The organism is Bacillus sp. RC251 (genome assembly GCF_044908765.1).
In the GTDB taxonomy this organism is placed as follows: Bacteria; Bacillota; Bacilli; order Bacillales; family Bacillaceae_G; genus Bacillus_A; species Bacillus_A wiedmannii.
In genome coordinates, this window is the sequence record NZ_JBIYDP010000005.1 from 115,344 (window position 1) to 173,014 (window position 57,671).

Here is a 57,671-nt window from a genome sequence, read left to right on the forward strand (position 1 = left end):
TATTTCCCTTACGTGGAGTTCAAATTCCTTCTATATAAAAAAGAGCTGATACATAATCAGCTCCTTTTCCTTCTATTATTAATGACGCTTCATACGTCCTTCTTTTTGTAACTCTTTAAACAATGCTGCCATCATGAAGAAAATAACGAAGACGAATGGGAATGCTGCTATGATAGCTGCCGTTTGTAAGGCTTCTAATCCCCCTACATATAATAAGATAGAAGCTAACGCTGCTAGAACGATACCCCAGATCATTTTAATGCGGTTTGGTGGATTTAAACTACCATGTGTCGTTAACATTCCTAAAACGAATGTCGCAGAATCTGCAGATGTAATAAAGAATGTAGAAATAAGAAGAATTGCTAGCACAGATAAAGCCGATCCAAAGCTTCCCATCTGATCAAACATAGCGAATAACCCTACTTCTGTTCCCATCTCTTTAATTTTTTCAAAGATATGTGCATCACCAAACAGTTCCATATGAATACCAGTCCCGCCGAAAACAGAGAACCAAAGCGCACCGATTACAGTCGGTACGAGTAACACACCGATAACAAACTCGCGAATCGTACGTCCTCGTGAAACACGGGCAATAAACGTACCTACAAATGGTGACCATGCAATCCACCATGCCCAATAGAAAATTGTCCATGACTGAACCCATTGATTTCCGCCTTCATCTAATGGACTTAAACGGAAGCTCATGCTTGGCAATTCCTGAATATAAGAACCGATTGTTGAAGTGAAGTAATTCATAATAAAGTTTGTTGGACCTGCAAATAATACAATAATCATAAGTGCAAACGCCAAAATAATATTCGCATTACTTAAATATTTAATTCCTTTATCAAGACCTGTTTGCGCAGATAACATAAATAACACGGTTACGATTGCAATAATAACTAACTGTGTCGGCAATGAATTCGGGATAGATGTTAAATAACTAACACCACCAGCAATTTGTTTCGCACCAAGACCTAATGATGTTGCAACACCAAACACAGTTGCGAAAACAGCTAACACATCAAATGAATGAGCAATACGTCCATGTTCCCCGCCTTTAAATAACGGACCTACTGTCGCACTAATCGTACTTGCTTTTCCTTTTCTAAAAGTAAAGTAAGCAATACACAGCGCTACAAATGCATATAGTCCCCACGGATGTAATCCCCAATGGAAAAATGAAAAACGTAGTGCAAGACGCGCACTTTCCTCAGTTGCACCTTCTCCAAACGGAGGTGCGTACAAATGGTTTAATGGTTCGGCAACGCCCCAGAAAACTAAACCGATACCCATACCAGCGCTAAATAGCATAGCAAACCATGTCATATAACTATAATCAGGTTCATCATCATCTTTACCTAAACGAATAGAACCGTATTTCGAAACAATTAAAAAGATAGACACACCTAAAATAATAGAAACAGAAATAATATAGAACCATCCAAACTTACTAACCAATACCGTTTGAATCGCAGTCGTCACATTTCCTAGGCTACCTTTTCCAATAATAGATTCGGGAATAATCCCCCAAATTGTAAATGCAATACATAATGTTAATGAAACGATGAATGTTTTTGTCAGTTTCCTCATCAAATCCCCCTTCGTAGGTTTCACTTTTGTAAATAACATAAATTCCGATATGTAAAATCGGATAGAAAACTATAATTTTACGGTGATTTTCTTACTTTCACCTTCACCAACTAGAATTCTTATGGACAGCCTTACCTTCCGTATAATCTTTTTACTCTGCAAGAGCTATAAGATCGAAATACTGCTGTCAAATTGTGCGAGAGAAATGTGGATGGGAATGTGTTTTCCCAAAAAAAGATGTGTTACAGATGTAAAAAAGGGCATTTTTCTTCCTTGCAACCCTTTCTTTTTGTAACAATTATGCGGTTTTTTTGCTAGTATATAGCACGTGTTTATAGTTTCACAAACGAAATGTTTATGTTTATATAACTATATTACCCATAAAACGGCAAAATACTCAAGGAATGTAACCGTTTAGTAAACATTATGTAACACTCCTGTAATATTTTTATTTACGCCGAAAAATATATGTTGTATTAAATATTTTGAATATAAGTAGAAACCTACTAATCACATAGAATGAAAAACGCTTTCCTATATTTTTTGTTATATTACAGGATGTTAACGACTGATTACGAATGGTTTGTAATTGTGTGTTTTCCCGAAATCCGAAAAAATCTGTTGCTATAATGAGGACACGAAAACAAACGCAATGGAGGCTATCATGAAAAAATTAATTGGAATAGCAACAGCAGCAGTTTTTGGTCTTGGGATTTTCACATCATCTGCTAATGCAGAAACTGTTGTAACAACAGACGTACTAAATGTACGCGAAAACCCTACTACTGAATCAAAAGTTGTCGGTAAATTACTAAACGGTAATAAAATAGATGTTCAAAATACAGAGAACGGATGGTCAAAAATCACTTTAGATGGTAAAGACGCATTCGTAAGTGCAGAGTTCACAAAAAGCATCTACTACGTAACAGCTAACGTATTAAACGTACGTGCTGAAGCGAACACAAACTCAGAAATTCTTGGAACGTTGAAGAAAGACGATATGATCGAAACAACGAACCAAGTACAAAATGAGTGGTTACAATTTGAATATAACGGGAAAACAGCTTATGTTCACGTTCCTTTCTTAACAGGTACAGCACCTGTTATCGAGAAACAAGAACAACCTGCTCCTGCTAAAACTGTAGCACCAGCTAAAACGCAAGCACCTGCAGCACAAGCAAAACCAGCTGCTAAGCCTGCTGTGAAAGCTGCTGAGACTAGCGAACCTTCTAATGGTCGTGAGTTAACAGTTGTCGCTACAGCATATACAGCTCACCCAAGCGAAAACGGTGGCACATACGGTGGCCGTGTATTAACTGCAATGGGTCATGACTTAACAGCGAACCCAAACATGAAAATGATCGCTGTTGACCCGAAAGTAATTCCATTAGGATCTAAAGTATGGGTTGAAGGTTACGGAGAAGCTATCGCTGGAGATACTGGCGGTGCAATTAAAGGTAACCGTATCGACATTCTACTTGGATCAGATAGCGCTGCTCAAAAATGGGGACGCAAAACTGTTAAAGTGAAAATTTTAAAATAACCAATGACTGCTAAAGCCGGTTCTCTTTGTTGAGAGCTGGCTTTTATTTTTTTATAATAACTATAAGGAGGTTATGTTCATGAATGTACAAGCAAAAGTAGACTGGATCGGTACACCAAAACCGTATATATATAAAGATGAAGTAACATACGACGCTACTTCCATTGACTTTTCACTCGCTGGCGATGACAATCGATATAAATTAATTGTGCTCAGATTTGAAGAAAATACACACTACAAAATTGTCCAATATGGAATCAAACCCGGCTCACAAAAGCCATTTCCTATCGATATTCCATTCGAACAAAACATGTTACCAATTATAGAACAAATATTACATGATCCATATGTGCAAGCGATATTAAAGGAAACGCGCTCATAATTGAAAAAAGGATATCACCTCGTCGGATTTTTTCGGCTAAGTGATATCCTTTTTATTTTCCCTTCGTAAACACGAGTAGAGAAAAATATATTAACGGTTCGACACGAAATATCGATTTACCGACAAAGATTGACAAGAGAAGTAAACTACAAAAAAGATGCCGTTCAAAAATATTGAAAAACACCTTTCCATCTCCATTCACAGTTACAATATAATAATCCAAATTTCATTTTTTCTGTTTTGAGCATTTTTTGTTTATAATGGTAAAGGAAAGAAATATGTGTACGGAGGAATATTATGCTGCAACACTCAATTACGAAAGATGAAATTATGATGATTGCGAATGAGTTCGTTCAAGGACTAGATCCACAGCAAACAGCTGATCAGGAACATGTCGCTACAGCTCGGCACCTATATCGTAGTGGTGTTGTCTACAACGTTGACTTTGATGGTTATACGCTATCAGGAACTGTAGATGCTGCAGGCAGCGTATATAGCGTCCATATCCCGATTCGTAACGTCGCTGAAAGCTATTGCGATTGCTTTGCACCAACGCAATGTGAGCATATGCTCGCTGTTTTACTATCTGCAGCATCTAGTTTCGGGCAAGTAGGGGATGTATTAACTTTATTTAAAAATAATACGAAACCTTCCCTTCCTCCTATTCGAACTGCAAGACAAGTATTGCAATCATCAGCGTTTGAAGAAACGGATTATAAAAGTTGGCAATCGTATTTTGACAACGAATATGAATCATTTAAAAAAGAACAAGCTCGGCTTACTTATAAACAAATGTATTTTCTTATGAGTATTTTTACAGACTTCTATACGAAACTCGAGCGGAAAGCTCCGCGTATCGTTGCGATACATGAGTTGTTCAGGCTACACGCAGCGCTTTATTGCTTTCAAAAATTATTAAAAGAAATTCAGGACTTCGAAGCAAATAAAACGTATTCTTATCACCAGCCTGTTAACGTCGTTCGCTTATTTGTAGATAAAGTGGAATCCATCGTTCGGGACTTACAATCAGAAGCGATTCCTTCAGAGTCTGAAGCAATTTTGCAAGAAACAGCTCGTCTCGTTCACGAAGTATTCTTCTCCACTGACGCCTATACGCAAGAAAGATTTTTTATTTATCGTCACATATGGAGTGAACTCTTACACAATAAAGAGAAACTACAAGAAGAAGAAAAGCGAATCGATACGAAAATCAATCCACTTTCCAAAGCATTAGCATCTTCTCACCTACTCTTTTTAAATGACGAAGACCTATTAGCGATGGACTTACTAAAAAAACAGCCTGCTTCTGTTGTAAGTCTGTACTTCTATTGGTTAGAAGAGCTATTAAATACAATGCAGTGGGATCGTGCGAAAAACTGGCTTTCCTTTACGTATAAACAAGTGAAGAAAACGATACATGAGCACGAAAATACGATTTTCATAAAAGATATCGTTCGCTTATTTGTCATCATGTATGAAACGTATGCAACCCATACAAATGAACAAGCCGGACTCGAAATGATTTTGCAAGAGCTACTACCATATAGTTTCGCAAACTATGAGCAATACGTACTCGCGAAAAAGCAATATCGTACATGGGCAGAACTTCAGCTCTTACATGGGTTTGAAGCAATTGAACTTTTGAAAGAGCCGCTGAAAGATATTGAAAAGGAAGCACCAGAAGCAGCCCTTCCTCTTTATCACCTTGCTGCTACCGAGGCCATTGAAGAGCGAAACCGCAAATCATATAGACGTGCAGTTCGTTACTTAAAGAAATTACGTACATTATATAAACGATTAAAGCGCACTGATGAATGGGATTCTTTCATTATTCACATCGCAAACTTACATTCACGTCTGCGTGCACTACAAGAGGAATTACGGAAAGGAAAATTAATCGATGATCAATCAAACTGAAGTAACAATTAGGCTCCAGCACGTTAGTCAAGGTTGGTTCCTTTGGGGAGAAGATGACAGCGGTACTCCATTATCCGTAACAAGTTGGAAACGAAATGCATTTACGTGGCACTCCACTTCCTTCTACGGCACGTTTCTAAAGGAAGCAACCTTTGAAGGAAAACAAGGTGTTATGCTAACAAACGCACAAGCATTTGAATACATCGCTAATAAACCGATGAACTCCTTTGCCCATATTCAAATGAATGGCCCTATTACAGCACTTACGAAAGATGCGAACGAATTATGGGATGCCTTTACAAGCGGTAGCTTCGTACCTGATATGGAGCGTTGGCCCAAACAACCATCTTGGAAAGTGCAAAATACCCCGATCGAAGATGACACATTGGCATCTCTTTTCTCGGCCGCGGTAAATGAAAGCATATTACAAGATAACCGTTCAAACGATGGATGGGAAGATGCAAAGAGACTTTATGAACATTACGACTTTACGAAAAGACAATTGGATGCAGCACTACATGAAGAAGATTGGCTTCGAAAAATCGGTTACATTGAAGATGACCTTCCCTTTACAATTGGACTACGGCTACAAGAGCCGCAAGAAGAATTTGAAATGTGGAAGCTTGAGACAATTGTTACACCAAAGCGCGGGGCACATCGCATATATGTATATGAAAGTATCGATTCTTTGCCAAAACGATGGCACGATTATGAAGAACGTATTCTTGAAACACAAGAAGGATTCAGTAAGCTCGTACCGTGGTTAAAAGAAGGCGATGCATTCCGAAGTGAGCTCTTTGAAACAGAAGCGTGGAACTTCTTAACAGAAGCAAGTAACGAATTACTCGCTGCAGGTATTACGATTTTACTGCCATCCTGGTGGCAAAATTTAAAAGCGACAAAACCAAAATTACGTGTGCAACTGAAGCAAAATGCCACGCAAACGCAATCTTTCTTTGGCATGAATACACTCGTTAATTTTGACTGGCGAATTTCAACGAACGGCATTGATTTATCAGAAAACGAATTTTTCGAACTCGTTGAACAAAACAAACGATTATTCAATATAAATGGTCAATGGATGAGACTGGACCCAGCCTTTATCGAAGAAGTACGAAAGCTTATGAACCGTGCCGATAAATATGGACTCGAAATGAAAGATGTCCTTCAGCAACATTTATCAAACACTGCTGAAACAGAAATTGTAGAAGAAGATAATCCATTTACCGATATTGAAATCGAGCTAGATGGATATTATGAAGAGCTATTCCAAAAACTATTGCACATTGGAGATATTCCAAAAGTAGATGTCCCTTCTGCACTAAACGCAACACTCCGTCCGTATCAACAACATGGCATTGAGTGGTTATTATATTTAAGAACGCTTGGATTCGGAGCATTATTAGCTGACGACATGGGACTTGGAAAAAGCATTCAAACGATCACTTACTTACTATATATAAAAGAGAACAATCTCCAAACAGGCCCTGCTTTAATCGTGGCACCGACATCTGTTCTTGGAAATTGGCAAAAAGAATTTGAGCGTTTCGCACCAAATTTACGTGTTCAGTTACATTATGGAAGCAACCGAGCGAAAGGCGAATCATTTAAAGACTTCCTTCAATCAGCAGATGTTGTATTAACATCTTATGCATTAGCTCAGCTTGATGAAGAAGAACTTAGTACGTTATGCTGGGATGCTGTTATTTTGGATGAAGCACAAAATATTAAAAACCCACATACGAAACAGTCGAAAGCAGTACGAAACTTGCCAGCAAATCACAAAATCGCTTTAACCGGTACACCGATGGAAAACCGACTTGCCGAGCTTTGGTCTATTTTCGACTTCATTAATCACGGATATCTCGGCAGCTTAGGACAATTCCAGCGCCGCTTCGTCTCACCAATTGAAAAGGACCGTGATGAAGGAAAAATCCAACAAGTTCAACGTTTTATCTCGCCGTTTTTACTGCGTCGTACGAAAAAAGATCAAACAGTCGCATTAAACTTGCCTGATAAACAAGAACAGAAAGCGTACTGTCCACTTACTGGTGAACAAGCTTCCTTATATGAACAACTTGTTCAAGATACATTGCAAAATGTAGAAGGATTAAGCGGGATTGAAAGACGCGGATTTATATTACTCATGCTGAACAAACTTAAACAAATTTGTAACCATCCTGCTCTTTATTTAAAAGAAACAGAACCAAAAGACATCATCGAACGTTCCATGAAAACGAGCACACTAATGGAACTAATTGAAAATATAAAAGATCAACATGAAAGTTGTTTAATCTTCACACAATACATCGGTATGGGGAACATGCTAAAAAATGTGTTAGAAGAACATTTCGGTCAGCGCGTCCTCTTCTTAAACGGTAGTGTACCGAAGAAGGAACGTGACAAAATGATCGAGCAGTTCCAAAACGGAACGTATGACATTTTCATCTTATCGTTAAAAGCAGGTGGAACTGGCTTAAACTTAACCGCTGCCAACCATGTCATTCACTACGACCGTTGGTGGAATCCAGCTGTAGAAAACCAAGCAACAGACCGCGCATATCGTATTGGTCAAAAACGCTTCGTTCACGTTCATAAACTTATTACAACGGGGACACTCGAAGAGAAAATTGATGAAATGTTAGAAAGAAAACAATCATTAAACAACGCTGTCATTACAACCGATAGTTGGATGACCGAACTATCTACAGATGAACTAAAAGAATTGCTTGGTGTATAAAGTGAAACTTTAATCAGTGGGGGTTTTCTTCATCCCACACTGATTATTAGTTGAACCAATCGGACTTTTATGGGCAGTTGATCCCCCACCTAACTTCTTTGCTCTCGCTGAATTTTGAGGTGGGGGTCTTACTGCCCATTAAAGCGGGATAAACAAAAGGAGCTAATCTCAAAAGATTAGCTCCTTTTTCTACTCCAAAACCAATTGCTTATTATAATTCCTGTTAATCCGCCGCACGTATCCAGTAATGAATCTTGCCACATCGGTGTACGATCTCCCGTAGTCCATTGATGAATTTCATCAAATGTTGCATATCCCGCAACGAATAGAAGAGCGTATAGGAAGCACCTTTTTCTCGAATAACCCGATCGATGAAAAGCATAATACGTCAATGAACCGAGCATAAAGAACACCATAAAATGAGCACCTTTACGAAGGAAAAACTCAATAAATCCGCCTACACCTTTATTTGCAATGCTAACAGGTGTACCACCACCATAATCGATAGATACCCACGAGAAATGCTCTTTCACAAACTCAACATTTACATATTGTTCAATATCCGAACGCATATCCTGCTTTTTATATGGTTGTGCCGAGGAATAGAAAATCAACCCCATCCATAGTAAAACAGGAATCCAAAATAACCATTTACGATTCATTCTTCCGAAACCCCTCTCTTAGTCTTTTAAGCGTACCAAAAAAAAGAATAAATTTCACGCCAAAACATGACATTTGCACCCTATTTATAAAGTGAAAGGGGGTGATAAACATGGCAGTCGAAACAATCGTAACGGACTTAACTTTACGTCTTGTCTTAAACAATGGATTAGATCAGAACGGAAAAACAGCTTTTAAGCAAAAACAATTTAAGCGTGTTAAAACAAACGCAAACTTAGAGCAAGTACAAAACGTAGCACGTGCTCTTGCTTCTTTACAAGCATCACCGCTTCACGCTATACAGCTTGTTAGCACATCAGATCTTTCTACCCTATAAGGTGGAACTTTAATCAGTGGCGGGCATCCTCCGCTGATTACACCGATCGCCCCGCATATAACACGATAAATAAAAAGGAGGAAATAAAGTATGCAAGTACTAGAATTAATTTTTGCGAAAGAAGATGGAAAAACAGTTGTTTTTTCTATCGAGAAACCTATCACACCCGTCGATGCACAAGTCGTAAATCAAGTAATGGATACCATCCTTGCCTCATCTGTATTTTCATCAATTAATGAAAATACCCGAAAAAAAGGAGCCCGTCTCGTAGAAAAGAAAGTATCTGAAGTTCCAATTAACTTATAAACAAAAAGACGAATCTGCATCATTTTGCAGATTCGTCTTTTTTCTTCGGCATTTCAATCGGAATAAAGATTTTTGAAAAACCGACGCATACATATTTATAATGTTCTCCGCCTATATCAAACTCGGTCGTATATGTTGAGAAGAAAATATAATCATTTCGCTTTGTATAATTCTCGATTAATAATCCAACTTGTGGCTCAACATATTTTTTCGCCAACTTCTTACCAGCCGATGCTAAATCGCCAAGGAGACCTTCTTCATTTTCCTTTTGAACTTCGTCTAGCTTCTTACTTACATCATTACGTTTCATAAACTGCTTCGCTGCCCAATCCGTATATTCACCTTTACTCGGATTACTATTTGCTAAATATACTAGAAGAACAACAACTAGAGCCATAATAATATACTTTTTCTTCATACTATCTCACCGCCTACTCTTTTCTATTTTCATATATATGTACAAGCGATGCAAATTAGAAAGACTAACATCTATTGATTGTAAACGAATAGTCAAAATTTACAATATGAAACAGAATATTAATAATTAATTTACTTAATTCGTATATAATTATATTTGGTATTACTATCATTTATAAGGGAGGAATCAAATTTATGAATGAAGAAAATGATATTATTATTTCTAATTCTACAATGATGCTGGAACCTTACAAGCACCCTTATTATCGCACCAAAATTATCGACAGTAGCGGGAACCATCTTTACTCCTGTCAAACTGCTCTCCAACTCATCAAGCAATCTTGTCTAACCAATGTTCACTCTACTTATCAAGGTAGACGTAATGCAGTCCAAACAAACTTTAAATTCAAACAAAATGTCCCAATTCCAATTAATCATCGAGAATATATTTGTGCTTTCCCGACAGAATCTCCTTCTTCTCCAAACTGTATATGGCTATTTTATAACCATATAGATGACATAGAATTTTTCAAAAAGAGCAAAAAAGCTAACATTCATTTTTCAAATGGCACTACTACAACAATACATATCAGTCCCCATAAGTTAAAACAACAATTATTAAAAGCTGGATACGTATTATCACGTATGAACATGCAAGATTCACTACAATTTAAAAACCTCTTATTACATTTACTACCTTAACAGAATAAGTAGAATGGAAGGCAATATCCCTTGCCTTCCATTCTTATAATCCTATTTATCCTCTTAAGCTATTTCGCATTTTCTCAAGTGCTTGCCGATACACCCACCTCACTTGATAATAAGTCATTTCCATCTCGCTAGCGATTTCCCCCATCGTCTTCCCTACAAAAAAACGTTCGAAAATAATATACTTCTCCTTCTCATCTAATACACTCATAAAATCCTTTGCTCTTATTTCAGCATCTTCAAACGTAAAAATCTCCTCATACTCACCTACGTAAACATTCCTTTCTTGCAAGGCAGACTCTTTCTTCAACCTTTCCAATATATAACCACGCACAGTTATAACTGCATATGCAGGAAAACTTCCTTTCTCCGCATCAAATCTTTCATAAGCATGCCAAAGACCAATTAAACCACATTGATAATACTCTTCATGATCTTGATAAATACCTAGCTTCTTTATTTGATTTACAATCATACCTTCATACAAAACAACTGCCTCTTTAAAAGTTGCTGGTTTCACACAGTACCCACTTCTAAAAGGTATACCTCTTTGTTATTCCGCCGGTACCTCCACAATATAAAAATAAAGAAGTGATTTCACTGTGAGTAATTTCAAATACTATCGCCGAAATTTTAAATTACACGAAGTAGAATTTGAAATTCTGCTGGTCGTATTTGAAATAAGGGTAAAAATAAAAAAGGTGACTCCCGAGAGAGCCACCTTTTCATAAAAATATATTATGCGCCAAAACTGTTTCCTAAACCCTTTAAAAAACCTAACCCTATTGTTAGAATAAAGAAAATTACAATTAAAATTGTCGCTTGTTTCTTGCTTAAACCAGCCACAATATGTAACCCTAATCCTGTTAAAATTAAACTCCAAATATTAAAAATCTCAATTGAAGATGCAATGCCATTTAAAACTGTCCCTTTTTCAAATAAAGGAGCTAAACTTGTATAAGCATCCGTTCCATTTCCTTCAAAAATCAAACCTAATCCTACATTTAACAAGCTCCCAATGTAGAAAACAAGATTAGCGTATAAGTAAATAGATAATATCTTCATGTAAGGAGTATCATTGCCCATTAACATCATAATCACTTTATAGAAACCTGCTGCAATAAAGAGGCCGATAGGTGTTCCAAATAATCCGAAAAGTGCTCCACCACCAAGTGCAAACCATTTTATCATTTCCCCATCTTGGCCATTCATTTCTTTTGCCACTTCTGGGGTATTAACCACTGATAAATAAAATACCGCAGCTGTCGTAACCGTCCCAATTAGAACAAATAAAAGGAAAGCTATCCAAACCGGACTTTTCGTCTTCATTCGCTCAAACTGTTCACCTGGAGATGTAATCATCCCTAATAATGACGGCTTTTTCGAATCTACATCTTGCGTATTAATATTCGTTTCCATTATAACGCCCCCTTATTTATACTGGCATATTTGGTAAAAATGCTGTAATTAACATAACAATCGCTGCTAAGAATAACGCTTTAATGATGAATAAAACGATAATTGGAATTGCTGCTTTCACTTTACTTACTCCCGCTGTAATTTGCAGTCCTAACCAAATTAAAACGATATTCCATAAATAGAATACTTCAATCGAACTCCCTATTCCATAAGCAACTGAACCTTGCTCAAATAGTGGTCCTAAGCTTGTATATGCAGTTGGTGCGACACCTAAAATTAAAGCTATACTACCATTAATAAATCCACCAATAATAACAACAATGTTCGCATATACAATAATCGTTACTAATTTGTTATAAGAGGTATCATTCCCATAGAACATCATAAATACTTTATAAATAGCTGCAACAACGAACGTTACCAACATACCCCCTATAGTACCAGACACAATGCTGGAAATAACATCGGACGTCAGTGAACTCTGTCCTGCAAATTCACCTAGTTCTTTTTTCACTTTCAACATCTCAGGTGACGTATTCGTAACGTATGTAGTAAAAGCACTTAACAGCCCTTGTAATAGCGCCATTAAGAAGAACATACCCCAAACTTTCTCGCTCGTCTTCATTCTCTCAAACTGTAAACTAGGAGAGGTAATCATTCCAAACAATGATGGCTTCTCTCCGCCAGCTTTTTGTGTATTCAAATTCGCTTCCATTATAACGCCTCCTTCTATTTATATAACCCGTTCTAGTGGGTGGTTCACTTCCTCACATGAGGCTACGAACCGCCCACTAGAACGGTAATGTGTAGTAGAGAGCCCCCCTCTCTACTACACTACTAACTTATTCATAACGTAATGCTTCAATTGGATCTAATTTCGCAGCTTTATTTGCTGGAATTAATCCGAAAATAATACCGAGTGTCATAGAGAATAGTACGCCACCAACGACAACTTCCCATGAAACGAGTGGTGGCCATTTCGCAAATGTGGAAACGATATAGGCCCCGCCATATCCAAGACCAATTCCAATTAAACCACCTAGAAGTGTTAACATAACTGCTTCAATTAAAAACTGTAATAAAATTTTACTACGCGTTGCTCCAAGTGCTTTACGTATCCCAATTTCGCGTGTACGCTCCGTTACAGATACGAGCATAATATTCATAACACCGATACCACCAACGACTAATGAAATACCTGCAATACCGCCGATGATCATCGTCATAATACCAGTTACTTTAGAAACATTTTCTTGGAATTCTTTTAAATTCACCAGTTCATATTTACCTGGAATTTCACTTGGCTTACGGCTATTTAATACATCAACAGCTTTTTTCCCTGCTGCTTCTAAGTCATCTACATTTTTAGCTTGAATTGCGATATTTTGAATATCATCTGTTCCGAATAAAACAGGCCATAATGTAAGGGGGATTAACGCTTCTTCCATTTCAAATCCCATAAACTCATTATCAGATGTATACACACCGACAATCTGCATCGGTTGTCCTTTCATCTCAATAATTTGCCCAACTGGGTTTACGTCCTTAAATAACGTCTTTTCTGTTTTTGTACTAATCATCACAACGTTATTTGCATGAGAAATATCTGATTCATTTAAAGTACGTCCCTTTACGACCTTTACTTTATTAACCGCAAAATATTCATTATCAAGACCAATAACATTCAGATTTGCTTTTTTATCATTTACATCTAGTATCTCTGTCGTCGAATTTGTCGTAATAACATGTGAAACATCTTTCACTTGTTTTACTTCTAAAATATCCTCTTCCGTTAACTTCGGTATTTCAAATCCGCCTATAGCAAACTCATCATTCATATCTGGTTTAAATTGAATTGGCATAAGGTTATTACCACCAGAACCTGCGAATTTCGATTTCAGCATGGCTTCCCCGCCTTGCCCGATTGCAACGACAGTAATAATTGAACCGACCCCAATAATAATACCGAGCATCGTAAGCGCTGAACGCAGTTTATGAGCTAAAATAGAAGATAGGGCAATTTTTATACTATCTAGTAAACTCATACCGCACACCTTCTATCTTCTGTAATTTTCCCATCTCGCAGTACAATGCGGCGGGAAGAATACGCTGCTACTTCCTCTTCATGCGTAACCATAACAATCGTTGTACCTTCTGCATTAAGCTTCGTGAAAATATCCATAACTTGCTCACCGGACTTCGTATCAAGCGCGCCTGTAGGCTCATCGGCCATAATGAACGTTGGATTATTCGCAATCGATCTTGCAATCGCTACACGCTGCTTCTGTCCACCTGATAACTCATTCGGTAAATGGTGAACCCTGTCTGATAAACCGACTTTACTAAGCGCTTCCAGAGCCCTTTGACGACGCTCTGCTTTCTTCACCCCACCATATACGAGCGGAAGTTCAACATTTTCTACTGCCGAAAGACGTGGAAGCAAATTAAAGTGCTGAAACACAAAACCGATATATTCATTACGAATTAAAGCAAGCTTTGACTCGTCTGCTGTTAAGATATTCACATCATTCAGCATATATTCGCCTTCTGTTGGACGATCTAAACAACCGATAATATTCATAAGCGTTGATTTACCAGAACCAGACGGTCCCATAATCGAAACGAACTCACCGCTTTGAATCGTTAAACTAATATCATGTAAGATCGGCACTGCCAACTTTCCTTGATAATACGTTTTAGCAATATTATTTAACGTAATCATTTCTCTTTCACTTCCATTCCGTCATACACGTCGTCGGAAGGATTTTTAACTACCTTTTGCCCCACTTTTGCGCCTTCAACAATCTCTGTCCAATCTCCATCAGTAGAACCTTTTTTCACATTTTGTTTACGAAGCTTCCCTTTCTCTTCAATATAAACAAATGCATCATCGCCTTTTTCTACAATGCTCTTAGTTGGAACAGCAATCATCGTCTTATTCTCTAAATTTACTTGCAGAGAAACGTGATAACCTGGAGATAAACCATCTTGACTATCAAGACTTGCTTTATATGTATATTGGGACATATTTTGAGTCGCTTCACCCATACCACCAGCTTGAGCCATCTCTGCACTCGTTGGGAATTCACTTACCTCTGTAATTTTACCTGTCCACTTCTTCTTACTATTTGCTTTCGCAGTGACAGTAAATGTTTGATCTGGTTGAATTTGTGACTTTTGAAGCTCAGTTAACGTCCCTTGCACTTGGAATGGATCTTTAGACGCCACTTGTAAAAATGCTTTCCCTTGACCGCCTAACGCTTGAGATGAACTTTGCGCCGCATCTTTATCTAACTTTTGAACGACACCAGTAAAATTACTATAAATCGTAAGCTCTTTCTGCTTTTTACTTAACTCTTCTTTCTGCAACTTCCCTTTTTCTTTCTCAAGATCAGTTGTCTTTTGCGCCATCTCTAACTCACTTACTTGCTCTTCCATCGGATCTGTTACTTCTTTCCCAGCTCCGCTATCTTTCACCTTCTTAATTTCTTTCTTGAGCGAATCAATCTTTTTCTTCCCTTGATCATAACGCATATCCGCCATCTTCTGATCAAGCTCAGCTTGCTTCATTTGCAAATTAATCTCTTCATTATCATAAGAGAATAACTTCGCACCTTTCTCAACCTCTTGTCCTTCTTTTACCTCAATATCTTTCACTTTTCCTTTAGTTGGATCTGCATAAAAACTTTCAATATTCCCAGGCTTCACCTGACCAGAAATTAACTTCGTATTATTAAGCTTTCGCTCCGTTACTTTCTCAAAGCTTACAGCATCAGCAGATGTTGATGCTCCCTTCTTCTTACCTTGCATAATAAAAATATTAACTGCTGCTACAATAACAATTAGTGCAATAACCCCGATAATAATCCATTTCTTCTTCTTGTTTGGAGTACGAACCGTATTTGGTATCATTTTCTCGCTCCCTTTATAACTTAATAGTTTAATATAAAAATTGTATAAAACTTTCTGAAAATAAATTACATATTATTACATTCTTTTTACAAAGTTTTACACATCCATTTATATTGTAACAAAAATTCCAATGATTAGAAATATGACATATTGTCTTTTAAGATAGATTTAAGGAAAGATTATATTAATATAAGAAAAGCCATCCAATATAACAATTGGATAGCTTTTCAGACAAAATATTACACAACTTTAGAAGCTTTTCTCTCATGTCCCATTTGAACAATCAGTAAGAATATCGTTGCTAATACGCCACCTGCTAACAGTAACATGAAGCAACCATCCCAGCCAGAACGATCAACAATGATACCAATTGCTGCGTTTGCTATGAAACTTCCTCCAACATAACCGAACAGACCACACATACCAACTGTCGTACCTACTGCAAATTTCGGTACTAATTCCATCGCACTTAAACCAATTAAGAACTGTGGTACATAAATTAAACAACCGATAATAGAAACTGCAACACTCACAACAATAATATTAGTTGCCTGCCAATAGACGATTGTTCCAACAACAACCCCAGCCATACTCATAACACATAATGGCATACGTTTTCCTTTGAATAATTTATCGCTTAAGAGGCCGACAATTAAAGAACTTGGAATCGCTGCTGTTTCAAATATTGAATACGCAAAATGCGCTTCTGTTTTTGTAAAACCTTTCACTGTTGTTAAGTAAATTGGTACCCAGTTAATAACACCGAAACGAATTAAGTAAACAAATGCATTCGCAATACATAAAAACCAAACAAATTTATTTTTCACTACATATTTCATTAAAATTTCTTTTGGTGACATCTTATTAGCATTATCTGCTTTTTCAAGATCTTCATAGTCATTACGATATTCATCAATTGGCGGAAGACCTTCAGATTCTGGCGTATCCTTCGCATTAATCCATACTAGAACTGCAATTACCATAGCGATTATCGCTGGGAAAATAAATACGCCGCCTTGCCAATGGCTTTCACCGAAAATACCTACACCAATTCCAATGAATGGTGGAACAAGTAGTGCACCAACGTTATGTGAAATATTCCAAAGACCTGTTTTCGTGCCACGTTCTTTCTTTGAAAACCATTTCGTCATAACAATACTACAAGGTGGTGCTCCCATACCTTGTACAATACCGTTTAGAACAAGTAATGTTAAAATCATCCCAAAGGAAGATGCATAACCGAAACAAATATTAACAAGCCCAGATAAAAATAAACCTACTGCAATAAATCGTTGAGCAAATGCTTTATCCGATAAATTACCCATAAAGAATTTACTAAGTCCGTAAACAACAGCCATTACTGCGCCTAATAATCCAATTTGTGTCGTGCTAAATCCGAACTCATCTACTAAATATGTAGTAGATAAATTAAAGTTACTACGAACTAAATAATAAGCAGCGTACCCAACTGAAATCCCGATTAACACACGAATACGTAATAATTTATATACTCGATCAATCATATCCGCTGGCAATCTCTCAATTGCAGGTGCTGGCTTAAGCCATTTAAACATATTCTTTCGTCTCCTTTTCTCACTTCTGAGAGAGACGCTGTCTATTCCATATCTCGATTATTCCGCTATTTGATATATTTTTGTTTGTTCTTCTAACCGGCTGCCCTTCTATTTCTTTCTCATTCTTCGCAAACATCGTTGGTACGCCAAACGAAACCTTTTCTAAAATGTGACCCGCTTCTTCTGATAAACAATAATCAATAAATAAATCCGCAATAATACCATTCGGTGCACGTTTTAGTTTCGAAATCGCATTAACAGATAACCCTGTTTGCTCAGGTACAATACTTACAATTGGAAAGCCTTGTTTTTGAAGCATTCTCTGATCTCCCATGAAATTGATGCCTATCATATACTCACCGCTTGCAACAAGTTCCACTGGTATGTAACCATTCACTGTTACTTCACCAACTTGCCCTGCAAGGTTCCTCACATATTCCTTCGCTTCTACTTCACCTACAGTATCAATAAGTGATTGAAAAAACGTATATGCTGTTCCTGAGACATTTGGATCTGGCATTACAATCTTTCCCTTATATACTGGATTTAATAAATCTTGCCACCTTGATGGATAAGGAAGTCCGAGCGGCGCTATTTCTTCATTCCACCGCTCTTTATTGATCGCCATTGCCAGCTTCTCCACTTCATAACCGTACCAATAACCGTCTTTATCTTTAACAGTTTTTGAAATACGGTTCGCATGCTGACTCATAACAGGAATAGATAGATTTTTTTGCTTCATCATTTGATGCGCGTCTACCGTACCGCCAATAATAATATCTGCTTTCGGATTTCCAGCTTCCTCTTCTACCCTCCGAAGAAGCTCTTCTGTCGAAAGACGAATAAATTCATACGTACAGCCGCGTGGTTTACAAAATGATGAAAGCAAAGCTTCACCAACTTCCTCACGAGCTGCTACATACGCAACAAGATGACGATCATCCAAAACAGGGAGACCACTTTTATTATATTTAATAGAGGTTGTATCTCGAGAGCAACTAGACATCGCTCCTCCAATTACTAGCAAAAAGAAGAAAAAGGCTATCTTTCTCATGACACATTCTCCTTTACAAATAAATTTGCGAGGGAGCTTTTCATATACATAACATTCCCGTTATTATCGCCGAGATATTGCACAACAAAGTACGATGGATATACAGAAATAGTAAGAATGTCTTCCCGCTCATTCTTTATACGCTTCCTTGTTTTATAAGCGGTAATATAAGCAATCGGTTCATTCTGTGATTGTAATAATTTCTGTATTTCTCCGTAATCTGTAATTTGCTTTGCGTACCGAATCGAATCAAGTATGTGCGTAAGATTCATCGCACGTTCTACATCACCTTGGCGCACTATGACATCCTGCGCTGACGCAAAAAAATCACTAATACGTTCTGGTGTATAATACAGGCTTAACAAATACGTTTGAAATGCTGAAATCATTGGATCCGTACCATTCTTTCCGTACATATCAGCCCCGTACTGGAACAAGTCACCTACTGCAAAAGTACGTTTATTTCCATTCAAGTACGTTACTTCTCCAGTAAATACTTGTTCTTGATTCTTAGCTTCTCTCGGTTCTATTTGAATTCGGTCAAAGAATGAAACAATCGTATGCAAACGAACTTCATCCGTTATAACAATTTCTCCCCACTTTTCATGCCTAACCTTCATTTCAGTAGGCAGGGATTCATTCACTCTTTGTAAAACAGTTTGTTTGTCATTCACTATTGTGATCCGATTATATATTTGCTTCTCCATCACATAAAACAAAATAAGAGAAACAATTATACAAAGAACAAACATAAGAATTTGAAATGATAGCCTTTTCATTTCTGCCTACCTCCAAGATAAAAAAACGTTGTTTCGAAAATACCGCATAATTGTTTCATAAATGTATCATTTAACCGCTTTCAAGTTTTTTATGTCTTCCATCCGTCTCGGAAGCAAAAATGTAATAAATATTGTAGTACCAATCTCTTCACTACTCTCAATTCGCATACTTCCGCCCTGCTTATTCATAATCTCCTGACAAATATACAAACCGTAACCATTCCCGTAACTAGAAGGCAGTACCTTCCCTTCTGGTACTTCATTCCACTCTGCAAGCACACCTTCATCTATACCAATGCCATCATCATGAACAAAAACCTTTGCCTCGCATTCATTTACAATTACATTCATACGAATTTGTGTAGCATCGCTATATTTTATCGCATTATCAAGCACGTTTAAGAAAATCTGTTTCGTCTTATCGAAATCGGCAACAACATGTACATCTGTTAACTCATTTATCACTTCAATCTCAAATTTCTGCAGACGAGGTTTCACAATTGAAACTGCTTCTTCTGCTAATTCCTTTATGTTCACAACTGTAGGTGATACTTCAAACGTACTCGTCCCGTACTTTGAAGACTTAAGTAATTCCTCTACAAGTGATAATAAACGCTCACTCTCTACAGCCACATATCGCAGGCTCTCTTTTACATCTTCCTTCGCCTTTAACTTCGGAATTAAATCCACATAGCCAATAATCGCCGTTAACGGTGTTTTTAGCTCATGCGTAATACGGTCTAAGAAATCTTTCTGCTTCTCTTTCTCCTCTTTCAATTGCTTAATATGCATTTCAATTCCATCAGCCATCGCATTAAAAGATGCTGAAAGCTGAGCAATTTCCACATATTCATTTAGCTCAATCTTGCTTTTATAATCCCCATTCGCAAGCCGCTTTGCCATTTGTCTTAACTGATCAATCGGCTTATGAAGAGACTTTGCCAAACGAATTGCAAAGAAAATACCCGCAGCTACTAGACAAAGAGACGTCATTAAGAACGTCCAGCCAACATTTGTTAAAACTTCCTTCTCACCCGTTAACTCATTTATAAAACGAACACTTCCGATGACATCGTTTCCATAATAAACTGGGCTTGAAAACAAAAGAATTGGAGCTGGGTCTCCCTCTTCAAAAACATAAGACTTCTTCCCCTTCAAAGAGCTCTCAATATCAATGTTCCGATGAAGAAGTGCTCCTTTTTGCGTATCCGCAACAACATCTCCATTCTTCCCAATCATCTGTACACGTACATCCATGCGCTTCGCTAAATACGAAGCAATTAAAAGTGAATTCGGACCGAGCGTCTCTACCTCTGCTTCCTTCTCTAAATAATTCATCGTATAAATTTGTGCTTCTACACTTAATTTCTCTAAAGAATTTGCCGCGTTATGATACATATTCTTTTCTAACGTAATATAAACAACTGCGTACAAAAGAACAAAAATCGGGATTAACAGTCCCACTATTCCAAACACCATATTCCTTTTTAAAGACATACCATCACCACTTAACAATCTAGTTTATAGCCAACGCCATAAATTGTCTTAATATATTCCCCGCTATTCCCTAGCTTCTTCCGCAGTCTTTGCACCATAATATCAACCGCTCTCGTATTTCCGATATACTCAAACCCCCATACTTTCTCAAGTAACTCATCTCTCATAAATACACGCTGCGGATTGGAAACAAACAACTGACATAAATTAAACTCTCGGTACGTTAACTGAATTTCTTGTCCACTAACATGCACCTTTCTTTCCTTAGGACAAATCGTTATCTCTCCTGCCCCAATTACTTCATGACTTACCGTTACCTCTGCCTTCTTCACACGCCGCGTCATATTCTTGACCCGAAGAATAAGCTCCGCATAATTAAATGGCTTCGTCACATAATCATCCGCACCAAGCTGCAGACCAAGCAATTTATCATTCATCTGACTCTTTGCAGTTAACATGAGCACTGGAATATCCCTATTCTTCTCACGGAACAAGCGAAGCAACTCATACCCATCTGTATCTGGAAGCATAACATCCAAAATCAGTACATCCGGCCCTTCATTCCATTTCTCTAAAGCTTCTCTTCCATCAGCCGCCGTGAGCACTTCATATCCTTCCATCTCAAGCTGCATCCGAATCAAATTACGAATACTCGATTCATCATCAACTACAAGTATTTTCATTATTCTCCTCCTTCCATCTCGTATTATAGTACAGTTTAGTATAGCAAAAATCATACAAAAAAAGAGAGGGTATTGTCGAACATATGTTGAACGACAATACCCTCTCTTTCACTTATTATATTTTATTTAGCATACCCATTAGGTTGCTTCTGATGCCAATTCCAAGCGTGCTCAATGATTGTCTTCACATTTACATACTTAGGATCCCAACCTAACTTCGCTTTCGCTTTCTGAGAAGAAGCAACTAGACGTGCTGGATCTCCTGCACGGCGCGGTGCTACTTCAGCAGGAATTTCATGATTTGTAACTTCACGAACTGCATCAACGATTTCTTTTACACTGAAACCATTACCATTTCCTAAGTTATAAAAATCACTCTCTCCGCCGTTCTGTAGGTCTTTAAGCCCTAAGAAGTGAGCTGCCACTAAATCTTCAACATGAATATAATCACGGATACAAGTACCATCTGGTGTATTATAATCCTCACCAAACATCATAATCTTCTCACGTTGACCTAACGCCACTTGCAGTACAAGAGGAATTAAATGAGTCTCTGGGCGGTGATCTTCCCCTATAATACCATTTGGAGTTGCACCAGCCACGTTAAAGTATCTGAAAATCTTATAACGTAAATTAGAAGCTTTGCTATACCAATGAAGCATCTTCTCGATTGATAACTTCGTCTCTCCATACGTATTCGTTGGATTTGTCATCGTTTCCTCAGTAATAAGTTCTACATCTACCTCGCCATACGTTGCCGCAGTAGAAGAGAAAATAAACTTATCTACCTTAAACTCATCCATTACCTCTAATAAGCAAAGCGCGCCATACACATTATTATTATAATATTGAAGAGGCTTCTCCATACTAACTCCAACTAAAGAATCAGCTGCGAAATGCATAACCGCCTCAATACTCTCTTGTTTAAAAACATATCTTAAAAATGCTTTATCACGAAGATCTCCATTATAAAACTTCGCACCTTCCGTAATTGCATCCTCATGACCCGTTTGTAAGTTATCTACTACTACTACAGATAAACCTTCTTCTACTAATTTTTTCACAGCGTGAGAACCGATATAACCAGCTCCGCCGCAGATTAGAATTGAGTTCATTGTCTTCCTCCTACATATATTAGGATTTCTTACTTACTCACTTACTTATTATAAAAGGTATACGATTGCTCGTATACCTTTTGTGTACCTTTATTACTTAGCAACGAAATAATCCGTTACATATTGTGCCCAAACTTCGTGGCCTTTAGCACTTGGGAAACCGAATTCTTCTGTTAAATATGGTAGGATAGCCTTCGTTGATGCATCAGGCCATGCTCCCCAATGATCCACATATGTATAACCATTTTGCGTCGCAAATTGTTTTAACGCCTCAATTGCCTTCGGATAATTCTTCGCACCATATACTGGGTTTGATGGTTGAATCATAATTGTAGCGCCTTTTGCACTAGTAGAAAGCCCTTGAACAAATTTCTGCGTACTCGCAACAGAGTTTCCATTACCAGTCTTACCATTGTCAGTAATAAACGGCGGCTCGAATAAAATCACATCTGGATTTTCTTTCGCAATCTCTTTATCACGTTTATTCGCAATTAACTCGTCTGTACTTTCACCCTTATATTCCTTTACCGTCACATTCCATAAACCTTTGCCATAAGCCGTTTCTAAATTAGCCGTTAACTTAGCTGCCCAAGCATCTTTTTCAGATGAAGAAGCTTCATCACCAACAATAACAAGATTTACTGCCTTGTTATCCTCAGCAGCTTTCTTTAACTTCTCTTTCACTGCATCTGGTAAATTCTTCGCATATGCTTCATTAAAAGATGACTTCGCATCTTGTTTTTTCTCTGTTTTCTTCGCTCCACTATCTTTCACTTCAGACTTCGTTTTCGTTACTTCACTCGTCTGTCCCGTCGCATTCGCAATCTTCTTATTCCAGTACAATTTACCGCTCACAACCGAAGCGACAAACAATACAAAAATAACTAGGACAAGTACTGCTTTCTTATTCATCGATTCACCTCATCTATTAATCTCACAATATATAATACTAATATAAATCCATGCAAAAATAAACCCAACTCCTACCAAAGGAGTTGGGTTATTACATATTACTTAGTCACTTCAAGATGCGCTCTTAACTTATTCGTTAAATCTTGTTTCGCAGCATCTGGAACATAATAGTACCAAATACCATCAGCGGCTTTGTGGCCGTCACCTGAGATTTGGATATCTTCACTATTTTTCAAGCAATCTTTATAGTTCTTTTGCATATCAAACATTTGATCTTGCGTTAAATTTGTCTTCACGTTCTTTTGAATTGCCGTTAACACATCACCATAGCTTGATAAAGAAGAGAAGCTTGCGCCTTTCTTAATAACAGCCTGCATTACTTGACGTTGGCGCATTTGACGTCCGAAGTCACCGCGTGGGTCTTCATAGCGCATACGTGTGAATGATAGTGCCTCATCACCTGTTAAATGAATATTTCCTTTAGTAAAATGATGCTTATCTTGCGTAAATTCTAAATCATTATTTACATCTACACCGCCAACTGCATCGACAATATCTTTAAAACCTTCCATATTCACTTCAATATAGTAATTAATAGGAACATTTAAAAACTTTTCTACAGTCGCTACAGACATATCTACGCCACCAAATGCGTAGGCATGGTTAATTTTATCGCTTTTACCTTTTCCAACGATTTCTGTATACGTATCACGAGGAATACTCACTGTTTTCATTGAATTATTTTTAGGATTTAATGTGATGACCATTAAAGAGTCCGAACGTCCTTTATCATCACCGCGTTCATCAGCTCCTAATAATAGGATAGATACTGGTTCAGATTTATTAATTTTTTCTTCTTGTTTATTCTCTTGATCACGTTTTAATGGTTTATGAACTTCATCTAATGTTTTTGAAACAGAAGAGTATATATTATAAGCATAGACCCCTCCACCTATAATTAGTACTCCTATGATTCCTAATATCCAAAATAGGATTTTCTTTTTCATTATTTACCCTTCTTTCTACTTAGCAAAACCTATTCCTTCTACATACCCTATTTAAAACAAAACATTACCAAATGCATTTAACATTCCTTAGATACAGTTTTTATGTGCACATAATTTCTCATTTGGACTTAATTAATATTTTAACATTACGCCATAAATCAACTATATCATTTTTCTTAATCACCAAATAAATTACATATACCGTCAGATAAATGAATAGTGCTGATATAACGCTTAAATACCAAGATATGACAATGAATATTGTTGTTATACCTAACTCTAATATAATATCCTTCTTGACTTCAATATTTAAGAATTTTGCCAGATAAACTTCTGCCACAATACATCTAAATGCTAATAACAATATTATGCATAATATTGTTAAGTTTAAACTATTTAATACAAAGACACTTAGACACGTTAATGCTAAACTCATACCAACAGTAATTAAATTTATTATTAACATCCATTTTTCTTTACGAAGAGTCTTTAAATATGTATTAACTAACAATAACATTTTCCCTTCGTACAAACACATCGGAAATAACAATGCCATATAAGTTAGACTATCAGCATATTGTGGTAACCATGCTGATAAAATCACTTTTACTGGATAGTAAAAAATTAAAATCCCTACTAGTGGTAATGTAATAAGAGTTCTTACCATTTTATAAATAGCAGGTAATCTTTCTTGTTGAATACGTTTTAAAGTAGGAAACAAGACCGCTGCTATTGCATTAATAAACAACATCAACATGTTGGAGATACTTAATGTTAAAGCAACTTTTCCAAAAGTCTCAATACTCCAGTTAGCTTCAATAAAAAAGCGTACTATTCCAATAATAAGCATACTGGCTAAATTCGCAAATAATAACTTACAGCCCACAGAAATATTTATTACTATTTCCCTTGCACTCATTTTCACTGACTCAAACTTCCCAAAGACTAATTCTTTACATACATAAAAAGAATAGAATACTGAAAAGATTTTTCCGATTATATCTGCTAGAATAAGATACTCAAATTGCTTAATTCCACTAATTAAAAAAATAATAACTAATATAAAGTATATTACACGTTCAATCATTAACATAATAGATGCTTCTTTAATGCGATTAGTAGCTTGAAGCATAAACGTTAACAAAGAACGTGGAACTACCAATATACCAACTAAACAAGTAAACAGGACCACTATTGTTTTACTTGTGCTTGTTGAAACTAACACATAAAATAACGCAATAGAAGAACTAATAAGAATTTCTAATACAACTAAAAACCAATATTGTGATACAAAAACTTTCTTATTTAAATCTCTATATTCATATCCACCGTAACGTAAATAGGCACCATCAGTTAAACCCAAAGACATATACGATATATATGATATATAAAAAATATATAACTGCCAGTATCCATAATCATTAATACTAATAAATCTCGGGACTATTAATATTAAAACTATAGATATTACAGTAGCCAAAATATGAGTAATAAATGTATAAGAAAAATTCTTAGCAAATTTTTTAACTGAACTGTTCATGTATTTACCTCTTTATTTTTTACTACCTAATTAAAATAATATTAATCAATATTGTCAACAGCAAACTAAAAACCATTACACTTATCATTAATAAACAGAAACATTAAGTTTTTTTGAAGTTTTTCCAAATGAAATAATAGAGACGAACATTCATCCTGGCAATTACGGTGGAAACTTTCAAAAAACTTCCATTTAAATCACTTACTTTAAAATGATATAAATTCTTTTTTAATTTTTCATAATGTTTTTCTTCAATTTTTCCTTCCTGTATACCATGCATTAACAAACTTATGTTCATATGCGTATAATAGCTTTTATATTTTTTTATATCAATATCAACATCATCAATATTAAATAAACGAATTATATTCTCCAATGCATCTAGAGCAGTTAATTTTTTTAAACTGTATTTTGCTTTAGATGCATTTTCGTCATGAATTATATAATGATAGTAAGGTGTAGAATCATACACAACATTTTCAGCGTTTAAAATAGCTTTACAACAAAATAATAAATCTTCACAAAAGTGAATATTTTCGTCGAAATTTATTTCAAAATTTTCAGGGAATAATTCCGATGAAAATAGTTTATTGCATAAAAACCCTCTAAAACCATTAATATCCAAGATATTATTTAAGGCCTCTGTTCTATTTAGTACCTTAATTCCTGGTGCAACTATTTCTTGTAGAATATCCCCATCAATATTTTCCTTAGTATATCCACAGATTGCTATATCCACTTGATTCTTTTGAATTAATTCATGCAGCTTTTCAAACATAATAGGTTCAATCCAATCATCTGGATCAACAAAACCAATATATACCCCACTAGCTATACTTAGTGCAGCATTTCTCGCTGAAGAAACCCCTCCATTCTCTTTATGGATAACCTTAAAACGTTTATCTTTTTGAGCATATTCATCACAAATTAAGCCACTTCGATCAGTGGATCCATCATTCACTAAAATAATCTCCAAATCTCGGTAACTTTGATTCCTAATACTCTCCAAACATCTTGGCAAGAATTTCTCTGCATTGTATACTGGAATGATTAATGAAATCAACATTTTTAGCACCTTTCTAATTAAGTTTAACCGGTTTTAACATTCGATTTTGTTAATAAACCTTCTTCATAGCTTTTTCTACTTTTCGACTCTGGCATAATCATCGCTCCTAAGAAAATTATGCATAGTGTTAAAAGGTTTATTAAATTAAATGTAGAAACAATAAAAGATGTAAAAGTATTACGTGGTGCATATAACAATAATCTTGTCACTGATAGACGCATCCCAGCTCCTAAAATGCCCTTTTTAAATAATTTAGGTATTAAAGCTAAAATCATTACCATTATAAAGTTTCCTACTATAACTCAAAAATAACTGAATTTCTTAAACAGTTCAGCAATACCACTAAAACCATAACCCCATCTTGTTATATATCTGGTAGGGCTAAGAATATAAGAAACGCTATCTACAAAACCATGCCCATACAGTGCTAATTCTATACTTTGTGCAGTGTACTTTGGCACATCAAATAACGTCTGAGTTATACTATTATTAATAAAATCAGTTAATCTACCAATGGTATAAAACTTTCCTTCTGGTAATTGGGTAGCTAATGTTTGAGCGTAACCAATTAAATTTGCACTTCCGCCCTGTGCATAGAAAAATTCGCTTATTCCATCTAAAAAAGAATGTTGAACTGTACTATCCATTCGAAGATACGATACTGTATTTAATAATACAAGCATTACTGGAAATGCACCGAGACATATTATTTCCTATTCTTTATGAAATCCACCCATAAATTATCTATTCTCTGCTGTCTATTATATTTTCGGTGAGTAATACTCTCCTGAGCCCTTTTAAGATACACATTATTAAATTCTCCAATGATTGTAGCTGGTACACCAGCCACAATTACTCCACTTGGAACATCCTTTGTCACAATACTTCCAGCAGCAATAATAACATTTGAGCCAATGCGAACATCAGGCATAATTATAGAATTTGAGCCAATAAAAACATTATCCATAACCTCTATACATCCCATATGAAAATCAAATTCCTCTGAATCAGTTGACATATAATTAAAGACCTGATGTAACACATCATGGCATACAAACACTACTCCTGATGCAATTGATATGTTATTATGCAATCGAATTAATTTAGGATCTCCAGGTAATTTCCTTGGTTGAAAGAATACGTTCTCACCGATTCCATGAAGAATATTTTTTTCTCTTAAATAGTCAGCTCTTTTAAATCCATTTGATAAAACGGCAAATCGCAGTTTATTAATTTTATACCGCAAACTCATAACAGCTTCCCCTTTATATGGATAAATTTAAATATCTACTATTTTCTAAAACAAGCTGATCTACAAATTCAGAATAAAGAACCTCAGCATTACTTCTTTCTTTCCAAATATCTAAAGCATTGTCACACATTTTCTTATACAATTCATTATCCATTATGTAAAACTTATTGAATGATTCTACAATTTCTGTAACCGCACAATCTTTATCTAATAAATATCCATTTTTTCCATTTTCAACGATTTCTCTTGTGCCACCAACATCTGTAGCAATAACCGGTAGCCCCATAGATATCGCCTCCATAATCGCTACTGGTACCCCTTCGGATGCAGATAAATTAACAAAAACAGTTGCAAGATTTTCTTTATACCAATTTAAAACCTCTTGATTTTTAACAAATCCAGTAAACTTAACTTGTTTCATATTAAGTTTACTTTTTGCTAATTTTTTTATACGTTCAAACTCTGGTCCGCCACCAATATGAGTCCAGAAATATGGGATATTCTTTTCTTCTAGCTTTACTAATGCTTCTATTAGTAAAGCAATTCGTTTTACCTTACGTACTACAGAACAGCTCACAATATGTAACTTATCATTCATAGTATTACTAAGTACACTGGTTGAGATTGTTCCCAATCTTTCTACACTTACCTTATCCTTATATGCGGGATATGTTTGATTTAAGGCATCTACACCATCTTGCGAACAAGGGTATACTGCATCAAGAGACTTTAATAAATAATCCCTCTCCGGTAGATATTTCAAAGGTGCTGCATCTTCATACAAATCATATCTATGCGCGCGCGAAATTGTATATGGATTTCTTTCTTTAAAATATTTATGCTTTAATTCTACAGCAACTCTTGCAGTTATATATAACCAATAACTATATACTGTAATTGAATCATACTGTTCAAAATCATACTCATTCAATTGACGCTCTACTCGATCGTATACATCCATTGCACGACTTTCAAAATAATAACAATATAATTTATGCGACAGTTTCCCTTTAGAATCCGCTTTAATCATTTTTGTTTTTAATTTATCTTTATTAATAGTACTAAATTGCCTTAATACCATTGTTGATTTTCCTGCAATAGAATGTTTTATTCCTATTGGTAAAATTACAACATTTTCAGGGACAGCCCTAGTCTGCTGCATCTCATTAGACACCATAGTAGAAATAATGTAAATCTTTTTATAATTTTTAGATAGGTACTCTATTTCCGATTCCAAATATTCTTCACCTTTATGAAAAGGATAATAATTGGTCAAGAGTATCAAACAATTATTCACTAATTTCCCACCTTCTGTTTTTCGTCACTATTTCGATTTATATTTTTCGATTTTATTACAGATGCTCCCGTTAAAAGTATAATTTTTGCATCCAGCATAAACGATATATTTTCTACGTAGTACACATCATTTTTCACACGTTGATCCATTGTAGAATTATTTCTCAATACCGCTTGATTATAACCGGTAATGCCAGGACAGACATCGAATTTTTTAAAGAATTCTTTTGGGTAAATATCTTTATTTCCTAAAGGGCTTGGTCTTGGCCCTACAAAACTCATATCCCCCTTCAATACATTAAGTAATTGTGGGAGTTCATCTATACTCGTTCTTCTTAAAATATGTCCTATTTTAGTTACCCTCAGGTCATTATCAGCATTAAATGTACTACCATCTTCATTACGAATATCTGGTGCATTTACTTTCATGGAACGAAATTTATACATCGGAAATTCCCTCATGCCTTTACCTAATCTAGGAGCATTGTAAAACACAGGTCCTTTATCTTCTAATTTAATTATGATAGCTACTGGAATCATAATTAATAGTAAAAAAGGAAGTAATAATAGCGAAACTATTATGTCAAAAATACGTTTAATACCATAACGGTACATCATCTAACCCCCGCATTAATAAATATATTTCTTCTATAGCTTCAGTAAAAGTATAATCTGTCGAAAAATGTAACAGATTATTTGCTTTATTACTATTCATATAAGAAGGATGTATTCCTTCGTTGGCATTAGGATCTTTCACCAATAAATTACCTTTATTTCCGAATACATTATTAATTGTACTTGCAACTTCATAATTTGTTAAAGCATCCCCACTACCTATATTAAAAGCACCTGAAAGCTTCTCTTGCTTTAATGCACAAATTATAGCTTTTGCCGCATCTTTGGCATATAGAAATTCTCTTTTTGCTACACCATTTGCATGTAAAGTTAATTGTTCACGGTGAAATGCTTGTCTAAAAAATCTATTAATCATATAGTTATTTTTTTCATTAAAACCATATAAATGGGCAAATCTCAAATTTTTAATATGCAATCCTTTTTTTCTAGAATAAATATTTCCAATATGTTCACAAGCCAATTTACTAACACCATACATTAAATCAGGTAACGGTAACTCCATCTCACTCCATGGTAGAGATCTTTCATCAGAGTAAGTTGATATTGTAGATGCATACACAATATTACTAATATTATTTTCATAGCAAGCATCATATAAATTTTGCGTTAAAATTTCATTATCATGAAACTCAGCTATCTTTCCTTGGCTACCTCTCGTAGCCGCAAGATGCACTACTGCATCTATATCACCTAATTGATTTATCAAATCTTCCAAAGTATATTCCGAAACTCGGTATTCGCAATTGCTCATCGCTTTACTACTAATACTTCTTGTTAAAACGATAGGAGTATTCCCTTCATTTTTTATGCTTTTAACAACATATTGGCCTAGAAAACCCGTTCCACCTGTAACAGCTACTTTCATTTCAGTCTCCATTTCTCCATCATGTGTTTTTCTGATGATCAATGCTATTTCCAAATTATTTAGAAGCTTTTTTTAGTCTTTATAAATAAAATATCCAATCTTGTCATTTTTACCATTTACAGGTCGAATATTATCCCCTTGTTTATAATAATTAAAACTATGTAAGGAACTTTGTATTTGACCTTCAAACGCCGAATACTCTGCTGCGGTATTTGGTTTTTGACAGATAAATTCTAAAACATATTTATCATTTGGATTTCCTTTGACTTTTTCCAATTCAGAAGTATCTCCATTTAATAGATGCTCAAATGTTAGCTTCATTAAATTAACCTCATTATAATAAGATAATAAATTCCACATATGGCAACCATCTAAACGAGGAGTTATTTCAATAATATACGGCACTTCCTCTTCTAATTTCATTTGTGCATAAACTGGCCCATTTTTTATCTCCAATTTGGCACACGCCGCTTCTATTATGCTATTTAATAAACTTGTAGTATTAGAAGTGAGATTTATTGTTGGGACAATATGTTTATGTATTAATCCCGTATATTCAGGCCAAGTTTCTCGATCGGAAGCAACTAAATACCTTACTCTTCCATTTACAAGATAACCATTTACAGACAGTTCTGGACCAGAAATATATTGTTCTAATATTACTAATCCTGAACGAGAGTATTCTTTAGCAACTTTATAACTTTCTAAATATTCCTCCGGATTTTGAACTAATTTTACACCCCTTTGTCCCTGTGAATCAGCTGGTTTTAAAATAAAAGGAAATTCTAATTCTAATTCATCCTCTTCACTTTTTACAACTTGGAATTTTACATTTCCTTCAAAATCATTCCCCAAAGTTTTTCTCATTAAATCTTTATTGTTACATATGCGTGCTGTTTTTTCTGATACAAAGTGTGGCATTTGTAATTTCTCACTAATTAAAGATGCTATTGGCATAGCTAAATCTGAACCTGTAGAGTAAACAACAGAAATTTGATTTTCCTCAATATAATCAATAATTGCTTCTGAATCTAAAATATTTATTTCACAAAAATAATCTACTACCTCTGCTCCAGGTCCATCTTTAGCCATCGCACAAGCATAAGTTTCATATCCCATTTTTTTTAGTTCCAAGATTGCATCCATCTGAACAGCTGCAACACCTAGAATTAGAACTCTCTTTTTCATATATTTACAATTCCCCTTATCTATTGTTTAAAATTCTCTTGAAAATATCCGTAATATATTCTACCTCTTCATTTGTTAATCGTGTATGTAGAGGTAACGTAATCTCATTTTTATACATATTAAATGCATTAGGATAATCTCTTATATCAAATCCTAAATTTTTATATGCCGTAAACATAGGCAATGGCTTATAATGTACATTGCTTGCAATTCCCATTTCCGCTAGCTGAATAATAATTTCATTTCTCTCAGCCTCTTCAATTCCAGGTATTCTTACTAAATAAAGATGTCCTGATGAAGCAAAATCATTTCCATAATGCTGCAGACTTTGCACTCCATACGGTAATAATTTTTCATCATACATCTCAATAATTTCCCTACGTCTATTCATAAGGGATTCATATCTATCTAATTGCACTAATCCGATTGCCGCCATTATATCCGTCATATTACATTTATAAGCTGGATAAACAATATCATACTCCCATGCGCCCTTTTGAGTTTTTGCTAGTGCGTCCTTAGATTGTCCATGGAGACTGTATAGCATAAATTGCTGATATACCCACTCATCATCCAGACCTAAATCATTGCGCCATACAACACCTCCACCCTCTGCAGTTGTTAAGTTCTTCACGGCATGGAAGGAATAACAAGTAAAATCAGCAACTTGTCCACATTTCCTTTCTTTTCGTTCCGCACCAAATGCATGCGCTCCATCAGTCATTACAATTATTCTTTCAAATAGCTCTTGAATTTTATTATTAGGTTTAAATAGCCCTTTCTTACTTTCTACTACACTATATATTTTATCGTAATCACACATTTTACCCGCAATATCAACCGGAATAATTACTTTTGTTTTTTCAGTAATTGCATCTGCAAGCTTTTCATAATCCATTTCAAAAGAATCTGGAGCTGTATCAACTAAAACAATTTTTGCCCCAACATGCTCTATAATTGAAGCAGAAGCTGTATAAGTATAAGCCGAAGTAATAACTTCATCTCCAGGTCCTACTCCCAAAATTCGAAGTGTTAACTCCATAGCAGCTGTAGCTGAGTTTAAGCACACCGCTTTATTTGTCCCGACATATCCAGCTATTTTCTTTTCAAGTTCCTTTGTTCTAGGGCCAGTTGTAATCCAACCAGATTTCATTGCCTTTATTACTTCTTCTATTTCTACCTCTGTAATGTCTGGCGGAGAAAATGGAATATTTCTTATCATAGTATCAATCATTTAAGTTCCCTCACTTTACTTACTAATAGTCGCTTCAACTTTATTATTCGCAAAATCTAATAAATTTGTTCTAATATCCTCTTTACTCATCTGCTCAAACTCATTTATAAATTTTTGAATAGATTTAAAATCTTTCAAATTAGCTTTTCCTATATGGATTTTAGGGAATACTTGTTCCTTATGGATCTCATTATCATTTAATAACTCTTCATACATCTTTTCTCCCGGTCTTAGTCCACTATACTCAATTCCAATTTCTTCAATGGAATAACCCGATAGCTGAATTAAATTCTTTGCCAAATCTGCAATTTTAACAGGTTCCCCCATATCTAATACAAATAGCTCCCCACCTCTTGCCAAAGATCCTGCTTGAATAACAAGTCGTGATGCCTCCGGAATCGTCATAAAGTAACGGGTGATATCTGGGTGGGTAACTGTAACTGGTCCCCCACTTTGAATTTGTTTTTTAAACAATGGAATTACACTTCCACGACTACCTAATACATTTCCGAACCTAACAGCTACAAATCGTGTTTTACTTATCATAGCCATGTGCTGAACAACCATTTCTGCAACGCGTTTTGTTGCCCCCATTACATTTGTTGGGTTTACTGCTTTATCTGTTGAAACCATAACAAATGTGTTTATCCCAAATGTATCTGCAGCTTCTACAACATTTTTGGTGCCAATTATATTATTCTTTACAGCTTCTTCAGGATTCCGCTCCATCAATGGGACATGTTTATGTGCAGCTGCATGGTATACAACAAACGGTTTATGTTTTTTCATTATTTCAAACATTTTATTTCGATCTTGTATATCAGCAATTTCTGTTACAAATTCTGCTTGCTCTCTATACTTTGTTCTCAGTTCCATCTCGATGTGATAAATACTATTCTCTCCATGTCCTAAAAGAACCATTTTTGCTGGTTTATATTTTAGGACCTGACGGCAAATCTCTGATCCAATAGAGCCTCCAGCGCCAGTTATTAAAACAGTTTTATCCTTAATTTTCTCGCCTATTCCCTTATCATCTAATTGAACAGGCTCCCTCCCTAGTAAATCTTCCACCTGAACATCTCGAAATTCGTTTACAGACACTTTTCCATCTAATAAATCCTCAAGCATTGGTACAATCTGCGTCTTCGCCTTTGTTTTTGTACATCTCTCAAAAATTTCATTTATTTGATTTCTATTTAAAGAAGGAATTGCGATAATAATATGTTCTATATCATTATCTTCTACAATATCTTTAATATGATTTGTCGTACCAATAACTTGAACATTATAAATCTCTAACCTTTGCTTATTTCTATCATCATCAACAAATGCAATGGGATATAATTCAGCATCCTTATTATGCTGCAACTGACGTACCACCATTGTTCCTGCTGAACCTGCACCAACAATCAATGTTCTTTTTTTATCATTAGTTTTAGTAACATATGTATCATGAAACATACGCCATACAAAGCGAGATCCACCAATTAATAATAAATGTAACATCCAAGCGATTGCTAAAATTCGAACATAAATATCATGATTAATGATTTGTTGTACAATTGCTGTTACAATAATCGAAAGTGTAATTGCTTTAAATATTTGCTTTAATTCCCCAATACTTGCATATTCCCATGCCTTGTTATAGAGCTTATAAATAGCAGCAAAAATATGATGACTACACAATAATGTAATAGAACTAATAATTACTGTCGCAGGAATTTTACTTAACACATTTGGATGTATAAACCAATAGCTTAAGTACACGGCAGTTAATACGATAAATGAATCTAATAAAATTAATAATGAGAGCCGTTTTGGATAACTCAATATACATGTTCCCTTCTTTATATAATTGACATCTTATTGATAGTAAAAGGACTTGCTTCCCTATACATGTACCTTTTCTTTTTGTACAAGTTCATTCATATATTTCATCAATTCTTCTTTCAATTCTTCATGCTGAAGCGCCATATCAATCGTAGTCTTAATAAAACCAAACTTCTCCCCAACATCATAACGAGTACCTTCAAAATCATAAGCAAATACACGTTGAATTTCATTTAAACGTTGAATTGCATCTGTTAATTGAATTTCCCCACCAGCACCTGTCTGTTGATCTTCGAGGAACATAAAGATTTCTGGCGTTAATACGTAACGACCCATAATTGCTAAATTTGATGGCGCTGTACCTTCTGCTGGTTTTTCAACAAATTGACGCACTTGATAACGACGTTCATTTTGTTCAACTGGATCGATAATACCGTAACGATGTGTTTCGTTTTCTGGTACTGTTTGTACACCAATAACTGACGACTGTGTACCTTCATATTGATCCATTAATTGACGTAAACATGGCGTTTCTGCTTGTACAATATCATCACCAAGTAATACCGCAAATGGCTCATTTCCAATAAACTTACGTGCACACCATACTGCATGCCCAAGCCCTTTCGGTTCTTTTTGTCTTATGTAATGAATATTAATTCTTGAAGAAGCTTGCACCTTTTCAAGCATTTCATACTTTCCTTTTTCTAAAAGGTTTTGTTCTAGTTCGAATGAATGATCAAAATGATCTTCAATCGCGCGCTTTCCTTTTCCAGTAACAATAATAATATCTTCAATTCCTGATTCTATTGCTTCTTCTACTATGTATTGAATTGTTGGTTTATCGACGATAGGTAACATTTCTTTCGGCATCGCTTTCGTTGCTGGTAAAAATCTTGTTCCAAGACCAGCTGCTGGAATAATCGCTTTTCTTACTTTTTTCAATTGTATCCCCCCTACATCCTTTTATTCGCATGTAACAATAACAAAAACCCTACCTATAGAGTCATGTTTATAACTCCATAGGTAGAGTTTCTATTACAAATAAATTATGGGCATCCAACCCATCCTCACGTCATACTCCCGACAACAAGCGTCTAAGGTAGGTTCGAAATGAAAATTTCTACCCACAGCACGACCGAGTGCCTCCATTGATAACGGTTAGGAGACATCACCTGTTCATTATTTAAAAGATGCCAAACAACTTTTTACGACGAATTTGTTCTGGATCTTCTTTATAAATTGCTTTCCCACTAATTATTAAATACGGATTCTCTCTTAAATCATTCATAACACTTGCACCGAATTCTTTCTCTATTAGTTCGTAGCTCTCTGCTAGATGAAATCCCCTTGACGTTGTGTTATGTGCATCCGATGCAATCATATGGGTTAAATTGTGTTCAACAAGTTGTAATGAGAATTTTTTAATCTTTTTCCCAAATTTACCTAAGAGACTTCCTGCCGTCACTTGTGTTAAAGCTCCCTTATTGACAAGGTTATATAACTTATCTGGCCGCTCGATTAACTCGGCATTACGTTCGGGATGAACAATAATTGGGATCATTCCTTTTACACGTAGTTCATACAATAGTTGTTCTGCATAACGAGGTACATGATTAGATGGAAATTCAATGAATATGTATTTATTTGTTTCATTTAAAGTAACGATTTTACCAGCTTCATAGTCTTCTAATAAATCACCGTATAACCTGACCTCTTGCCCTGGTAAAACTTTCAGCGGGATGTCATGTTGCTCTAATTCATCATTTAATTGCTTCACTTGATGAATAATAGAAGTGCGCTCATTTACATATTTTCCATTTTGGTGGTGTGGCGTTGCGACAATTGTATGTATTCCTTCTGCCACTGCTTGTTGTGCCATCGCTAAACTATCTGTTACTGTTTGTGCACCATCATCGATACCAGCTAAAATGTGACAATGTAAATCAATCATATATTTCATCCTCCCTCTCTTGTAGTAATCTTTTTTCCCTTGAATATGAGATGTCTCATATTCAAGGGAAAAAAGGAGATATGTTTCCCATATCTCACTCTTTTAATTAATTTGCACCGTAGTAATAATATAAGCCCTGCTCACGTTCACGATCATTCAGAACAACGCCTAACAGTTTACCTTTTGCCGATTCTAATAAACCTTTTGCTTTTACTGCCGTTTCTTTTTCTGTCGATTCACTACGAACGACAAGAATAGAAGCATCACATACATTCGCCATAATCTGTGCGTCAGTTACAGCTAAAATTGGTGGTAGGTCAAAAATAACTAAATCATACATACTGTATGCTTGTGCAAGAAGTTCTTGCATCGATTTTGACCCTAACAATTCTGCTGGATTTGGTGGGATTGGACCACAAGCTAAAAAGTGTAAATTATCAACTGAAGTCGTTTGTACACATTTTTCTAAACGTTCACTATGTGTTAATACGTTCGTTAATCCGAAAATATTATCGACTTGAAACATTTGATGCATCGCTGGTTTACGCATATCTGCATCGATTAATAATACTTTCTTTCCTTGTTGGGCGAACACAACCGCCATATTCGCTGTCGTTGTCGTCTTCCCTTCACTAGGGTTCGCAGACGTCACCATTAACGAATGTAAATTCGTATCAACAGAAGCAAATTCAACATTCGTTCGAATATTACGATATTGTTCTGAAATTGGTGATTTCGGTTGTTGATGAGCAATTAATTGACGACGTTGACGATGATTTTTTTTCTTTTTAAATAAATTAAGAGCCAATTGTTTGTCCCCTCACTTTTCTTGATGATGGAGCGTGTGATTTCACGTTCGTTGTTTCTTCATCCATACGAGCTACAATACCTAACACTGGTAAACCAAGTAAGTTTTCTACATCTTCTTCTTTTTTCACTGTGTTATCTAAGTATTCTAGTAAGAATGCAAGACCAACTGAAGCCATTAAACCAACAACAAAGGCAATTACTACATTTAACATTGGACGTGGCTTAATTGGAGATTGATTTTCTGCAACTTCCGCTTTAGATAGTACTGTTACATTATCCACATTCATAATTTTTGCAACTTCACCTTTAAATACATCTGCAGTTGCATTTGCAATATCACGCGCTACTTTTGGATCTTTATCCTCAGCTGTTACGGAAATGACTTGTGAATCTTTTTCATTCGCAACATTAATCTTCTTTGTTAAAGCTTGCGCTGTCATATTTAAATTTAATTTTTCATTCACTTGATCTAAGATTACTGGGCTTTTAATAATAACCTTATATGTATTCGTTAATTGAATATTCGTTTGAACTTCACCAGCTTGGATCATTGCCCCTTCTTGTTTCTTTTGGTTAACAAGAATTTGCGTCGAAGATTGATAGATTGGTGTCATAAAGAAGAAGCTAATGATAGCACTTACAATAGCTGCACCAAAGGCAATTACGAGGATCATTGCTAAACGTTTTTTTAAAATATGAAATAACTCTTTCAAACTAATTGTTTCTTCCATAAGTTCCTCCAACTTTCTAAAATTTGCACATAACAAAAATTATAACATATAAATCTTACATTTTTTTATTTTAGTAATATCTATGTACGATTGTTATTTAAAAACATATATAATCTTACAAAATAATCTTAAATATGACAACACATTCCAACGATTTTCCAAAATTTCCTTTGTATCATACTTTTCATATAATAAAATGATAAATTTAACAAAAATTCAAAAAGCTGATAAAAATTTTTATCAGCTAGGAATTTACCATTATATATATTATATTCTAATAATATCCATATTGTTTCTTTTCTTCTCTTTTATCATTTAAAACGACACCAAGTATTTTACCGGACGCTTTGTCTAATATTTGCTTCGCTTTTACGATTTTGTCTTTTTCTGTTTTTTCACTGCGTACGACAAGTACGATTCCATCGCATTTGTTTGCAAGTATTTGTGCGTCGGTAACTGCAAGTACCGGTGGTGTATCGATCAAAATAATATCAAACATGTTATATGCTTCTAGTAATAGCTCATCCATTACCCGGCTGCCTAATAGTTCAGCTGGGTTGGGCGGGATTGGTCCTGACGCCATTAAGTATACATTCTCTATATCTGTTTTTTGAATGCATTGCATCAATTTTGCTTGTCCTGATAATAGGTTCGTTAATCCATTTGAACTGTGAATGGCAAATAAGTTTTGAAGCGTCGGCTTACGCAAGTCAGCTCCGATTACTAAAACCTTCTTTCCTTGCTGGCCAAAAACAACTGCTAAGTTTGCGATTGTTGTTGTTTTCCCATCCCCTGGATCTGCTGAAGTAAAAATAATAGAACGAATATGATTATCTACAGATGTAAATTCAATATTTGTACGAATGTTACGGTATTGTTCTGTGATGCGTGATTTAGGCTCTTTATGCGTAATTAATTGTCGTAATGGTCTTCTTTTTTTTCTCCCGAACATGGTATGATCTCCTCTTTTCAAAATGCGACACTTTCCCCTTTATCTCTCTATGTCCGATATGCTACGCCCATTTTTCATTTACTAATACTGTTAAAATTCCCCATCACTTTCCTCTACAATTCATCATAACCAATCATCATAAGCTTTGTCCTATCTCATAACCTTCATAATGTGACAACCACGTCTCTATTTTTATCGCGCTATCATTTATCTTAATTTCAAGATATTTATAGCGTCATTATATATGAATTTCCATTCATTTACAATAATAATTCTGACTAATCTGCATTTTAATATTTCGAACATAAAATACATGAATTAAAAAAATTCTTCCGCCTATTGCAGAAGAATTTTTTTAATTCACATCTATTCTTTTTTATCACCAATCGCAAATGTAATTTCAGCTTCACATGCAACTTCACCATCTACTGTTGCGATTGCTTTTCCTTTTCCGATTGGACCACGTACACGTGTCATTTCTACTTCTAGACGAAGTTGATCACCTGGACGTACTTGTTTTTTGAAACGACAATTGTCGATACCAGCGAAGAAAGCAAGTCTCCCGCGGTTTTCTTCTTTCTTTAATACAGCAACAGCGCCTACTTGTGCTAATGCTTCTACAATAAGTACACCAGGCATAACTGCATAGTCAGGGAAATGACCGTTAAAGAATTCTTCGTTTGCGGATACATTTTTAATTCCAACCGCTCTTTTTCCTTCATCTACTTCTAATATTTTATCAACAAGTAAAAATGGATAGCGGTGAGGAATGATTTCTTTAATTTGTTCTATATTTAGCATACAATAATCGCCCCTTTTATAATATTGGTCTTACCACTTGGACATATTGTTTATTATCCCATTTTGTTTATTGTTTGTCATTAGAAAGTGAAAGGAATTCTCTTACATAGTTCCAGGGTTTCAATACACATCCCGCCAATACAACCAATTACTAAAAAATATCAAATAAAGACAAGTATGTCTTGAAAGGGCAACTGTTGGGACAATGCTTGCATAGAAAACTTCTTCAGTTATTTCAAGTCAGAGTATTTCTACTTATACTCTTTCCGTACGCAAATATATACTTTTATAACTATCAAAGATTTCAAAAGAAATTAAATAACCTGAGTCCATATAAATATAGAACTCAGGTTGCTTAATTTTACTTTTTAAATACCGTCTACCTATAGGCGTGTCCCTCTTTATTTTTATAACTATATCTAGTTCTAAAAAAGAAGTGACCTGAGCCATCTCTTTTAATATTATATTCTATTAACTTAAAGCAAATCTTCTATTTCCAATAAGCGAATGTAATAGTTTAGATCCAATTATAATAATCACAAATGCGGCTATTTTAGATACCGTGAAAGATGATACGATAAATGATAAAGCTGCTGCACGAGGAGCAAATAAAATAGATCTAGCCATCATTAACGCGAAAATAACCATTATATAATTAGAATACCTTATCATATAGTATAAAACATAAATAATGATTCCATATACTATACTCCCAATAAATACACCAAAATAAGAAAAGTCAGTGTATAACTCTGCAATATATGATGATCCATATCCATACCCCATTAAATATGCAGTTGGCATAATTAAAAATGAAATCGCATGTGTAAATAGATGACCATTAGTTGCCATTTCTACTGTTTGTCCAACTTCTCTAGACATTCCATTTAACGGTTTTATTATCCTGCCATCGATAAATTCTACTAAAGGTCCAAAGGTATACCATTTACCTGGCGGTATTTGTTCTGTATACACTTTTGTGTATCCGATAACATTAGCACTAACCCCTTGCGAATAGAAAAATTCCGATATCGAATCAAAGAAACCTGAAGATTCGCGTTGTCCACCAAAATCCGCTCTTACTTTACCAATAATAGTCATAAAAGTCATTAATACTGGTACTCCAACCAACGCTAATGTCCACTCAAACTTCCCTAGCCATTTCTGCTCTTTCTCTTTCTTTTCCTCTTTTTTCTCTGCTTTCGGAAGACTTCTTATACAATAGTAAATAAAGACTATAAATAAATTAAGTATTAAAACCGATCGTCTACCTCCCAGTGCAGATAACAACCCTTCTCCCACATATACCAATACAGGGAATAAACTCCTCTTTTTAGTAGGTTTAGTTGCTAGGTAAGCAAAAAATGCTACATCGTACATTTGACTAATCTGTACTAAAATAGATGGTAAAGAGGACTTGAATGTCATGAAACTTTCATAATACCCTTCTGCTACTGCTGTCTGTTTCATTTCAAACACATAAATAATACGAAACACCATACAAAAATAGAAAAATGCTAGGCTGAAAAATCTAAGCGAATGAAGATATCCCGGATTTAACTCTTTTTTCGCCTGCAAAAATTTCAAATCATATTTTTGAATCAATGCATATCCTATACACAAAGCTAATAATGCAATGTACAAGCAAATAATAACCATATTTAGGGTTTCTTTCTCTTCAAAATCTAGACCGAACAGCCCCCTAAGTTCAATTTTATATCCAAAAATACCAGAAACAACTATTCTTCCTATTAAAAAGATAAAGAACGTCACATTAAAGGAAAAAAAGATAATCCTCTCATAAAATTTTTTTAACGAATAAGCTATATTATGAGTAAAGATAAGCAACGTTGCTACCAATAAGACCATAGGTTCTTGAAATATTAAACCTACTCCAAAAAGCAACATTGAACTGAATAATAATACATACCTAATTAAAATATTCATTTTTAACTCCTTACAAAATAATAAAAACAAATATTAGTATATCATCAATTTCTATATAAAAAAAAGAATTACTTATTTTCCCATAAAGGTGCCCCCTAATTGTTTGACACGTTCTAACAATTAGGGGGCACCTTTATGGAGAATTTTTCTTCAAAAGAAAAAAACCAAACGACGAAATAATATTTAGATTGTTCGGAAATCGGAGAGGGAATTGCTAAATCTATAGGAGCCTCTCCTGTTTTACCTTGTGAATGGATTAGACGATATGAATGAACACGGGACATCAAAAAACTCCTCTTAAAGTGAAGTGAACCAGAATAGTGGTACATGAAAAAAACACCTCCTGAATTCGCACACTAAGTAGAGCGACCCAATAAAGTGAGACAAGGATAAAACACCCCCACTGTCGTATGTAGATATAACGACCAGTGGGAGGGGTTTTTCTGTGGGGAAAAAGAAAAATTTTTATCCCGAATCCGTAAAGAAGCAAGTGATTGAATTGAAGTTGGAAGGAAAGTTAACCAATCGTGAAATCATGGAGAAGTTTGGTATTCGTGATGTATCACAGATCAAAACATGGATGAAATGGTTTCGAAGTGGAGAGGAACATCGATTAGCACAACCGATTGGCAAGCAATACAGCTTTTGGAAGGGACCTGCTGATTTAACGGAAGTGGACGAATTAAAACGCGCGAATGCTTATCTTGAGGTGAAAGTAGAATTGTTAAAAAAGTATCAGGAAATCGAAAGAAGATGGTCCCAGAAGTCTTCGTGGCGTTCGCAGAAGAAATGAAAAATCATTATCCCATTGGTCTCATCTGTGATTGTATGGGCATACCTCGTGCCACCTATTATCGTTGGAGGAAAAAATCATGGGGTTTGTCATCTCTGGAAGAAAAGGTAATCCAACTTTGTACAAATTATCAATTTCGAATTGGTCATCGTACCGTCGCTGGGTTATTACGAACGAAACTAGCCGTAAACGTCAACCGAAAGACCGTACAAAGGGTTATGCAGAAACATAATTTTCAGTGCAGGGTAAAACCAAAATGGAAAGTGAAGATTCTTGGAGATAGCCAAAAAGTAGTATCAAATCGTTTAGAACAAGACTTCCAAGCAGACCGACCGAATCAGAAGTGGGTAACGGATATTACGTACTTACCATTTGGGGAGTCTATGATGTATTTATCAACAATTATGGACTTGTATAATAACGAAATCATTGCCTATCGGATAAAGGAGAGTCAAGATGTATCCCTTGTGTTAGAGACATTGCAAGCCGCCTTTGAGAAACGAGAAGCAAAAGGAGTTATCCTCCATAGCGATCAGGGATCTGTTTATACTTCTTATGCTTTTCAAGATTTAGCCGAAGAAAAAGGCATTATCACAAGCATGCCCCGGAAAGGAAACTGCTTCGATAATGCCGTCATCGAATCCTTCCATTCCACCATAAAGTCGGAAGAATTCTACACCCAAAAGAAGGTGCGTCTTACAAATTCTATTGTACTAGAAAAAGTGAATCATTTCATGCATTATTATAATCACATACGACCGTTTAAAAAATTAAACTACCTGTCCCCAATTGAGTATAGGGAACTAGACAGATTTTTATTTTTAATCTCTCTACCTTAAGGGGAACATATCATAATTACGGAGTTTAAGTTATTTTGGCCCGTAAATAGAGGGATAAAAAAATGCACACACTCTATTCCCTTAAAATAGCTGCATATACTTGCAACTGACACGGAGGTAGAAAAGAGTGTATGCCCATATTAGGGAAAGGCAATATGTATTTGAACATGATTTGCCTTAATGTCGTATTCGACTCATTATATTATAAACGTTTTCAAATAAGGAAATATTAAATTTAACCATATATATGAATATTTTACCTATATCCTTCGTTTTTCTTTATTTTTCTTCTATTTTCTCAATAAATCGAAATAGAAAAATAAAAATACAAAAAAAGAACTAAGGTTTACACCTTAGTTCTCCTCACTTTATCGTAAAGCTCGACGTGGTAATTTATCGATATTCTCTAACATAATACCTGTACCAACCGCAACACATTGCATTGGGTTTTCAGCAATTAATACTGGTACTTTTAGTTCTTCTGCTAGAAGCATGTCGATACCGTGTAGTAAAGCTCCACCGCCTGTTAGAATAACACCACGGTCGATAATGTCCGCAGATAGTTCTGGTGGCGTGCGCTCTAGTACGCCTTTTGCAGCTTGTACAATGATAGCCGCGTCTTCTTTTAGTGCTTCTGTAATTTCTTCAGAGCATACTGTAATTGTACGTGGTAAGCCCGTTACCATGTCACGTCCGCGAATTTCAAGCTCTTCGCTACGTGCACCTGGGAATACTGTACCAACTTTAATTTTAATATTTTCTGAAGTACGTTCTCCAATTAATAGCTTATACTTACGTTTAACGTAGTTTAAGATCTCCATATCAAACTTATCGCCAGCCATTTTGATAGAGGAAGAGGTAACAATATCACCCATAGATAGTACAGCGATATCCGTTGTACCTCCACCAATATCAACAACCATGTTACCGCTTGGTTGGAAGATTTCCATACCAGCACCAACTGCGGCTACTTTTGGTTCTTCTTCTAAAAATACTGTTTTACCACCTGAACGTTCAGCAGCCTCACGAATTGCTTTTTGTTCTACTGATGTGATATTTGTTGGACAACAAATTAAAATGCGAGGTTTTGAAAAGAAGCTCTTTACGTCCAATTTGTTAATGAAATACTTTAACATCGCTTCTGTAATTTCGAAATCTGCGATTACACCATCTTTTAGTGGACGAATGGCTACAATATTACCAGGCGTACGTCCCACCATACTTCTTGCTTCTTCACCTACTGCTAATACTTTTCCTGTGTTACGATCAATAGCAACAACAGATGGCTCATTTAATACAATACCCTTACCTTTAACATGGATTAATACATTAGCCGTACCTAGGTCAATTCCGATATCTCGCGCAAACATTCCCGTTTTTTCCTCCTCGATATTCAAAATCAGGTTACACCCGAATTCTTTTACACCTAATTTCTGATTTTATCATAAATTTAACAGAAACGTAATATTCGCAAAAAGAATTCTTCTGAAAAATATTACCGAATTGACACGGAATGTTTGCGATCGCATATTTATTGACGGACCGGCTTTTCTACATCTTCTTTTCTATACTTTTGCTTTGTTGCTTCTCCGCCTCTTAAATGACGAATAGACTTATGGTAATCAAGAATTTCTTTCACTTCATTTGCGAGCTCTGGATTAATTTCTGGTAGACGTTCCGTTAAATCTTTATGGACTGTACTCTTTGATACCCCAAATTCCTTTGCAATGACACGCACTGTCTTTCTTGTCTCCACGATATACTTACCAATCTTGATAGTTCTCTCTTTGATGTAATCGTGCACACCACTCGCCTCCCTAAATTGGATGTGAGAAGTGTGAAATGAGCCTCGCTGCATACGACTAAGAAGTAAGTGTGAGTGCTGTTTGTAAGCGTTAAACATTCTTGGATTTATAATGAAATGATTCACGATTTCTCACCTCAAACACTCTCTTTGCTTTGGTTTATACCATTGTATTGCCCGCACTACTGATATATGCTACATGTTCACTATTTTTGCGGACTAAGTTAAGAAAAATTACGTTTTTTTGTGAGAAATACGTTAACATTGACTATTTTGACGAAAAAAAATGACACCTTGTATATAAGGCGTCATTCTTCTCGTTCCAATTCTTCTTCTAACAATTGATGGTGGGGAACCTCTTTCTTACTGGCAATATAATAATATAAAGTGAATAAAACAAACAATAAAATAATAGCAGTCGACAGAACAAACAAAAATGACACAGTATCCCCTCCCTTTTGTAATATATATTCGAGAATCTCGTCATTTTTCCTTGTTATTGCAACTTTTTTCTCGAAATTGAGTATTTTTATATAAAGTGAAACTTTAATCAGTGGGGGACACCCCCACTGATTATTAGCCTTCACCAATCGGGCTTTTACGGGCAGTTGCCCCTAACCTAACTTCTTAGCTTTCACTGAATTTTGAAATAGGGGTCTTACTGCCCGTTAATGCGGGGTAAAAGTAAAAAATCAGCTCTCCTAGTGAGAACTGATTTTTTCACTTTCTTATTCTTGTGAAGAAGAACTGTTAGATGATTCTGTAGAACCATTTGTTGATTTTTCTTCTTTCTTCGGCTCTTCTTTTTTGTCACTAGTCGAACCGCTTGTTGATTTCTCTTCTTTTTGAGACTTGTCTTCTGTTTTATTTTCTGGTTTCGTGCTCGTTGACTTCTCTTCTTTTTGAGATTTGTCTTCAGCTTTTTTACCAGAAGCGTTCGTTGCCTTTGCAGCACCTGCATCAGCTTTAATTTCTGCTACTGACTTATTTAAGTAGCGCTCAGGGTTCACAGCCACGTTGTCTTTACGTACTTCAAAGTGAACGTGAGAACCTGCTTCTTTATTCATTGCACTTAGACCGGATTTTCCTAATACTTCACCTTGTGCAACTCGTGCACCTTTTTCTACTTTCACACTGCCTAAGCTTTGATAAGAAACTGCTACACCATTTCCACTATCAACTGTTACAACATAACCAAGAAGTGAATCTTTTTCAGCTTTCGTTACTGTACCACTTAAAGCAGCAGCTACATCGAATTCTTTTCCATTCTTCGCAGCAATGTCAATTCCTTTATTTGGGGAATATGTGTTGTTATAAAAGACAAGTGCTTTTTCTTGTTCCGCCTCAGTTGCTGCATCTTCATAGAATTTCTTCTGTACGACTACCTCCGCACTCGCGGCTGCTGGCATTTTCACTACTTCTGAAGATTTCGTTACTGGTACTGCTGGATCTTCCGATTGTGTATACGGTGTTGCTTGATCTTGGTTCGGAGTCTTTTTCGGATTAGCTCCTTGGAACCATAGCGCAACCATTAAAATCACCGCTGCACAAGCAATGTATAGTGCCGGAAACACCCATCTTTTTTGAAATAAATGTACTACCTTTTGCGACTTTTTATTATTTCTTCCTCGCATTCCATCATCACCTCAGCAATCATTTTGAACAATATTCACGTATCCTATACAACGTATAACTAATTACTTTTCGACAAAATCTGTAAAAATATGTATAGTAATTGTAAAATTTCCGAGGAAATGATAGAAAAAATAAAAAACTGAGCACTTTCGGCTCAGTTTTTAGTCCAATTGTTTCTTTTTATATACGATTAAACATGCAATAAGTGAAATAACGAGCCACACTCCAACATTTAGCATATGCCCACTAATACTACTAAACCCAGCACCCTCCACTAAGATTTTAATCGCTTTTTCAAGATGAGATGTTGGAAGATAACTAATCATCGTCTTAATTACTTTATTTTCAACCATTGGCTCAAATTGTACAGCTAAATACATCGTCATTAATATTGGCATTCCAATTAGTGATGTTTGCGGGACAGACTCAGCTAATAATCCAATCACTGTTCCAATTAAAATGAATAGAATTGTTCCACATAAGAAAATAAATGCTAGCAATAAGAGATTGCCACTTAATTGATCTAAGATGAATAAGTTTACAATGGAAATACCTAACGTTAAACATGCTGTTAATATACTTTTCCCAAGAAGAACTTCAACAGAAGAAGCTGGTGATAGCATTAACACACGTAACGTATGTTTTTCTTTCTCTTCTGCAATTACCATTGATTGAACAAACCCTGCTACAAATAGAAAGGACATTAAAGTAATAATTCCAACTCCTGCCTGTCCTTCTCCAAATCGGCTAAATATAAATGCAAATATAATTGGTAAAGATGCCATTAACAAAACTTGTGAATTTGTCTTAAAATCCTGTACTTCTTTTCTAAAAATAGCTGATACACGTCTCATTGAAAATGTCATTATAATCCCCTCCCAGTAACTTCAATAAAGATATCGCCTAACGTTGGCTCATAAGAATGAATGGATAATAGTTCTCCTTTTTTCATCCACTCTGAAATGCGTTTTGCACCTAATTCATCTTTTTGTACCGTTTCTTTCTTCTTATCCTTTAACACGACTTGTATTTGATCTTTCGCGTATTGTAAGCGAAGGTTCTCCGGTGTATCAAGCGCTACAATTTCTCCGCTACATAGAAAGGCAATGCGGTTACAAAGCGTTTCTGCTTCGTCCATGTTGTGCGTCGTTAAAAAAATCGTCGTTCCTTCTTTATTTAAGTCTTTTAAGATTTTATGAATGTTTTGTACGTTTACTGGATCGAGTGCAGATGTTGGTTCGTCTAAGAAGAGGATATCTGGTTTATGAAGAATTGCTCTTGCTAGTGTGACGCGTTGCTTCATTCCTTTTGATAGTTTCTTTACTGGTGTTTTTTTATCATCTAATAGATTCACTTGCGCTAGCACTTCATCGATTCGTTCTTTTTTACAATCGTATAAGTCACAAAATAATAGTAAGTTATCATAAATGCTAAGTCTTTCATATAAACCGCTGTTGTCTGTTAAAATACCAATTCGTTTATAATCGATGCTGCTTGGCCCTGTAATATCTTTCCCTAATACTCTTACCGTTCCAACGCTATGAAGTAATTGAGAAGTTAAAATCTTTACTGTTGTTGTTTTTCCAGATCCACTCGGTCCGAGGAATCCGAAAATCTCTCCTTGCTTTACCTCAATATTTACATTTCGAAGTGCTGTTTTTTCATTGAAGCTTTTCATTACATCTTTCATTTCAATTGCCAATGTCATCTCGTCATCCCCTTTGTTTTTTCTTTTATAGATGAAAGTCGCTTTAGCGCTTTTCGTTTGTTTGTTTCGCTTTTCTTGACTCAATCATATGAAAAACAAAAGGGTTACGCAGTAAAATACCGGTAAAAGGAGTATTTTTACCGGTGAATGAATCGTATTTTGAGCTTATTGGAGTAATTTTTATAGCCCAATCACACCTTTTAATTCATCCATTCGTCCTTTTGAAAGCGGGATTGAACTTTTTCTTTCGTCATCCAAAATTAAACTAAAGCTATTACGAGTCCACGTAATGACTTCTCGTACTCTTTGTAAATTCACAAGGTACGAGCGATGACATCTAAAGAAACCAAAACCTGTTAATCTCGTTTCTAATTCACTTAATGTTAATGCACATACGAAATCACCTTCGCGCACATGAATATGTGTCACTCCGTTTTGCGTTTCAATAAAATGAATTTCCATCGGATCAAGTAAAATGATTTTATCGTTCACTTTCGCTGGAATTCTTTCAAGTTTCATTTGCGGAATCATTTGAACAACCTTTTCTTCATCCACCTCTTCAATTTCTTCTTGTTCGATTTCTATTTTCTTCACACCATCATTGTTTAATATGTATACATCTTCTGTTAACGAAAGGGCGTCCGATAGAAAGGATGACGTTATAAAAATCGCCTTTCCTTTCTCCTTCATTGCCATAATCGCTTTTCGAATAATAATCGTACTCTCTGTATCTACATTTTGCTCCGGTTCTTCCAAAATAACTAAATCTGGATTATGAATCATCACTCGCCCAATATGCAGCCGACGTTTCTCTGAAAATGATAATTTTTCTATTTTAACGTTTAACTTATCTAAGAGACCGACATATTGTACTACTTCTTCCGTACTCATATTTGACTCATAAATTCCTATTAAGAACTTGAAGTATTCCTTTACCTTCAAACGATCATATGCCTCATCTTTCAAAAAACAAAAACCGATGCGAGAATAATGTTTCTTTCCAATTGCTTCGCCCTCAAATAGTACATTGCCAGTTGAAGCTTCTTTCGCACCAATAATGATGCGGTGCAATACTTTAGCTGTATGGTTATTACATTGCAAAACAACGCATTGTCCCTTCTCAACCTTCAGTTCAACTGCCGGTAACTGATTCGTCTTTCCTAACTGTTTTAACTCCAGTAGTGCCATTTCGTCTCCCCCGAATGCTTTTTATCACATTATACCAAACAATTAATGGAAATTTTTGATATTTTATGAAGTATCATAAAAAGAAGGCTATCCAAATGAAAGGATAGCCTTCTTCTCTAGTTTTGCTCTATATACGTCTTGAGCTGATCACGCAGCGCTTTCTTTAAGAATTTCCCTACAGATGTTTTCGGAATTTCGTTTACAAATAAAATATCTTCTAGCATCCACCATTTTGGAAAATCTGCTTCTAGTAAAGTATACAGATCTTCTCTTTCTACTGCTTGTCCCTCTTTTAGTACAACGCAAGCAACGGGACGTTCTTGCCACTTTTCATGCGGCACCGCCACAACAGATGCTTCTAACACTTTATCATGTGACATTAAAGCATTTTCTAAATCTAAGGAAGAAATCTATTCGCCTCCACTTTTAATTAAATCTTTCGTACGATCAGCAATCTTAATAGATCCTTCCGAATCAACCGTGACAATGTCTCCTGTATAGAGCCAACCGTCTTTCATTGATTCTTCTGTACGTTCATCCTTATAATAGCTTCCAGCAATCCATGGGCCCTTTAAACAGAGTTCTGTCACCACTGAACATTGACGATTTTTTTAATATATCTATTAACCTATCCACTAACAAAAGAAAACCGTCCCAACATACCTCTTGGAACGGTCTCTTTTCCCTCTACTTCTTCACCATTAACTTTCCTTCATAATCATTCATCGACTTTATTTCGACACCCTTATAATAATGAGCAACGATATCTGTATATTTCTTACCTTCCGCTGCCATGCCATTCGCTCCATATTGACTCATACCAACGCCGTGGCCGAAGCCTTTCGTCGTAACAATGATTTTATCTCCATCTTGTTTCCACGTGAAGTCAGAAGAGCGTAAATCTAACTTTTCACGAACTTCTTTTCCGGTTAATGTTTTCCCTTGAAATGCTACATCTTTTACTCGCTTTCCTTCCGTAAGATCTTTAATATTTCCAACCTTCCCGTCTGCCAACACCTTCACACCGAGACGCTTTTGAAAGTCAGCTACTGTAAAGGTTTGCTCGCTCGTAAATTTTGGAGAGGCTTGATCCCACGGACTATCTACGCTCTTTAAGTACGGATAATCATTTCCCCAATAATCAGCCGCATTTTCTGTCCGGCCATTACTCGTTGAGAAGAAGGATGCTGAGATTGGTTTTCCATCATACGTTAAAACTTGTCCTGCGGTTTTCGAAACGGCTTCTTCGATTTTTTTCAAGTTATTTTCGTAGTTATTACCCCATTGTTTCTTCAATTCTTCTTTACTTTTGTACACTTGATCTTTCACCGTATCTGTCACGTCCGCATTGTTTTTCTTTCCTCCGCTTAGCATACGCTGTACCACAAATGTTCTCGCTGCTAATGCCTGCGCCTTTAGCGCCTCTATTTCAAAACTGGCATTCATCTCAGAAGCTACTACACCGGTCACATACTCCTCCATAGGTAATGTATCTACCTTCTTTTGCTGATCACGATATACAGCAACTTGAACCGCTGTATCCACTTTCCCTGGAGCTGGTATACTTTCTATTGCTGGAGGAGTTTTAGAAGCTGCTTCTTCCCCTACTTTTGCTTTCGCAAACGGAATAACAAGAGCAGCAGGTACAATGATAACGAGCGCTATGAGAAGCGCTACTGTGATAAAAAGTGGCTTTGAAAATTTCATCTTATTTCCCCCAATATCCAAAAGCTTTACTCCATTCATTCTTATGGAACAACTCTTCCTTTTAGAACATACTTAAGGGGGAAGTAGCTAAACCGAAAATTTTCTAAATATTTTTACTGGTACGTGCATAAGTATAGAATTTATTGACTATAACAGTAATAACCCAAAAAAATAGTCCCTACGTCAAAAGACGTAGAGACTATTTCAATTAAGCGTGAAGATCAGAAACTTCTTGTTCTTTCACTTCTTCTACTTTTTCGTTTACACGTTCAATAGTTGCACCTAATGCAGCTAATTTCTTATGGAAATCTACATAACCACGGTCAAGATGCTTTAACTCAGTTACACGAGTGTAACCTTCAGATACTAAACCAGCTAAGATTAATGCAGCAGCAGCACGTAAGTCAGTTGCGCCTACTTCAGCACCTTGTAAGCTGTTTGGACCGTTCATAATAACAGAACGACCTTCGATTTTAATATCAGCATTCATACGACGGAATTCTTCAACGTGCATAAAGCGGTTTTCGAATACCGTTTCTGTAATCATACTTGTTCCATCAGCTTGTAGTAATAATGCCATCATTTGTGATTGCATGTCTGTTGGGAAACCTGGGTGAGGCATAGTTTTAATATCAACCGCTTTTAACTTATCTGGGCCGATAACACGTACACCTTCATTTTCCTCAATAACTTTAACACCCATTTCTTCCATTTTCGCTGTAATTGAGCGTAAATGTTCAGGTACAGCATTTTCAATTAAGATGTCTCCACCAGTAATTGCCGCTGCAACCATGAATGTTCCCGCTTCAATACGGTCAGGAATAATAGAGTGGTTTCCACCATATAATTTATCAACGCCTTCGATACGAATCGTTCCAGTTCCAGCTCCGCGTACTTTCGCTCCCATCGCATTTAAGAAGTTAGCTAAGTCAACGATTTCTGGTTCTTTCGCTGCGTTTTCAAGGATTGTTGTCCCTTTTGCTAATGTAGCTGCAGACATAATGTTTTCTGTCGCGCCCACGCTTGGGAAGTCTAAATAAATTTTAGCTCCTTTTAGTTCTCCCTCAACGTATGCCTCAACAAAACCATTACCAACCTGTACTTTTGCTCCCATTGCTTCGAAGCCTTTTAAATGTTGGTCAATTGGACGTGAACCAATTGCACATCCACCAGGAAGCGCAATACGAGCACGGCCGTTACGTGCAAGTAATGGTCCCATTACTTGAACAGATGCACGCATTTTACGTACATATTCAAATGGTGCTTCAATGTTTAGTTCTTTAGAAGCATCGATTGTTACTTGGTTATTTTCAAATACGACTTCAGCATTTAAATGACGTAATACCTCATTAATTGTGTATACATCAGACAAAACTGGTACTTCAGATAGTACATTCTTTCCATCACTCGCTAATAGGGCTGCAGCGATTATAGGTAATACAGCATTTTTTGCGCCCTCAACACGCACTGTGCCGTTTAACCGCTTTCCGCCACGGACGATGATCTTTTCCAAATTATTCCCCTCCGTGTCCTTTTTTCAGTATCTATTCACTCAATACTCAGAAGTTATGATCGGTGTGCCAACCACAATTGTATCTTTGTTGTCTGTAGAACGTATTGCTATTTGCACATTTATTTTCTCTCTATTTGTTGAAAGAGCGTCATCCCACTTTTTATTGTATGCGGAGACTGACACAAATGCTCTTTCTTCTATCTGTTCGATCGCTCTTGCTGAAAGATCTTTCAAAAACTGATTGGTTTTATTTTGCAAAACACCTTCAATCTTATCATTCAGTACACCTTGAACACAAGTGTAAATTATAGGTTTTTCACTAAAAATTTTATTTGTTTTCTGAATGTACTTCGGGTCCCATTTCGCCCCGCTTACTTCAAAAATAATGAAAGTGTTTTCTTTAGTATTTTCCTTACTCCATGTTACTACTACTCGTTCTTCATAAGAAGAAAACTTTTTATAGGATGTAGCTTTATATCCATCTGGAGATTGCTCTAATTCCCACTTTTGAATATTCGCCTTGTCCTTCACATCGTTTAACAACTTTTGAAACGTATGTATATTAGAAATTGTTTTTGTTTCTCGCGCTAACCATGACCACTTCTCTACTTTAGCATCATTTTTCTCTAAAGTTGCAATCATGCTCTCCATTTTCTGTTCATCGCTGATCGGTTTCATCTCTCTATATCCAACCAAAAATAAAACAACACTTATCACAACAATAAGAATGGCTTTAAGCTTCAATTTCATCCCCTCCTATCCCCATTGTTAACGGAGATATGAGGTTCTATACAGTTACTTTACTAAATACGTTAAACTCTTTGAATAGCCTAAATAATCAAGGAAAAAGTTACTTACAGATGTCCCAATTGCAATTGTAATTAGGATGAGTAACACTCGCGTCTGCATCACTTTTCCAGACTTCATTAAACGCTCAATGTGAACACCTTGTAAGGCCCACCACGTAATGGTAATAAACAATAAATGCGAAACAATGGCAATCAGTGCTTGTTGCCCTAAAAGATGTGCCAAAAAATCGACCCCTTTTTACCCAGCTACTACTTACGAAATACTATAAAAACGATACCATGATAAGTAGGAGCCACACTTTTTCAAATACAAATAAGCATCTTACATTTCACATCGTAATTTGCTCTCAAAAAAAAACATATACCTACATGCATTTTCAATTGTAATTCACACAAAATAAAAAGCGCAGAGTAACAACTCCACACCTTTTATTTTCACTTATTGTACCACGTTCCCTAAGAAGAAGAAATCCTTCATTAATGGAAAATATTCATAAAAGAAATTGTATCCAATCATCGGCATAATCCCTAGTATTACAATCGAGATTGCACAAAGGCTCATAACAACCTTTATATTCAATGGCAAACGAATTTTCTCTTCCACTTCTCCCGTCCGGAAAAACATTTGCTGTAGAATACGGAAATAATATACAAATGAGATGACTGTCGTCCCCATCATAATAGAAGCTAGTACGTAATGAGCTGGCTCTACATGCAGTGCACCTAAAAAGATGTTAATTTTCCCGATGAAACCAGCTGTTCCTGGTATTCCGGCCAACGATAATATAAAAATCGTCATCACTATCGCTGTAAATGGCGACCTTTTATATAATCCGGTGAAAATGGTAATGTTTTCTTTGTCGCTTTGTAAGATTAAGCCGTGAATAATTGCAAATGCACCTATATTCATAAGCATATACGCAAGCATGTAAAACCACATGCTATCCATCGTAAATGGTGATAATGCTACAAGCGGAACGAGTAAATACCCCGCATGTGCGATTCCCGAATAGGCAAATAGGCGTTTTACGTTATATTGCTTTAACGCTACTACATTTCCAATAATCATCGTAATACTCGCTAGTACTGCAATGTATATGCTCATACGTCCGTATAAAGATTGCACGTCTCCTTGTACCGATACACTTGCAAAAACCATGAGAAACAGACGAATAATGAGTAAGAATCCAGCAATTTTAGAAATCGTCCCGAGAAAAGCAGTAACAGGCGTAGCCGCTCCCTCATACACATCTGGTGCCCACATATGAAACGGCACTGTCGCAATTTTAAACGAGAGTCCAACGAGTAATAGTAGAAATGCGAGAGCTAACAATAACTGAATACCACCAGCAAGCTCCCCTGCGAATACTTTTTGCATATCCACGATATTAGTTGATCCTGTAATACCGTATAAATAACTCATTCCAAAGAGCGTAATTGCCGTTCCAATTCCTCCGTTAATGACATATTTCATGGCAGCTTCGTTTGATGCACGGTTCCCTTTTCGTATTCCTACTAAAATATATGAAGAAAGTGAAAGCAATTCTAAACCGACGAAAAGTGTAATGAAGTCGATACTAGAAGCCATAAACATAGCCCCAAGAAGTGCCATTAAAAATAAGTAATAATATTCTCCCTTATCTTCAATTGGATTCTTCTTATCATCGCTCATGGCGGTGCATAAGATGAGGGCCGCTCCGCCTAATAACAACGTTTTAAACCCTTTTGAAAACCCATCTAACACAAACGATCCATTTAAAATATCTCCTGTCGGTTCACCGTATAGCGTGATTAACGACACGATTGCTAATATGACGGCTGCGATTGCACTAAGCGCTACATATCTATGGTTCAGCTTAAAAAATAAATCACATATGGAAAGAAGGATGGCTGCTCCGAGAATAATGAATTCTGGCACCATGAGATGCCATGATAAGCTAAGTAACGTATTCATATCCATCCTACTTCACCCCCAATGTTTTCAATGTATTTTGAAGCGGATCCCCTAGTATTTCTGGCATTACTCCAATTGCAATAATGCAGAAGATAAGTAGCAATATAGGCACATACTCCCAACCGTGTATATCAGCTTTCGCCTCCCACTCTTTCTTACCAAATGTTACTTGAAGCGTTGCTCTTAATACGTATACAGCGGTTAAAATGATGCCAAGTACACCGACTGCAGCAATGACTGGCTCCCCTTGGAATAAACCGAGAAAGGCAAGAAACTCGCTAACAAATCCAGACATTCCTGGCAATCCAAGCGATGCCATTCCTCCTGCTAAGAAGAATCCGCTAAGTACCGGGACACTTTTTGCGAGTCCGCCAAGCGCTGTAATGTCCGACGTTCCAAAGCGCTGTTCTATAACGCCAAGTAAGAAGAAGAGTAAGGCCGCAATTAAACCGTGAGAGACAACTTGGAATAGTGCCCCTTGTATACCTGGTGCATTTAACGCCGCAAGGCCCATTAATACGATGCCCATATGCGAAATACTAGAGTAAGCAAGCACCTTCCGAAAATCCGTTTGAATGAGCGCTAAGAAGGCTCCGTACAATAAATTGATGACTCCTAAAATCGCAATAAGCGTTGCAAACTCGCGAAAGTATTCCGGGAATAGCCCCTTTCCGAAACGAATCATACCGTATGCCCCAATCTTCAGTAAAACGCCCGCGTGAAGCATAACTACAGCCGGATGCGCTTCAATATGCACATTGACCATCCAGCGATGTAACGGAAAAACGGGTAGTTTAATCGCAAAAGCAATCATTATGGCAAGAAACAATCCGAACTGTAAGCTACTTGAGACAGCCATTCCTCCCCCAGCACCTACACTCGTTAATATTTCTTTAAGCTCTGTAATATTTGTTGTACCTGTTTTTGCAAATAAAACTGAGAAAACGATGAGTAAAATAGCGGAGCCAATACCGTTATATATTAAATAACTATAAGCAGCCTTTTCACTCGACAATTTCCCCCACTTTCCAATTAATAAAAACATTGGAGGCAACGTAATTTCAAAG

General features: G+C 36.0%; 54 protein-coding genes and 2 pseudogenes (1 of these 56 only partly in view). 8 read left to right on the plus strand and 48 right to left on the minus strand.

The genetic code is table 11. From position 1 onward, the window contains the following. Positions 1 to 78: 78 nt before the first annotated feature. On the minus strand, positions 79 to 1,593 hold the full coding sequence (opuD, locus tag ABH961_RS18430; protein WP_048542583.1) for a glycine betaine transporter OpuD: 1,515 nt from the start codon (positions 1,591 to 1,593) through the stop codon (positions 79 to 81). A gap of 664 nt (positions 1,594 to 2,257) precedes the next feature. On the opposite strand from opuD, the gene ABH961_RS18435 reads away from it, so the two are divergent. From ABH961_RS18435 to ABH961_RS18450, 4 genes are all read left to right on the plus strand, one after another. Beyond that, on the plus strand, positions 2,258 to 3,136 hold the full coding sequence (locus ABH961_RS18435; protein ID WP_098049191.1) for a cell wall-binding protein EntA: 879 nt from the start codon (positions 2,258 to 2,260) through the stop codon (positions 3,134 to 3,136). A 79-nt stretch (positions 3,137 to 3,215) separates the two neighbouring features. Further along, complete coding sequence (locus ABH961_RS18440) at positions 3,216 to 3,518, plus strand: DUF3910 family protein (RefSeq protein ID WP_098082131.1); 303 nt, start codon at positions 3,216 to 3,218, stop codon at positions 3,516 to 3,518. 297 nt (positions 3,519 to 3,815) lie between these two features. Continuing rightward, positions 3,816 to 5,435 (plus strand): SWIM zinc finger family protein, encoded by a 1,620-nt coding sequence (locus ABH961_RS18445; protein WP_404519760.1) that lies wholly within the window; start codon positions 3,816 to 3,818, stop codon positions 5,433 to 5,435. Beyond that, positions 5,419 to 8,175: a DEAD/DEAH box helicase gene (locus tag ABH961_RS18450; protein ID WP_098152824.1), complete on the plus strand. Its 2,757-nt coding sequence runs from the start codon at positions 5,419 to 5,421 to the stop codon at positions 8,173 to 8,175. Before ABH961_RS18445 ends, ABH961_RS18450 begins: the two co-directional genes overlap by 17 nt. A gap of 176 nt (positions 8,176 to 8,351) precedes the next feature. Here ABH961_RS18450 and ABH961_RS18455 read toward each other — a convergent pair whose 3' ends face one another. Further along, on the minus strand, positions 8,352 to 8,837 hold the full coding sequence (locus ABH961_RS18455; RefSeq protein ID WP_048542591.1) for a VanZ family protein: 486 nt from the start codon (positions 8,835 to 8,837) through the stop codon (positions 8,352 to 8,354). 110 nt (positions 8,838 to 8,947) lie between these two features. Between ABH961_RS18455 and ABH961_RS18460 the strand changes: the two genes are divergently transcribed. After that, positions 8,948 to 9,172, plus strand: a complete 225-nt coding sequence (locus ABH961_RS18460; protein WP_087985939.1) for a DUF1659 domain-containing protein — start codon at positions 8,948 to 8,950, stop codon at positions 9,170 to 9,172. 90 nt (positions 9,173 to 9,262) lie between these two features. Further along, positions 9,263 to 9,478 carry a DUF2922 domain-containing protein gene (locus ABH961_RS18465; protein ID WP_048542594.1) on the plus strand — a complete coding sequence of 72 codons (216 nt, stop codon included), beginning with the start codon at positions 9,263 to 9,265 and terminating at the stop codon, positions 9,476 to 9,478. A gap of 19 nt (positions 9,479 to 9,497) precedes the next feature. Here the strand turns inward: ABH961_RS18465 and ABH961_RS18470 are convergent, their stop codons facing one another. Beyond that, the gene (locus ABH961_RS18470; RefSeq protein ID WP_000731403.1) at positions 9,498 to 9,896 is read right to left on the minus strand and encodes a DUF4359 domain-containing protein; all 399 of its coding nucleotides are present in this window, start codon (positions 9,894 to 9,896) and stop codon (positions 9,498 to 9,500) included. Between the two features lie 194 nt (positions 9,897 to 10,090). On the opposite strand from ABH961_RS18470, the gene ABH961_RS18475 reads away from it, so the two are divergent. Further along, complete coding sequence (locus ABH961_RS18475; protein WP_048542596.1) at positions 10,091 to 10,597, plus strand: competence protein ComK; 507 nt, start codon at positions 10,091 to 10,093, stop codon at positions 10,595 to 10,597. A gap of 55 nt (positions 10,598 to 10,652) precedes the next feature. Here the strand turns inward: ABH961_RS18475 and ABH961_RS18480 are convergent, their stop codons facing one another. The 31 genes and pseudogenes from ABH961_RS18480 to ABH961_RS18635 all read right to left on the minus strand — a co-directional run bounded on the left by ABH961_RS18480 (position 10,653) and on the right by ABH961_RS18635 (position 42,654). After that, positions 10,653 to 11,123, minus strand: a complete 471-nt coding sequence (locus ABH961_RS18480) for a sigma-70 family RNA polymerase sigma factor (protein ID WP_098075973.1) — start codon at positions 11,121 to 11,123, stop codon at positions 10,653 to 10,655. Positions 11,124 to 11,341: 218 nt separating this feature from the next. Beyond that, the gene (yknW, locus tag ABH961_RS18485; RefSeq protein WP_000449616.1) at positions 11,342 to 12,022 is read right to left on the minus strand and encodes a YknW family membrane protein; all 681 of its coding nucleotides are present in this window, start codon (positions 12,020 to 12,022) and stop codon (positions 11,342 to 11,344) included. 16 nt (positions 12,023 to 12,038) lie between these two features. After that, the gene (yknW, locus tag ABH961_RS18490; RefSeq protein WP_404519762.1) at positions 12,039 to 12,737 is read right to left on the minus strand and encodes a YknW family membrane protein; all 699 of its coding nucleotides are present in this window, start codon (positions 12,735 to 12,737) and stop codon (positions 12,039 to 12,041) included. Positions 12,738 to 12,864: 127 nt separating this feature from the next. Further along, a complete protein-coding gene (locus tag ABH961_RS18495; protein WP_404519764.1) occupies positions 12,865 to 14,067 on the minus strand; it encodes an ABC transporter permease in 1,203 nt (400 codons plus the stop codon). Continuing rightward, positions 14,064 to 14,744, minus strand: a complete 681-nt coding sequence (locus ABH961_RS18500) for an ABC transporter ATP-binding protein (protein WP_404519766.1) — start codon at positions 14,742 to 14,744, stop codon at positions 14,064 to 14,066. The genes ABH961_RS18495 and ABH961_RS18500 overlap by 4 nt, the downstream gene beginning before the upstream one ends. Then, a complete protein-coding gene (locus ABH961_RS18505) occupies positions 14,741 to 15,934 on the minus strand; it encodes an efflux RND transporter periplasmic adaptor subunit (RefSeq protein ID WP_064460102.1) in 1,194 nt (397 codons plus the stop codon). The genes ABH961_RS18500 and ABH961_RS18505 overlap by 4 nt, the downstream gene beginning before the upstream one ends. Positions 15,935 to 16,173: 239 nt before the next feature. Further along, positions 16,174 to 17,508, minus strand: coding sequence for an MFS transporter (pgtP, locus tag ABH961_RS18510; protein WP_404519767.1), 1,335 nt, complete (start codon positions 17,506 to 17,508; stop codon positions 16,174 to 16,176). Positions 17,509 to 17,527: 19 nt separating this feature from the next. After that, positions 17,528 to 18,562: an ABC transporter substrate-binding protein gene (locus ABH961_RS18515; protein WP_098706693.1), complete on the minus strand. Its 1,035-nt coding sequence runs from the start codon at positions 18,560 to 18,562 to the stop codon at positions 17,528 to 17,530. Further along, positions 18,559 to 19,341, minus strand: coding sequence for a DUF3919 family protein (locus tag ABH961_RS18520; protein ID WP_098048766.1), 783 nt, complete (start codon positions 19,339 to 19,341; stop codon positions 18,559 to 18,561). The genes ABH961_RS18515 and ABH961_RS18520 overlap by 4 nt, the downstream gene beginning before the upstream one ends. A gap of 66 nt (positions 19,342 to 19,407) precedes the next feature. Further along, positions 19,408 to 20,838, minus strand: a complete 1,431-nt coding sequence (locus tag ABH961_RS18525) for a HAMP domain-containing sensor histidine kinase (RefSeq protein WP_404519769.1) — start codon at positions 20,836 to 20,838, stop codon at positions 19,408 to 19,410. Positions 20,839 to 20,849: 11 nt separating this feature from the next. Continuing rightward, positions 20,850 to 21,521 carry a response regulator transcription factor gene (locus tag ABH961_RS18530; protein WP_064476140.1) on the minus strand — a complete coding sequence of 224 codons (672 nt, stop codon included), beginning with the start codon at positions 21,519 to 21,521 and terminating at the stop codon, positions 20,850 to 20,852. A 122-nt stretch (positions 21,522 to 21,643) separates the two neighbouring features. Beyond that, positions 21,644 to 22,636 (minus strand): UDP-glucose 4-epimerase GalE, encoded by a 993-nt coding sequence (gene galE / locus ABH961_RS18535; protein ID WP_404519771.1) that lies wholly within the window; start codon positions 22,634 to 22,636, stop codon positions 21,644 to 21,646. Between the two features lie 93 nt (positions 22,637 to 22,729). Beyond that, positions 22,730 to 23,548, minus strand: a complete 819-nt coding sequence (locus tag ABH961_RS18540) for an SGNH/GDSL hydrolase family protein (RefSeq protein ID WP_098122698.1) — start codon at positions 23,546 to 23,548, stop codon at positions 22,730 to 22,732. 98 nt (positions 23,549 to 23,646) lie between these two features. Continuing rightward, on the minus strand, positions 23,647 to 24,555 hold the full coding sequence (gene tagU, locus ABH961_RS18545) for a polyisoprenyl-teichoic acid--peptidoglycan teichoic acid transferase TagU (protein ID WP_098122697.1): 909 nt from the start codon (positions 24,553 to 24,555) through the stop codon (positions 23,647 to 23,649). 118 nt (positions 24,556 to 24,673) lie between these two features. After that, positions 24,674 to 26,095 (minus strand): oligosaccharide flippase family protein, encoded by a 1,422-nt coding sequence (locus ABH961_RS18550; protein WP_098122696.1) that lies wholly within the window; start codon positions 26,093 to 26,095, stop codon positions 24,674 to 24,676. A 103-nt stretch (positions 26,096 to 26,198) separates the two neighbouring features. Then, positions 26,199 to 27,161: a glycosyltransferase gene (locus ABH961_RS18555; protein ID WP_098122695.1), complete on the minus strand. Its 963-nt coding sequence runs from the start codon at positions 27,159 to 27,161 to the stop codon at positions 26,199 to 26,201. Between the two features lie 23 nt (positions 27,162 to 27,184). After that, positions 27,185 to 27,844 (minus strand): annotated as a pseudogene (gene wzy, locus ABH961_RS18560) (O-antigen polysaccharide polymerase Wzy). Between the two features lie 23 nt (positions 27,845 to 27,867). Further along, entirely contained in the window at positions 27,868 to 28,413 is a 546-nt protein-coding gene (locus ABH961_RS18565; protein ID WP_098122694.1) for an acyltransferase, read from the minus strand. Positions 28,414 to 28,426: 13 nt separating this feature from the next. Then, positions 28,427 to 29,710: a glycosyltransferase gene (locus tag ABH961_RS18570; RefSeq protein WP_098122693.1), complete on the minus strand. Its 1,284-nt coding sequence runs from the start codon at positions 29,708 to 29,710 to the stop codon at positions 28,427 to 28,429. Then, positions 29,710 to 30,324 carry a sugar transferase gene (locus ABH961_RS18575; RefSeq protein WP_404519774.1) on the minus strand — a complete coding sequence of 205 codons (615 nt, stop codon included), beginning with the start codon at positions 30,322 to 30,324 and terminating at the stop codon, positions 29,710 to 29,712. The genes ABH961_RS18570 and ABH961_RS18575 overlap by 1 nt, the downstream gene beginning before the upstream one ends. Further along, entirely contained in the window at positions 30,305 to 31,210 is a 906-nt protein-coding gene (locus ABH961_RS18580; RefSeq protein ID WP_098122691.1) for an NAD-dependent epimerase/dehydratase family protein, read from the minus strand. Before ABH961_RS18580 ends, ABH961_RS18575 begins: the two co-directional genes overlap by 20 nt. A 72-nt stretch (positions 31,211 to 31,282) precedes the next feature. Further along, on the minus strand, positions 31,283 to 32,398 hold the full coding sequence (locus ABH961_RS18585) for an ATP-grasp domain-containing protein (RefSeq protein WP_098122690.1): 1,116 nt from the start codon (positions 32,396 to 32,398) through the stop codon (positions 31,283 to 31,285). Between the two features lie 16 nt (positions 32,399 to 32,414). Beyond that, positions 32,415 to 33,632 carry a DegT/DnrJ/EryC1/StrS family aminotransferase gene (locus tag ABH961_RS18590; protein WP_404519775.1) on the minus strand — a complete coding sequence of 406 codons (1,218 nt, stop codon included), beginning with the start codon at positions 33,630 to 33,632 and terminating at the stop codon, positions 32,415 to 32,417. Between the two features lie 15 nt (positions 33,633 to 33,647). Beyond that, on the minus strand, positions 33,648 to 35,462 hold the full coding sequence (locus tag ABH961_RS18595) for a polysaccharide biosynthesis protein (RefSeq protein ID WP_098122689.1): 1,815 nt from the start codon (positions 35,460 to 35,462) through the stop codon (positions 33,648 to 33,650). 60 nt (positions 35,463 to 35,522) lie between these two features. After that, positions 35,523 to 36,404, minus strand: coding sequence for a UTP--glucose-1-phosphate uridylyltransferase BpsC (gene bpsC, locus ABH961_RS18600; protein WP_098122688.1), 882 nt, complete (start codon positions 36,402 to 36,404; stop codon positions 35,523 to 35,525). A 241-nt stretch (positions 36,405 to 36,645) separates the two neighbouring features. Beyond that, positions 36,646 to 37,413 (minus strand): tyrosine-protein phosphatase, encoded by a 768-nt coding sequence (locus tag ABH961_RS18605; RefSeq protein WP_404519777.1) that lies wholly within the window; start codon positions 37,411 to 37,413, stop codon positions 36,646 to 36,648. A gap of 106 nt (positions 37,414 to 37,519) precedes the next feature. Continuing rightward, entirely contained in the window at positions 37,520 to 38,221 is a 702-nt protein-coding gene (locus ABH961_RS18610; RefSeq protein ID WP_044791943.1) for a CpsD/CapB family tyrosine-protein kinase, read from the minus strand. Further along, entirely contained in the window at positions 38,211 to 38,954 is a 744-nt protein-coding gene (locus tag ABH961_RS18615; RefSeq protein ID WP_098122686.1) for a YveK family protein, read from the minus strand. The genes ABH961_RS18610 and ABH961_RS18615 overlap by 11 nt, the downstream gene beginning before the upstream one ends. 274 nt (positions 38,955 to 39,228) lie before the next feature. After that, entirely contained in the window at positions 39,229 to 39,906 is a 678-nt protein-coding gene (locus ABH961_RS18620) for a CpsD/CapB family tyrosine-protein kinase (RefSeq protein WP_404519779.1), read from the minus strand. A gap of 366 nt (positions 39,907 to 40,272) precedes the next feature. After that, a complete protein-coding gene (gene fabZ, locus ABH961_RS18625) occupies positions 40,273 to 40,707 on the minus strand; it encodes a 3-hydroxyacyl-ACP dehydratase FabZ (protein WP_000931959.1) in 435 nt (144 codons plus the stop codon). A 471-nt stretch (positions 40,708 to 41,178) separates the two neighbouring features. Then, positions 41,179 to 42,654 (minus strand): O-antigen polysaccharide polymerase Wzy family protein, encoded by a 1,476-nt coding sequence (locus ABH961_RS18635; RefSeq protein WP_098122685.1) that lies wholly within the window; start codon positions 42,652 to 42,654, stop codon positions 41,179 to 41,181. A 445-nt stretch (positions 42,655 to 43,099) separates the two neighbouring features. On the opposite strand from ABH961_RS18635, the gene ABH961_RS18640 reads away from it, so the two are divergent. Continuing rightward, positions 43,100 to 44,286, plus strand: a protein-coding gene (locus ABH961_RS18640; RefSeq protein ID WP_098136788.1) for an IS3 family transposase whose coding sequence is annotated in 2 segments (ribosomal slippage) — positions 43,100 to 43,382 and positions 43,382 to 44,286 — 1,188 coding nt in all. Because the reading frame shifts where the segments join, the coding sequence is not laid out codon by codon here. Between the two features lie 368 nt (positions 44,287 to 44,654). Here ABH961_RS18640 and mreB read toward each other — a convergent pair. The 14 genes and pseudogenes from mreB to ABH961_RS18710 form a co-directional block, all read right to left on the minus strand. Continuing rightward, complete coding sequence (gene mreB, locus ABH961_RS18645) at positions 44,655 to 45,656, minus strand: rod shape-determining protein (RefSeq protein ID WP_048542658.1); 1,002 nt, start codon at positions 45,654 to 45,656, stop codon at positions 44,655 to 44,657. 161 nt (positions 45,657 to 45,817) lie between these two features. Further along, positions 45,818 to 46,090, minus strand: a complete 273-nt coding sequence (spoIIID, locus tag ABH961_RS18650; RefSeq protein ID WP_000544012.1) for a sporulation transcriptional regulator SpoIIID — start codon at positions 46,088 to 46,090, stop codon at positions 45,818 to 45,820. Between the two features lie 308 nt (positions 46,091 to 46,398). Beyond that, positions 46,399 to 46,533 (minus strand): hypothetical protein, encoded by a 135-nt coding sequence (locus ABH961_RS18655; protein WP_000008907.1) that lies wholly within the window; start codon positions 46,531 to 46,533, stop codon positions 46,399 to 46,401. Positions 46,534 to 46,818: 285 nt separating this feature from the next. Then, positions 46,819 to 47,724 (minus strand): stage II sporulation protein SpoIIQ, encoded by a 906-nt coding sequence (spoIIQ, locus tag ABH961_RS18660; RefSeq protein ID WP_048542662.1) that lies wholly within the window; start codon positions 47,722 to 47,724, stop codon positions 46,819 to 46,821. A gap of 162 nt (positions 47,725 to 47,886) precedes the next feature. Continuing rightward, on the minus strand, positions 47,887 to 48,591 hold the full coding sequence (locus ABH961_RS18665; RefSeq protein WP_000144454.1) for an ABC transporter permease: 705 nt from the start codon (positions 48,589 to 48,591) through the stop codon (positions 47,887 to 47,889). Continuing rightward, on the minus strand, positions 48,591 to 49,433 hold the full coding sequence (locus ABH961_RS18670; protein WP_000170856.1) for an ABC transporter ATP-binding protein: 843 nt from the start codon (positions 49,431 to 49,433) through the stop codon (positions 48,591 to 48,593). Before ABH961_RS18670 ends, ABH961_RS18665 begins: the two co-directional genes overlap by 1 nt. Positions 49,434 to 49,613: 180 nt before the next feature. After that, positions 49,614 to 50,621 carry a LytTR family transcriptional regulator DNA-binding domain-containing protein gene (locus tag ABH961_RS18675; RefSeq protein WP_048542663.1) on the minus strand — a complete coding sequence of 336 codons (1,008 nt, stop codon included), beginning with the start codon at positions 50,619 to 50,621 and terminating at the stop codon, positions 49,614 to 49,616. 116 nt (positions 50,622 to 50,737) lie between these two features. Continuing rightward, positions 50,738 to 51,205: pseudogene (locus ABH961_RS18680) on the minus strand (AMP-binding enzyme); the annotation flags it as partial. Between the two features lie 103 nt (positions 51,206 to 51,308). Beyond that, positions 51,309 to 52,328, minus strand: coding sequence for a stage II sporulation protein D (gene spoIID, locus ABH961_RS18685; RefSeq protein WP_098075933.1), 1,020 nt, complete (start codon positions 52,326 to 52,328; stop codon positions 51,309 to 51,311). A 208-nt stretch (positions 52,329 to 52,536) separates the two neighbouring features. Beyond that, positions 52,537 to 53,841: a UDP-N-acetylglucosamine 1-carboxyvinyltransferase gene (gene murA, locus ABH961_RS18690; protein WP_000411269.1), complete on the minus strand. Its 1,305-nt coding sequence runs from the start codon at positions 53,839 to 53,841 to the stop codon at positions 52,537 to 52,539. Between the two features lie 39 nt (positions 53,842 to 53,880). Continuing rightward, positions 53,881 to 54,585 (minus strand): YwmB family TATA-box binding protein, encoded by a 705-nt coding sequence (locus ABH961_RS18695; RefSeq protein WP_371399382.1) that lies wholly within the window; start codon positions 54,583 to 54,585, stop codon positions 53,881 to 53,883. A 51-nt stretch (positions 54,586 to 54,636) separates the two neighbouring features. Further along, entirely contained in the window at positions 54,637 to 54,873 is a 237-nt protein-coding gene (locus tag ABH961_RS18700) for a DUF1146 family protein (RefSeq protein ID WP_000940744.1), read from the minus strand. A 216-nt stretch (positions 54,874 to 55,089) separates the two neighbouring features. Continuing rightward, positions 55,090 to 56,604, minus strand: a complete 1,515-nt coding sequence (gene nuoN, locus ABH961_RS18705; protein WP_368486097.1) for an NADH-quinone oxidoreductase subunit NuoN — start codon at positions 56,602 to 56,604, stop codon at positions 55,090 to 55,092. Positions 56,605 to 56,611: 7 nt separating this feature from the next. Further along, positions 56,612 to 57,671, minus strand: partial view of an NADH-quinone oxidoreductase subunit M gene (locus ABH961_RS18710; RefSeq protein WP_046955515.1) — the 3' portion only. Its footprint extends 443 nt past the window's final position; 1,060 of the gene's 1,503 nt are visible here — the last part of the coding sequence; the start codon falls outside the window, past its right edge; it ends in the stop codon at positions 56,612 to 56,614.

Excerpts from the sequence above, each read along its gene's own strand:
- opuD (WP_048542583.1), bottom strand. The coding sequence starts at position 1,593 with ATGAGGAAACTGACAAAAACATTCATCGTTTCATTAACATTATGTATT.
- ABH961_RS18435 (WP_098049191.1), top strand. The coding sequence starts at position 2,258 with ATGAAAAAATTAATTGGAATAGCAACAGCAGCAGTTTTTGGTCTTGGG.
- ABH961_RS18440 (WP_098082131.1), top strand. The coding sequence starts at position 3,216 with ATGAATGTACAAGCAAAAGTAGACTGGATCGGTACACCAAAACCGTAT.
- ABH961_RS18445 (WP_404519760.1), top strand. The coding sequence starts at position 3,816 with ATGCTGCAACACTCAATTACGAAAGATGAAATTATGATGATTGCGAAT.
- ABH961_RS18450 (WP_098152824.1), top strand. The coding sequence starts at position 5,419 with ATGATCAATCAAACTGAAGTAACAATTAGGCTCCAGCACGTTAGTCAA.
- ABH961_RS18455 (WP_048542591.1), bottom strand. The coding sequence starts at position 8,837 with ATGAATCGTAAATGGTTATTTTGGATTCCTGTTTTACTATGGATGGGG.
- ABH961_RS18460 (WP_087985939.1), top strand. The coding sequence starts at position 8,948 with ATGGCAGTCGAAACAATCGTAACGGACTTAACTTTACGTCTTGTCTTA.
- ABH961_RS18465 (WP_048542594.1), top strand. The coding sequence starts at position 9,263 with ATGCAAGTACTAGAATTAATTTTTGCGAAAGAAGATGGAAAAACAGTT.
- ABH961_RS18470 (WP_000731403.1), bottom strand. The coding sequence starts at position 9,896 with ATGAAGAAAAAGTATATTATTATGGCTCTAGTTGTTGTTCTTCTAGTA.
- ABH961_RS18475 (WP_048542596.1), top strand. The coding sequence starts at position 10,091 with ATGAATGAAGAAAATGATATTATTATTTCTAATTCTACAATGATGCTG.
- yknW (WP_000449616.1), bottom strand. The coding sequence starts at position 12,022 with ATGGAAACGAATATTAATACGCAAGATGTAGATTCGAAAAAGCCGTCA.
- yknW (WP_404519762.1), bottom strand. The coding sequence starts at position 12,737 with ATGGAAGCGAATTTGAATACACAAAAAGCTGGCGGAGAGAAGCCATCA.
- ABH961_RS18495 (WP_404519764.1), bottom strand. The coding sequence starts at position 14,067 with ATGAGTTTACTAGATAGTATAAAAATTGCCCTATCTTCTATTTTAGCT.
- ABH961_RS18500 (WP_404519766.1), bottom strand. The coding sequence starts at position 14,744 with ATGATTACGTTAAATAATATTGCTAAAACGTATTATCAAGGAAAGTTG.
- ABH961_RS18505 (WP_064460102.1), bottom strand. The coding sequence starts at position 15,934 with ATGATACCAAATACGGTTCGTACTCCAAACAAGAAGAAGAAATGGATT.
- pgtP (WP_404519767.1), bottom strand. The coding sequence starts at position 17,508 with ATGTTTAAATGGCTTAAGCCAGCACCTGCAATTGAGAGATTGCCAGCG.
- ABH961_RS18515 (WP_098706693.1), bottom strand. The coding sequence starts at position 18,562 with ATGAGAAAGATAGCCTTTTTCTTCTTTTTGCTAGTAATTGGAGGAGCG.
- ABH961_RS18520 (WP_098048766.1), bottom strand. The coding sequence starts at position 19,341 with ATGAAAAGGCTATCATTTCAAATTCTTATGTTTGTTCTTTGTATAATT.
- ABH961_RS18525 (WP_404519769.1), bottom strand. The coding sequence starts at position 20,838 with ATGTCTTTAAAAAGGAATATGGTGTTTGGAATAGTGGGACTGTTAATC.
- ABH961_RS18530 (WP_064476140.1), bottom strand. The coding sequence starts at position 21,521 with ATGAAAATACTTGTAGTTGATGATGAATCGAGTATTCGTAATTTGATT.
- galE (WP_404519771.1), bottom strand. The coding sequence starts at position 22,636 with ATGAACTCAATTCTAATCTGCGGCGGAGCTGGTTATATCGGTTCTCAC.
- ABH961_RS18540 (WP_098122698.1), bottom strand. The coding sequence starts at position 23,548 with ATGAATAAGAAAGCAGTACTTGTCCTAGTTATTTTTGTATTGTTTGTC.
- tagU (WP_098122697.1), bottom strand. The coding sequence starts at position 24,555 with ATGAAAAAGAAAATCCTATTTTGGATATTAGGAATCATAGGAGTACTA.
- ABH961_RS18550 (WP_098122696.1), bottom strand. The coding sequence starts at position 26,095 with ATGAACAGTTCAGTTAAAAAATTTGCTAAGAATTTTTCTTATACATTT.
- ABH961_RS18555 (WP_098122695.1), bottom strand. The coding sequence starts at position 27,161 with ATGTTGATTTCATTAATCATTCCAGTATACAATGCAGAGAAATTCTTG.
- ABH961_RS18565 (WP_098122694.1), bottom strand. The coding sequence starts at position 28,413 with ATGAGTTTGCGGTATAAAATTAATAAACTGCGATTTGCCGTTTTATCA.
- ABH961_RS18575 (WP_404519774.1), bottom strand. The coding sequence starts at position 30,324 with ATGTACCGTTATGGTATTAAACGTATTTTTGACATAATAGTTTCGCTA.
- ABH961_RS18580 (WP_098122691.1), bottom strand. The coding sequence starts at position 31,210 with ATGAAAGTAGCTGTTACAGGTGGAACGGGTTTTCTAGGCCAATATGTT.
- ABH961_RS18585 (WP_098122690.1), bottom strand. The coding sequence starts at position 32,398 with ATGAAAAAGAGAGTTCTAATTCTAGGTGTTGCAGCTGTTCAGATGGAT.
- ABH961_RS18590 (WP_404519775.1), bottom strand. The coding sequence starts at position 33,632 with ATGATTGATACTATGATAAGAAATATTCCATTTTCTCCGCCAGACATT.
- ABH961_RS18605 (WP_404519777.1), bottom strand. The coding sequence starts at position 37,413 with ATGATTGATTTACATTGTCACATTTTAGCTGGTATCGATGATGGTGCA.
- ABH961_RS18615 (WP_098122686.1), bottom strand. The coding sequence starts at position 38,954 with ATGGAAGAAACAATTAGTTTGAAAGAGTTATTTCATATTTTAAAAAAA.
- ABH961_RS18620 (WP_404519779.1), bottom strand. The coding sequence starts at position 39,906 with ATGTTCGGGAGAAAAAAAAGAAGACCATTACGACAATTAATTACGCAT.
- fabZ (WP_000931959.1), bottom strand. The coding sequence starts at position 40,707 with ATGCTAAATATAGAACAAATTAAAGAAATCATTCCTCACCGCTATCCA.
- ABH961_RS18635 (WP_098122685.1), bottom strand. The coding sequence starts at position 42,654 with ATGAATATTTTAATTAGGTATGTATTATTATTCAGTTCAATGTTGCTT.
- mreB (WP_048542658.1), bottom strand. The coding sequence starts at position 45,656 with ATGTTTGCGCGAGATATCGGAATTGACCTAGGTACGGCTAATGTATTA.
- spoIIQ (WP_048542662.1), bottom strand. The coding sequence starts at position 47,724 with ATGCGAGGAAGAAATAATAAAAAGTCGCAAAAGGTAGTACATTTATTT.
- ABH961_RS18665 (WP_000144454.1), bottom strand. The coding sequence starts at position 48,591 with ATGACATTTTCAATGAGACGTGTATCAGCTATTTTTAGAAAAGAAGTA.
- ABH961_RS18670 (WP_000170856.1), bottom strand. The coding sequence starts at position 49,433 with ATGACATTGGCAATTGAAATGAAAGATGTAATGAAAAGCTTCAATGAA.
- ABH961_RS18675 (WP_048542663.1), bottom strand. The coding sequence starts at position 50,621 with ATGGCACTACTGGAGTTAAAACAGTTAGGAAAGACGAATCAGTTACCG.
- spoIID (WP_098075933.1), bottom strand. The coding sequence starts at position 52,328 with ATGAAATTTTCAAAGCCACTTTTTATCACAGTAGCGCTTCTCATAGCG.
- nuoN (WP_368486097.1), bottom strand. The coding sequence starts at position 56,604 with ATGAATACGTTACTTAGCTTATCATGGCATCTCATGGTGCCAGAATTC.